Source organism: Xenorhabdus stockiae (assembly GCF_002632825.1).
Classification (GTDB): domain Bacteria; phylum Pseudomonadota; class Gammaproteobacteria; order Enterobacterales; family Enterobacteriaceae; genus Xenorhabdus; species Xenorhabdus stockiae.
This window is the reverse complement of the sequence record NZ_NJAJ01000032.1, coordinates 1-47,783: the sequence shown is the minus strand read 5'-3', so window position 1 is coordinate 47,783 and position 47,783 is coordinate 1. Positions and strand designations below refer to the sequence as shown.

Below are 47,783 nucleotides of genomic sequence, written 5' to 3'. Positions count from 1 at the left end.
ACTCTTCAATTAAAAGTGTTTGATGCTCAAAGAATCGTTACTGTTAGTTCGTAATGAATTAACTGTTTCAGTCACTCTTCAAGACTTTAATCTTTTTTTGCCTTTCGGCTGTCGATAGTGTCTTGCGAGTGCCCACACAGATTGTCTGATTAATTTGTTAAAGAGCGGTGGCAACCGGAAGCGTCTTCCGGGTTGCGAGGCTGCGTATCTTACGCTTTTTGCCTCCGGAGTCAAGCGTTTATTTTCGCTTTCCTGCCGCTGGCCTTCGCAGCGTGTTGCAGCTCAGCGTCGGTCAGTGGTGGCGCATTATAGGGAGTTTTTCGGCCCTGACAATAGTTTTTTTGAAAAAAAACACCGACTGCTGGTTATTGCGTCAAATTTGACTTAAGTTGGCAGTTTTTCCAGCGAAATGAAGCCATAATTATATAAAACAGGCCGTAGAGACTCGCTATTAGCGTCTATTTTGGTGCAATACGCTAAGTTATTTTCTGTCGTTGCGGATAAATTTTCTTGATTTTTTATCAGCCATGCTGTTCTTCGTGCAATTGCAGCACCTGAATCAATCAATCTCGTGCCATTAGGCAGAACCTGAGACAGTTCCTCTGCAAGTAAAGGAAAATGAGTACATCCCAAAATAACAGTGTCTGGTGGTTCTTTCATTCTCAGCCACGGTTTTAATATTTTTTCCAGTTCTTCCAGAGGAATGGTTTCTCCGTGCAGCTTTCGCTCTGCCAGTTCAACCAGCTCAGCAGAGCCGATAGCATGAACCTGACAATCTGTAGCGAATCTGGTGATAAGTTCTTTAGTATAGTCACGATTGACTGTTGCCCGTGTCGCCAATAGTCCAACCACACGGTTACAAGTGAGCTTCGCGGCAGGTTTGATAGCAGGAACAACACCCACAACAGGAAAAGAAAAACGCTCACGCAAAGCTGGCAGGCTGACAGTACTCGCGGTATTGCAGGCGATAACGACAATTGCTAATGGATGCCTTTTCTGGATTTCATCAACAACTTTGACAACCCGTTCAATAATGACTTCCGCTGTTTTCTCACCATAAGGGAAGGCTTCATTATCGAATGCATATATATAGTGGAGATCCGGCAGCAATTGTCGGATCTCCTGATAGACAGATAAACCACCCACACCGGAATCAAATACCAGAATGGTCGGTTGGGCGGTTTTCTTTATATCGAATGTAGTTAAATCAGAAGTTGTAACTGCCTGTGATGAAGTATTCTCGTCCTGGAGTGCGATAGCCATACGCTGTCTCATAATTTTTATCAAACAGATTAGCTATTCTAGCATGGATTGTCAGACGGTCAGTGACTGGATAAGACCCATTGATATCCCATAGACTGACTCCGCCCACACGAGTCCTCTTATAAGTATTGGTGTTTGTATCATAGCGCTGGCCTAAATATTGATAAGTCACTCCCCAATCAATATTCAGAACTTCCCAATCTAATTGGTATTTAACTTGTTGCTTAGCTCGGCGAGTCAATGGTTGGTCATTACCATCACGCGGATCAACATATTGCAATGTAAGCTGATGTTGGAATATTCCAGTATCCAGATTTCCTACCCACTCAACTCCCTTAATAGTCGTTTGTGCAATGTTGTAATAACGATTATTTTCAAAACCGATAAATTCACTAATCTCATTCCGATAAGCACTTAAACGCCAACCTAGCGTTCCGGTAAGGCCTTCTAGACCACCTTCCCATTGCTTACTTTGTTCTGGCTTAAGATTTATATTTCCCCACTTACTATAAAGCTGGCCAAGTGTTGGTGCTTTAAATGCCGTTCCATAGGAAGCAATCAGACGATAGCCATCAATGAACTCCCATCCCATTGCTGTTTGCCATGTGGTATTCCAACCATATTCAGAATGTTTATCCGAACGAACAGCACCCTCGACAATAACTGTATGAATTTTTTGCTGAGCGGTTAAATATAACCCCGTATTATCAATATTTCTTTTTGCCAGAATAGAATTTGAACCCGCAGCAACAGATTCCCTTTGCCAATCAATGCCACCACTGACTGCCCCATGACCAACACTCAGTGAATTACCCCACTGAATATTGTAATTTTTAGAATTACTTAGCCCAGAACTCTTATCATAGCGACCATATTTGGGATCAAAGTTATAATCCTTTGCATGGCTATAACTCGCAATCAATTGAGATGAATACACATCCTGATTAAATTGGATGCCTACATCATAACTACGACTGAAAAATTCACGAGTATCAGGTCTGGCATATGGATAATCCCAATCATTACCGCTATCATAATTCGAGCGGTTATTAAATCCAGAAGTGCGAACAAATCCATTGAACCGATCATTAAACTGATGATTAATCCCCAACCACAAAGCATTACTCATAAAACCGTCACGATCCGACTGAGGGTATCCACCCGTACTGCCATCAGCGACTACATCAAATCCCTTGGTATAGGTATAGCCCGCTGCAGCACTCAGTACAGTATCTTCACCCAATTTTTGCTGGGTTGAACCATTGTAATTCTGGTATCCATACGAACCGATCCCTGCATTGAGTGTCGTCCCTTGATGCTCTCGTGTTGTGATGATATTGAGTACTCCTCCAATCGCATCTGAGCCATATACAGCAGAACGTGCACCGCGAATATATTCAATTTTTTGCACTAAACTAAGCGGGATCTGGCTAAGGTCAGAAGAGCCTGTAATGCCTGCTTGATTTAACCGAATACCATCGACCAAAATCAAAACATGGCGTGAATCTGAACCTCGTATAAATAAAGAAGAACTCTGCCCTATTCCACCATATTGAGAAATATCAACTCCAGGTAAACGGCGCAATACATCAACCAAGCTATTTGACTGCCAGTTGTCTATTTCGTCACGGGTCACAATCGTTACTGGTGCCAGAACAGAAGAAACGGGCTGTTTAAAGCGGGTTGCTGTCACCACCAGCGAGTCCTGATTATCTGCGGCGGAGAAATTGCTCCAGCCAGAAAACACCACCATGAAAGTGGCGGATATAAAAGTGTGTTTTTTATTTATCATGGGAGAGAATGGAGTCTAACTATTAAAGAGCCATGCTACGATGAAGGCAGGGTAGTGTCCAGAATACCTTCCTATCAAAAAAGCCGGGTAATGAACCAGAAAACTGGACATCCTTTGTACTTTCCCTACAATGCCGCTCGGAAATTTTTCTTAATGTGATCATACGAGAACCAGATAATGCAGAATCTCTTGCCAACGGAAGATTATGAAAACCAATTGATGGAGAAAGTCCATCGTCTGAAAGAAATGATGGTTTCCTTTAGTGCGCCCGAGCCTGAAGTTTTCCGTTCCCCCGCATCTCACTACAGAATGCGTGCAGAATTCCGTATCTGGCATGAGGAAGATGACCTCTACCACATTATGTTTGATCAACAAACTAAGCAGCGTATCCGGATTGATCAGTTTCCCGTTGCCTGCCAACTCATTAATAGCATGATGCAGGCCATTATTGCGGGCGTGAAAAATAATTCAGTATTGCGCCACAAACTGTTTCAGGCTGATTATCTCGCTACTCGCAGCAACAAAATCATTGTTTCCCTCCTTTACCATAAAAAACTGGAGGATGAGTGGCGTGAACAAGCAACCGCATTACGAGATCAGCTAAAAGCAGAAGGCTTTGATGTTCAGCTTATTGGGCGTGCATCAAAAACCAAAATTATGCTTGATCATGACTATATAGATGAAGAGCTACCTGTCGCCGGTAAGACAATGATTTACCGTCAGGTTGAAAACAGCTTTACCCAGCCAAACGCCAGTATCAATATTCATATGCTGGAGTGGGCGATTAACAGCACCAAAGATGCCAAAGGCGACCTGCTTGAACTGTATTGTGGTAATGGTAACTTTTCTCTGGCATTGGCTCAGAACTTTGAACGTGTGCTGGCGACGGAAATTGCTAAACCTTCCGTTGCTGCTGCTCAGTTTAATATTGAAGCCAATCAGATTGATAACGTACAGATTATCCGTATGTCGGCAGAGGAATTCACTCAGGCAATGAATGGAGAGCGGGAGTTCAACCGTCTTCAGGGAATTGACCTGAAGAGTTATCAGTGTGAAACCATTTTTGTCGATCCGCCGCGCAGTGGCTTAGATGAAGAAACGGTCAGAATGGTACAAGGATACCCGCGTATTCTGTACATTTCCTGTAACCCGGAAACGCTCTGCCAGAATCTGGAAACATTGTCGCAAACCCACAAAGTCAGCAAGCTGGCTCTTTTTGATCAGTTCCCTTATACCCACCATATGGAGTGTGGAGTATTACTGGAAAGAATCAATTAATTCTATTGTTACTACCAACCCGTTTTTACCTTACAAACGCCATAACGGATTATTATGGCGTTTTCATAACATGTTTCTCAAACAGTCATCAGTTATGTTTTTCTGACAGAGTTGCCTGTTGTCTGCGCCCTTTTATCTTCCTGTAAAGCCAGAAGACTAATGCCGTTCCAACCACAACAGACAGGAAATTGGAGCCAATTTCTGGGTGGTTAACCCGAATAATTGCGTTATAGGCGAAAAGGCCTAAAAAGAAACAACCAACAGCCAGTTTTGGTAATCCCTCAGCCATGGGATAATTTAAATAACGCTGATGGAGACAATACAAAGATAGTGCAAGTGTGATAATCGGGAAAATTGAAAAAGGTACCAACGAATTAAAAAATGCTGAAAAAGTGCCGTGAGTTGCCAATCCAACGATAAGAGCCAGCAGCATTGTGCTTTTATCCTGGCGATATTGTTCCATCGTGTTGTTCTCCTTTCAGTCGTGTTCAAGGGGTTTTAGGGACAGAAGTCTTAGAGACAGCGGTTTTTAGGACAGTATTTTTTAAGTTAGCCGTTTTTTCTTGCTCCCGCCGATACCAGTAAAAAGCACCTTTGGAAATCATACGCAGTTGTAATACCAAACGTTCTTCGAGACGACGTCTTTTTTCTTCATCAATATCCAGCGCTTCTGCACCTGCACTGAACACAATTGTTACCATCGCTTCGGCTTGTATTTCGGTAAAATGGCGAGGCATATGACTGGCCTGTTCAAGGTAGTCTGCCAGCTCTGCAATAAAATGTTGGATTTCCCGTGCGACAGCTGCACGGAACTCAGCGGATGTACCGGAACGTTCACGCAGCAATAACCTGAATGCATTCGGGTTATTACCGATAAACTCCATAAAGGTTGAAACAGAAGTGCGAATGATACTCCCACCTTTTGCGATACGCTGGCGAGCCTGACGCATAAGCTGACGCAGCATTAAGCCGCTTTCATCCACCATCGTCAGCCCTAATTCATCCACATCACGAAAATGGCGATAAAATGAAGTCGGTGCAATCCCTGCTTCCCGGGCCACTTCCCGCAAACTCAGGCTGGTGAAACTACGTTCAGCACTCAGTTGGCTAAATGCTGCTTCAATCAGTGAACGACGGGTTTTCTCTTTCTGTTTCGCTCTGACGCCAGTTACATTATTCACAGCAATCCTGATATACATACTCGACTATACTATGCAGCAAATATATCAGATTCTGCTACATTTGCTGTGATTGTTCTCTTAAAGATATTAACCAATGTTTCCCTGTTTTATATCAACATCGGAAACAAAAACCGTACGCTAATTAGGTTATTACGCCAACCAATGTTAATATAGAGTTGTTATTTTGTGTAAAAACAGGTCTTTCCTCTATGCAATATACTCATTTTGATGCCATTGTGATTGGCTCCGGACCCGGTGGAGAAGGGGCAGCAATGGGATTGGCAAAACAAAGAAAAAACGTTGCAGTTATAGAGCGTTATAACAATATTGGCGGCGGCTGTACCCACTGGGGCACTATCCCGTCCAAAGCTCTCCGCCATGCTGTCAGTCGTATTATTGAATTTAATCAAAACCCTCTCTACAGTGACAACTCCCGCATTCTTCGCTCCTCGTTTTCAGAAATTTTACGTCATGCCGAAGTTGTCATGAATCAGCAGACTAAAATGCGGCAAGGGTTTTATGAGCGCAATCGGTGTAAGATGTTTGCCGGTGAAGCCACCTTTATCGATGAACATCATGTTAGTGTGCGTTATGCTGATGATAGTGTAGATATATTGAGTGCTGACAAAATAATTATTGCCACAGGCTCTCGCCCTTATTGCCCTCCCGATGTCGACTTCACTCATTCCCGTATTTATAACAGCGATACTATTCTGGAACTGGATCATGAACCACGTCATGTCATTATTTATGGCGCGGGTGTGATTGGTTGCGAATATGCTTCTATATTCCGGGGGTTGGGTGTGAAGGTCGATTTGATCAATACCCGTGACCATCTGCTGTCATTTCTTGATCAGGAAATGTCTGACGCGCTGTCTTATCATTTCTGGAATAGCGGTATTGTTATCCGCCATAACGAAGAATATGAAAAGATTGAAGGTCTTGAAGATGGCGTCATTATCCATCTGAAATCAGGCAAGAAAGTTAAAGCAGATTGTCTGCTGTATGCCAATGGACGAACCGGTAACACAGATAAACTCGGGATGGAAAACGTCGGGCTGGAAACTGATAGCCGTGGTTTATTGAAAGTAAATCGGGTCTACCAAACCAGCAATGAAAATATTTATGCTGTTGGTGATGTTATTGGTTATCCCAGCCTCGCTTCTGCCGCCTACAATCAGGGGCACATTGCAGCAAAAGCCATCATGACCGGAGCTGAGAATGCCGAAAAGTATCTGGTAGACGATATTCCAACGGGCATTTATACCATCCCTGAAATCAGTTCTGTGGGTAAAACTGAGCAGGAACTAACAGCGATGAAAGTTCCGTATGAAGTGGGACGAGCCCAGTTTAAACATCTGGCCAGAGCACAGATTGCAGGGATGAATGTAGGCAGCATCAAGATATTATTCCACCGCGAGACAAAACAGATCCTCGGTATTCACTGTTTTGGCGAACGTGCAGCGGAGATTATTCATATCGGTCAGGCGATTATGGAACAAAAAGGTGAAGGTAATAGTATCGAATATTTCGTTAATACAACCTTCAACTATCCGACAATGGCCGAAGCTTATCGCGTTGCTGCCCTTAATGGACTGAACCGGTTATTTTGATGTTGTTCCACTGATATCGAAATAATTCCTCATTCTGGTTCGGATCGCCTCTGCCAGTTGCTCATAGCGATTACGCAGAGGTGAGCCGGGACGATAAACCAGAATCACAGAACGTTCCGGCAAGGGATTATGACACTCAAGATAACAGATCCCATCACGCTTTTTCTCTTTTGGAACAGCCAAGTCAGGCAACAAAGTGATGCCGCTCCCTGCCGCTACCATATTACGCAATGTTTCCATACTGGTTGCCCTGAAATGCGTATCTTCTTTGGCTCCGGCCTGAAAACAGAACCCCATTGCCTGATCACGTAAGCAATGACCATCTTCCAGCATCAATAACTTTTCACCGGTCAGCTCGCTCATATTGATCTTATCCCGCTCTGCCCATTTATGTTCTTCATAGACCGCAAGCTTCATGGGTTCCTTAAAGAGAGGAATTTCAATAAATGCTTCCGTTTCTTTTATTGCAGCCAGAATCGCACAGTCCAGCTTCCCGCTATCAAGCTGGGCCAGCAGGTTTTGGGTCTGGGCTTCGTGTAGGTACATTTCCAGTTTGGGGAACAACTTATGCAGTTCAGGAATAATCAATGGCAGGAGATAAGGACCAACGGTTGGAATGAGACCGATATGTAATGGGCCGGACATACTTTCACCCTGAAGTGAAGCCATTTCCTGTAATACCTTCACTTCTCGCAATACCGTCTTGGCTTGCTCCACCAGCAACATCCCCTGTTGTGTAAACAAGACCTTGCGGCTTGTGCGTTCCAGCAGCATTACGCCCAACTCATCCTCAAGTTTGCGTATCTGCCCACTGAGCGTCGGCTGGCTGACATGACAAGAATCAGCAGCCCTGCGAAAATGCCGATACTCAGCAAGTGCCACAAGATATTCCAAATCGCGGATATTCATTCCCAACCTCATTGTTTTGGTATCAATGATAGAATTGATCAATAAATCATTATATGCATGAGAGGAGAAAACTATCAATTCGTTGTGATTTCAGTTTTTTTATACAGTTACCTGATAAAAAATGACGGAATTCATTCAAAAAATAGATAAATCGGACCACCGCAATAAGCAGGCAGCCCAATTCGTTGATCCGGAGAAGTTATGTACTCAGAGGGGTTTCAGTTAGCTGAGATGTAGCCTCTGCTTTGCCTCAGTAATAGCCAGCACTACCTGTTTCTGTGCCACACCACCTTTTGCCAGACGTTTATCCAGACAGGACTGTAACGATAAAATATCGTATACATCGATTGAAATAGTTTCACTGAACTTTTGTAATTCAGATAATGATAACTCTTCCAGCGCCTTACCTTTCTTTATTGCAGCAATCACTACTTCACCAACAATGTGATGTGCTTCACGGAATGGGACACCTTTTGCCACCAGATAATCGGCTAATTCCGTAGCATTAGCATAGCCCTGCTTTGCTGCCTCCCGGCAACGCTCACGTTTTATCTGAATGCCATCCAATACCATTGCTGCCATATGCAGGCAAACCCGCCAAGTATCTAACGCATCAAACAGCCCTTCTTTATCCTCTTGCATATCTTTGTTATAAGCGAGAGGCAGCCCTTTTAATGTCATCATCATACCTGTCAATGCACCCTGTACCCGGCCACATTTACCGCGGATAAGTTCCAGTGCGTCAGGGTTTTTCTTTTGAGGCATCAAAGAGGAACCAGACGTTACCCGATCCGATAATTCAATAAAGTCTGCTTCTCCACTGTTGAAGAAAATCAGATCTTCGGCAAAACGTGAAAGATGGATCATACTGATGCTGGCATTTGATAGCAGTTCCAGCACATGATCACGGTCTGACACGCTGTCTAAACTATTACGGGTTGCTGAGGCAAAACCAAGCCATGAAGCCAGTTGTTCCCGATCAATATCATAAGCCGTTCCCGCTAACGCACCACATCCCAACGGGCTGACATCCAACCGTTTTAAAGTATCCTGCAAACGGCTTTCATCACGGGCAAGCATTTCTGCATATGCGAGACACCAATGTGCGAAAGTCACCGGCTGCGCCCGCTGTAAATGAGTATACCCCGGCATAACGGCATCCTGATTATTCTCAGCCGTAATCACTAATGCCTGTTGTAATGCTGTCAGAGCCTGCCGGATATCCGCTATCTGATCCTTACACCACAACTTCAGGTCAGTCGCGACCTGATCATTACGGCTGCGTCCTGTATGCAGTTTTTTGCCTAAATCCCCAACTTTTGCGATCAACTGGCCTTCCACCCAACTATGAATATCTTCCGCATCGCTTTGCAAAATAGCCTCTGGGTTGGTTCTCACTTCATCCAGTAATGCATTCAACGCCAACGCCAGCTTCTGCTGCTCTTCAGATGTCAGAACACCAACTGTGACCAGCGCCTTTGACCATGCGACAGAGCCAAAAATATCCTGCTCTGCCAGACGATAATCAAAACACAGGGAATCATTAAACTGCTTAAATTGCTGATCAGCTTCCTGACTAAAGCGCCCACCCCAAAGTGCCATAATTGCATTCCTCTTCTTTTTATTAGCCGGAAATTACTTTTTGCTTTTCAGCGCACGAATGCGGGAAGAAAGCGAATGGAGGCGGATAAACCCTTCAGCATGGCTGTGATCATAGACTTCATCCTCACCAAAAGTAGCAAACTCTTCAGAGTAGAGGCTATAAGGAGATGTTTTCTGAGTGGCTGTCACCTGCCCCTTATACAGCTTCAGGATCACTTCACCACTGACATTCTCAGCCAGCATCTCTGCCGCAGCCTGAATAGACTGACGCAGCGGCACAAACCAGCGCCCATCGTAAACAACATAAGACATCTCCAGACCCAGCTGCTGACGCCATTTAAAACTGTCACGATCCAGAACTAATTGTTCAATACCGCGCAGAGCCGCCATCATGATGGTTCCTCCCGGTGTTTCATAACAGCCACGGGACTTCATTCCGACCAGACGGTTTTCCACAATATCAATCCGGCCAATACCATGTTTAGCACCCAGCTCATTCAATTCATTAAGGCATTGATATGGCGACAGTATCTTCCCATTGACTCCGACAACCTCTCCTTTCTCAACAGTGACAGAAAGATATTCAGGTTCGTCAGGAGCATCTTCCGGCGCTACAGTCCACTCCCAACAATCTTTATTCGCTGCATTCCACGTATTTTCCAATACACCACCTTCGGTGGAAATGTGCCACGCGTTTTCATCACGGCTGTAAATTTTTTCCAGTGTTGCCGTAGTAGGAATATCACGGACTTTCAGGTAATCCAACAACGCCTCGCGGGAACGCAAATCCCACTCTCGCCACGGAGCGACGACTTTCAGATGTGGAGCCAATGCCGTATAGGTACTCTCAAAACGAACCTGATCATTCCCTTTACCCGTCGCCCCATGCGCCAGTGCATCAGCACCCACTTTCAGGGCCAGTTCAACCTGCGCTTTGGCAATAATCGGGCGAGCCATTGAAGTACCGAGCAAATAACTGCCTTCGTACAATGCTCCGGTTTTCAGTACCGGATAAACATATTCTTTAATGAATTCTTCACGCAGATCGGCGATATGGCATTCTGAAGCGCCGGAACGTAATGCTTTTTGTTCTATACCATCCAAATCTTCACGGCTCTGACCAACATCGGCGACAAATGCAATAACATCACAGTTGCCATAATGTTCTTTCAGCCACGGAATGATGGCAGAAGTATCCAAACCGCCAGAATATGCCAGCACAATCTTTTTAATACTGTTTTTTACCGAAGTAGTCGTCGTTGTCATAGAGGTAGCCTTTTACTTTTATTCACCAGCAAGTTTTCATCAGAAAGGTGCCATGCTGTTAATCAGTCAAAACCGCTTTCATTCTCTGTTATGTCAGAATGGTTATGCCAGAATGCGAGTGCCAACGGATATACCATTAAATAGAGCAATCAGTTGGTCAGCATAACGCCAGCTGGCGATATCCACCGGACGCCCCAGTGTTTTTGCGGCTTCCAGTGCCGCATGGACTTTCACAACCATGCCGTCAGTAATCACACCCTGTTCAATCATCTGCTGTATTTCTTTTTCTGATACTTCAGGGAGCTTGTTGCCTTTTCCATTCAGAATGCCGCTGACATCTGACAGAAAAACTAAATCGGCATCCAGTGACTGTGCAACAGCTGTAGCAGCTTGATCTGCATTCACATTCATTAATTTGCCGTCTTCTGTAATACCAATAGAGCTAATAATGGGGATATAACCGATATCCAATAAGATTTTCAGCAAATCCGGATTACCGGGAGAAGCCATGCCCGTGTGACCAAATTCCTCGTTAAACTGAGAAACTTTCACAACACAGCCATCACCCAAACATAGACCAACCGCAGGTAAACGGTATTTTATCGCCCAGGAGAGTAAGGTTTTATTAGCTGTGCCAGCCAGTGTCCCGGTAATAATATCGATCTGATCTGCTGGCGTTACACGCAGGCCCTGTTTCTTGATAATCGGCAACTGTAATTTCTGCATCAGTTCATCAACCAAGCAACCGCCCCCATGTACAATGACTAAAGGACGTTTATGCGTTTTTCGATATAACTGCAATGTGGAAAATAATCGTACCAGCGCTTCATCACTATCTAATAACACCCCACCCAACTTGATAACTAATGGCTCCATCAGATTTATCCTCTGTCGGTATCAAATAATTTCTGAAATAAAAAAGCTCTGAATTCAAAACACATTGAATTAAAGTAACGCCTGAGTTTCTTCGAACCCGAAGCGAATATTCATACACTGCACGGCCTGCGCTGCTGCACCTTTCAGAAGATTATCCTCAGCCCCGACAATAATCAGATGCTGGCCTTGTACAGCAAAACCAATATCACAGAATGGCAACCCGACGACCCCTTTCAGGGCAGGAACACCTTTTTCATAGAGCCGAATAAGTGGTTTATCGTGATAAGCCTGTTGATAGGCATGCCTGACTTGTTCTTCTGTGATACCGGCTTTCAGCTTGCAGGTAATCGTAGCTAAGATCCCTCGCGCAAAATTGCCTAAATGGGGGATGAAAATTACATCTGTCCCTAAATGTGTAGCAATTTCCGGCTGGTGGCGATGATTGAAAACACCGTAAGGCTGCAAACTGACTTCACAGAAATTGTTATTTATCGACGCCTTACGCCCGGCCCCACTCACACCACTGACAGCATTAATAACGGGCCACTGTCCGGTATCCAGCAAACCAGCTTCCAGCAGTGGTTTCAGCGAAAGCTGTGAAACCGTAGGGTAACAACCCGGAACTGCGATCAGCTGAGCTGTTTTAATTTTCTCCGCCTGCCATTCCGCCAGCCCATATACCGCCTGCTCAAGCCAATCGATATTTTTATGCTCAAATCCGTAGTATTCTGAATAAAACAGTGTATTTTGTACGCGATAGGCACCAGATAAATCAAATACGATACAGCCTGCCTGTAGAAATTCCGGAGCAATGTCATGGCTGACTTCGTGTGCGGTAGCAAGGAAAACGATATCAATACCGCTTGCGGCTTCAGCCACATCAGTTAACGGTTGTAAAGGTAAATCAAGGGTTCCTTTATACTGTGGGTAAAGTTCTGACAAGCACTTTCCGGCATCAGAGCTTTGAGCAGAAACCATCAGACCCGCAAGATGTATATAAGGATGGCGTTGCAGACATGCTGCTAACTCCGCTCCGGTATAGCCACTGGCACCAACTATCAGCGTATTAAGCATGGGATTTATTCACCTTGTATTAACCCAATGTATTGTATTAACCCAATGTAGTAACCCGATTACACAATTGAATTTATATTCAATTAAATTGCATTAATATTGATACTATCTTGAATAAGGGCTGTCAACAGTGAATATTAAATTACCAACGTTTATTGAGTTATATCGCCAGCTTATCGCAGCACCTTCCATCAGTGCCGTGGATGAGGAGCTAGATCAAAGTAATGAATCTGTTATCTCTCTATTGGCTGACTGGCTGAAACAGATTGGTTTTGAAATTGAGGTTCAGCCTGTGCCGGAATCTCGCGGAAAATTTAATATGCTTGCAACGTTAGGGAGTGGGTCTGGAGGGTTACTCTTATGCGGTCATACAGACACTGTACCATTTGATGCCGGGCGCTGGACTCAAGATCCATTCACACTGACAGAACGTGATAGCAAATTATACGGTCTGGGAACTGCTGATATGAAAGGCTTCTTTGCCTTTATCATTGATACAATACGAGATATTGATATTAGTAAGCTGTCTCACCCACTCTATATTCTGGCAACCGCAGATGAAGAAACCTCAATGGCTGGTGCCCGATACTTTGCCGCAAACGCAACTATCCGACCTGATTTTGCCATTATTGGCGAACCGACATCACTACAGCCAATCCGCGCCCATAAAGGGCATGTTGCCCATGCTATCCGTATTGAAGGGAAATCCGGCCACTCCAGTGATCCGGCGCGGGGTGTTAACGCCATTGATTTGATGCATGAGTCCATCACACAGCTGATGAAATTACGTCATACCTTGCAGGAGCGTTACCATAATCCGGCTTTCGCTATTCCGTATCCCACCATGAATTTCGGTCATATCCACGGTGGTGATGCAGCTAACCGGATCTGTGCCTGCTGTGAGCTGCATATGGATATTCGCCCGCTACCCGGCCTGACATTACAGGATTTGAATGAAGCACTGAATGAATCACTGGAACCCGTCAAGCAACACTGGCCGGGACGCCTGAATGTGACAGAACTTCATCCTCCCGTTCCCGGTTATGAGTGTCCGACCAATCACAAGCTGGTAGGTGTTATCGAAAAACTGTTGGGAAAAAAAGCAGAAACCGTCAATTACTGTACGGAAGCACCTTTTATTCAGCAACTCTGCCCGACAATAGTTCTGGGGCCGGGTTCCATTGAGCAGGCCCATCAACCTGATGAGTATATAGAGGTATCAATGATTGAGCCGACAAGGAAACTGATTGCCCAAATTGTGGAGCATTTTTGCTTGGGTGTGAATTAATATTATCCAAGATAACTTAATACCCTCCCCAGCCTTCATGCTGGGGAATCTCACGCGCCTTATATTCCACGTCTGAAGGCCAAAATTTTACGTCACACTGGATAAACACAATAAACTGACTAATATTAATTAGTTAATGGATAACATCATGAAATAAATCACAAAATAAATGTAGTAATCACGAGCAAAATGACGGGTATATGAAAAAAAAGAAAATTTTAATCATCAGAATAGATTTTCTTGGTGATATGATATGTACAACACCTTTAATCCATACCATAAAGAAAACATTTCCAAATGCTGAGATTCATGTTTTAGCCAATAAATATAATGCTCCAGTGCTGGATAGAAATCCTGATATTTCATTTGTCCATACTTATGTTTATAGCAAAAATCGTGAACGCAACGTACATCCCGGGATATTAAATTCATTGATAAATAGGATTGCTCTTATTTTACGGCTGAGGAAAATGCAATTTGATATTGGAATAATTCCGAATGGTGGATTAAATAAAAATAGCATCCAGTTTATTCGACAATTAAATATACCCGATTGTCGCTGGCACACAAAGGAAAGTGAATTTGATGATAGAGATCCTAATCATGTCACTCATAGGCCAATAAAACATGAGATTTTATCTGGATTTGACTTGATCCCCGAAGTTGAAACACCCAAGCTCAATACATTAAAACCCTATGTTTATCCTGATCCAATTTTACGTGGGGAATGGATGAAAAATATAGGACAAGGAAATAAACCTAAAATAGGTTTGTTTATTTCTAACAAATCAGCAAACAGAAAATTGGATATAAAAAAATGGGCTGATTTAGTAAGATTGATAGGAAATAAATCTGATTTTTTTATTTTCCATGACCAAAATGAAGAAATAAAAGAACAATACTTTACTGATCTTTCAGTTCATTACCTTAAAACAGAACATGTTCAAGATATGATTGCAGCTACTAGCTGTATGGACATTATTGTTTCAGCCGATAGCGCTCCAGTGCACCTAAGTTCAGCATTACAAATACCTGTGGTCTCTTTATTTGAAAATAGGCCTGAAAAATATTTACGCTGGCATCCTATTAATGTTGAAAGTATCCTTTTAAAAGAAGGAAGTATAGTAAATGACATTGATGTGAGAAGAATATGTGATGCCGTCAATCTTTTACTGAAAAAATGTTACAGCCCCTCTCTGACTAGTGATAACTATAGTTAATTATTTATTGGTATGTTAAGTCAATTGATACTTCTTAATCGTAAAAAATAAAACAGCAACAATTTAAAGCAGCATCCGTGCCATTGCTGCTTTTGCCAACAGCTACCCTCTATACCAAGCAGCTTCCACGTAGCAGTTTGTGCAGATACCTTTCCCAACATGAATTTCTTTCCTGATCACACTGAATATTCCTCACTGGAAATAAGCCATTTCCTAATTGACTAAAAATCCCGCTTCGCTCATTCTATTTGGACATCTAAACGGATAGACATATAAACACTTAAGCATCTAAATATAATCGGAGAAAAACTCCGTTCGTTCACGAGGGTACAGGGTATGAGTTTCTTTCACGCTAATCATCAAGAGGCACTAAATCAGAATCTGGCTGAACTTGAAGGTCAAATTCGTGTTTCCTTCGAATTTTTTCCACCCCAAACGGCTGAAATGGAACAGACCCTGTGGAAGTCCATTGACCGTCTAAGCAAACTTAAGCCTAAGTTTGTTTCCGTGACTTATGGAGCTAATTCTGGTGAGCGTGATCGTACTCATAGCATCATTAAGGGCATCAAAGACAGAACAGGCCTTGAAGCTGCGCCTCATCTAACTTGTATTGATGCCAACCGTGAAGAATTGTGTAACATCGCCCACGATTACTGGAGTAGCGGGATTCGTCATATTGTGGCCTTGCGTGGCGATTTACCAAATGGCAGCAGTAAACCTGAAATGTACGGTGCTGATTTGGTTGAGCTCTTAAAAAAAGAGGCTGATTTTGATATTTCCGTGGCGGCTTATCCGGAAGTCCATCCCGAAGCAAAAAGTGCGCAATCTGACCTGATTAACCTGAAAAGAAAAATTGATGCCGGTGCCAATCGCGCTATTACTCAATTCTTTTTTGATGTGGAAAGTTATCTTCGTTTTCGTGATCGCTGTGTTTCAACAGGAATTGATGTAGAAATCGTGCCGGGTATTTTGCCTGTCTCTAACTTCCGTCAGCTACAGCGGTTTGCGACTATGACTAATGTTCGTATCCCAAGCTGGATGACCAGAATGTTTGAAGGATTAGATGATGACCCTGAAAGCCGCAGCTTAGTGGGCGCTTCAATAGCAATGGATATGGTGAAAATTCTGAGCCGTGAAGGAGTGAAAGACTTCCATTTTTATACGCTGAACCGAGCAGAATTGAGTTATGCAATCTGCCATACATTAGGGGTTCGCCCTTGTTAAATTTCATTTCCGCCGAACTCTTTAGTTCGGCGAAGACAAAACTTCCTTACTGATTACAATCAAACGGTGACGATGTAAATCTGTGTCTCTTCCCCAGCAAAACGCATCCCATTTATCAAGAAGTTCATCCATTTGGTTTTAAATCACACAGAATATGAGCAATTTCCCATCAGCACATCCTGTTATTTCTGGAAATAAACCAAAACACAAATCCAACAATAATAACCATACTAACAATATTCAGGATATACCACCCAGCCTGATCGCTCATCACCATACCCACTGACAGAGAAGCAAGCATATTGGACAGATAGGTAATAAGCGAATTCACTCCCTGTAATTTATGTTTGAATGGACTACCGATACAATAAGCAAAACCGGACAGTTTCCCATCCGGTTTCACCCTTTTTCTCATCAAGAAAACGAAATACTAGCCTGTATTGCGCATCCCTGCCGCAACACCTGCTATTGTTACCATCAGCGCCAGCTCTACGCGAGGATCAGGCTGTTCCTGCTGGCGGGAACGCTGTAATAGCTCTGCCTGTAAAACATTCAGCGGGTCTGTATAAACATTACGTAATGCGATGGATTCCGCTATCCACGGTAGATCCGCCATCAGTTGCCCATCACGTGAAACAGCCAGAACAGTCTCGATATCGGCTAAAAGTTGATTACGTAGTTTCGTACCCAGCGGCCACAGTTTTTTATCAACCAAACGTTGGTCATAATATTCCGCCAACCATAAATCAGCTTTGGCAAAAACCATCTCCAGCATAGCGATACGCGTTGTAAAAAATGGCCAGTCACGGGACATTTCCGACAAAGTATCCTGCTGATCAGCCTCTATCACATGCTGTAATGCAGCACCTGCCCCCAGCCATGCCGGAAGCATCAGGCGGTTTTGCGTCCACGCGAAAATCCACGGAATGGCGCGCAGGCTTTCTACTCCACCTGTCGGACGGCGTTTGGCAGGGCGAGAGCCTAACGGTAACTTCGCCAGTTCCTGTTCAGGAGTTGCCGAACGGAAATAAGGCACAAATTCCGGCTGCTCGCGGACGTAATCACGATACATATCACAGGAAATATCGGAAAGCGTATCCATGATCTGCTTCCATTCAGGTTTCGGCTCTGGCGGTGGCAGTAAGTTCGCCTCCAGAATGGCGCTGGCGTACATTGCCAGACTACTAATCGTCACCTGTGGCAAGCCGAACTTGAAGCGGATCATTTCTCCCTGCTCTGTTACACGCAACCCTCCTTTCAGGCTGCCCGGCGGCTGAGAAAGTAATGCCGAATGTGCCGGAGCACCACCACGTCCGATTGTTCCTCCCCGACCGTGAAACAGTGTCAGTTTGACACCTTCTTTTTCACACACTCTGATCAATGCATCCTGAGCACGATACTGTGCCCACGATGCTGCCATCACGCCCGCATCTTTTGCTGAGTCAGAATAGCCAATCATGACCATTTGTTTATCCTGAATCAGTTCACGATACCATTCGATATGGAGCAATTGCTGGATCACACTTTCCGCGTTATTCAGGTCATCAAGCGTTTCAAATAATGGTGCAACAGGTAATGACAATGAACAATCCGCAGCTTTTAGCAGTAATTTCACTGCCAGTACATCTGAAGGGACTTTCGCCATAGAAATCACATAGGCGGCAATCGCATCCGGTGGCGATTCTGCAATGACTTTACAGGTTTCCAATACTTCCTGAGTTTCTGCACTTGGCTGCCAGTGACGAGGAATTAGCGGGCGTTTCGAATTCAGTTCACGCAACAAAAAGGCCTGTTTCTCTGTTTCTGACCAGCTCGCATAATCGCCCATTTCCAGATATCGGGTCAGCTCGGCGATAGCATCAGTATGACGGGTACTTTCCTGACGAATATCAATGCGAACCAGTGACAGACCGAAACAACGGATACGACGCAAAATATCCAGCAACTGACCATCGGCGATAATTTCCATACCGCAGGCTTTCAGAGACTGGTAACAGGCATAGAGCGGCTGCCACAATTGATCGTTATGCAGCAATAAATCTGCGGGAGGAATAACCTGTTCACCTTTAAGGCGTTTTTCCAAATATGCCAGCGTATTATTTAATTGAGTACGCAACTGTTTAGCAATTTCACGATAAGGCTCGATAACCTCATCTCCTCCTGCCAGCTGGCGCAGCTCTGGCGTGCATTCCGACATCGAAAGCTCGGATACCAGAACTTGAATATCCTTCAGAAACAGGTCAGCGGCTTTCCAGCGACTAAGTAACAGCACATGGCGGGTAACTTCTGCGGTGACGTTAGGATTTCCATCCCGGTCGCCTCCCATCCAGGAAGTAAAACGGATTGGCACAGACTCTACCGGTAAGCTGTAACCGATAGATTCTTCCAATTGCTCATTGAATTCACGCAAAAACGCAGGAACACCTTCCCACAGGCTATTTTCCACTACCGCAAAACCCCATTTGGCTTCATCAATCGGGGTAGGGCGGATCTTGCGGATTTCATCAGTATGCCAGGACTGAGCAACCAACTGGCGTAAACGACGCATGATATTGTTATGCTCGTAATCAGCCAAATCATCATGATCCAGCTGTGCCAGACAGGTATTCACTTCAACCAGTTTATGGATCAGAGTGCGGCGGGCAATTTCTGTCGGATGCGCGGTCAGCACCAGTTCAATGGAAAGTTCATTGACCGCCTGAACCAAATCATCATTATTGAAGTTTTTACTTTTCAGCCGTTCAAAGAGTGCTGCTAATGCAACCGGGTTACTGGCTGCTTCACCATGCGGTGAGATGCTGTGATATTGTTCAGCAGCATTGGCCAGATTAAGAAACTGGTTAAACGCTCTGGCAACCGGCAGTAATTCATCATTAGATAAATTTTGCAGTGTCGATAACAGTTGCTGGCGATCAGCGTCATTTCCGGCACGGGATGATTTGGATAGCTTCCTTATCGTTTCAACTTTATCAAGAATATCCTTTCCCTGAGCCTCTTTGATCGTGTTTCCCAGTATCGTACCAAGCATACTGACATTACTTCGCATTGCGGAATATTGTTGATTCATGTGAGTCCTGACCTTGTGTTGCTGTATGCATGTTTACCCTTCGCCTTTCAAGCTGCCTCTTTGTTGGCTGCACTCATTCACCCCGGTCACATAGTTATCTATGCTCCCGGGGATTACTGAGAGGCTCCTGCCTCTCACCGGAGGCCAGCCTTTGGCTGAGCAAATTCGTTCCCGACGAATTTGTCATTCCCTTGCCGCCGCGATGCAACTTGAAATCCATTGGGTATATTTAATCTACTATTCATATCAGAAAACAAACAAATTGGGCGGATTTTATGAAATTTTGTTCAAAACTTTCTTTAACCTGAGTCAGACTATTGGCTTTGAAAATTCCCAACAATGAAGGAAAAACAACGAACTTTTGCTGGTAAATGGGGGCTACGTGAGCCTGCTCCAATCAAAAATAAAAGAGGGAACAGGCATAAATCAAATATTCTGATAGAACGTGCGGATTACTATAAAAGTTGCGATAAACGATTCAAATCTGACTGAATCGCACCGGCCGTGACATCACGCCCTGCGCCCGGGCCACGAATGACCAGAGGATTATCACGATACCAGCGGCTTTCTATGGCGAACACATTATCTCCTGGTAATAACGAGGCTAAAGGATGCTCTGAACGCACCGCTTCTACCCCTACTTTAGCCTTACCTTTGGCATCAAAGCGCGCCACATAACGCAGTACCATGCCCATTTCACGCGCAGCTTCCAACCGTTTCTGCATTTGCTCATTGATAGCTGAGCTGTTTTCAAAAAACTCGTCAATCGAGCCAATGCTGGCTTCTGGTGGTACAAGTGACTCTATCCGTACCTGATCCGGCTCAATCTCATAGCCAGCCTCACGAGCCAGAATCACTAGCTTACGCATCACATCCTGACCGGAAAGATCAATGCGGGGATCAGGCTCTGTTAGCCCCTGTTGCCATGCCTGTTCCACCAGATCGCTGAAAGGAACTGTACCGTCAAATTGGAGGAACAGCCACGATAGTGTGCCAGAGAAAATCCCACTGATAGACAGGATCGTATCGCCACTTTCCCGTAAGTCCCTGACAGAATAGTTAATGGGTAACCCTGCACCAACAGTTGCGTTGTATAACCAGTGACGACCAGTCTTTGCAAAAGCATCCCGGATCATGCGATAAGTATTACTGTCGGAGGCACCGGCAGCCTTATTAGCGCTAATCACATGGAAACCATAACTGGCAAAATCGATGTAGTTACCCGCCAACTCTTCACTCGCCGTCACATCAAGTACGACCAAATCATCATAAGGGTGTGCCCGCATCCACAAAAACAGTTCATCATCTGCATGAGTGGTGGCCTCATCATTGAAGAATGCTAATGCCCGGCTTGCATCAATCCCCTGATAATTCAGCAGGCTTCGGCGACTATCAACAATACCTGCCAGAATGAATTCAAAATCACTGCGCGCTGAGATATTTTTCTGTTCACGCGCAAACAGCTCCAGCCAGCGTGAACCAATATTACCTTTTCCAAACAGAACCAAACCGATCTGTTTTTCTGCCCGGAACAAACTCTGATGTAATCCCTGAATCAGATGAGATGTCTGACCCAAGCGCAGTACAGCAACCAGACTGATATCATCTTCAGCATGCCAGATAAACTCAACCGGCTGGTCTTTAAGCTGCTGATAAAAACGGTGGCTATGTAACGGGTTTTTACATACTCCTGCCCCGACCAACGCCACCAGCGAAAACCCTTCACGCAAGGAAAGTTTTCCCGGCAAAGAAGCATCCTGTAATACATCAAGGGCACTGTTAACTATTTCAGAGGTATAACAAAGCTGAATCAAATTGCAGTCAGTATGTAGCCCCGTCGCCAACGGCCTGATTTGGGTACGCTTCAGCAATGAGTCGATATCTTTATAGGTTTGTTTAAAATCGAGGGACGAAAAAAGGTGTAACTCAATCAGACAGACATCATCGTGGCTGGTTACAATCTTTGCTCCCATCCCGGATGCCAGAACCCGCTCAATACGGGTAGAACCCTGTTCAGGTTGGTAACTGCAACGTAATTGCAAATCGATATCACTGAGCGAAACAGGCTGTAATGTTCGGGTATGAAGTACAGGAGCAGCCAGACGCGCCAGTTCACTCGCTTCATCCAGACGCAATAATGGCAACAGGCATGCATCGCTGACTTTACGTGGATCAGCACTGTAAACCCCGGCTACATCACTCCAGATAGTCACTTTTTTGGCACCCGCCAATGCCCCAACCTGGGTAGCAGAATAGTCACTGCCATTGCGCCCTAATAGTACGGTTTCTCCTTTATGGTTACTGGATATGAAACCTGTCACCACCAGACGCTTATCAGAATTCTCAACTAATAACTGGCTCAATAAAGGCTGGGATAAGATAACATCGACCTGCGGCTGGGCCGCCCGTTCAGCCCGCAGGAACTGACGCGCATCCAGCCATGCGCTGGAAATACCCTGAGATTCAAGCACTGCGGCCATCAGGCGTGCGGACCATATTTCGCCATGACCAACAACTTCAGCGTAGGTAATATCACTCACCGGTTTATCCAGTAATGCACTCAGCCTTTCCAAATCAGCAACAAAATCTGCGATCAGTGTTTCGGCGGCAGCTTCTGGCAACAATCCCCGGATTAATTCCTGCTGATAACGCCGTAAGGCCTGCTGAACCTGATGCGCTGAAATACGATCATTCTGGCTCAATTTCAGCCAGTCAATCAGCTGGTTCGTCGTACTCCCCGCCGCCGATACCACCATCAAATCACCCGGCTGGCTGTAGTTCGCCATAATATCCGCAACCCGCTTATAACATTTCACGTCTGCAAGGCTGCTACCGCCAAATTTATGTAACTGGCGGCCAGATTCCGCCCCCGCTATTGCCAGTTCAACCATAATGAATGCTTACCTCGTTGCCGCTGCCTGAAATGCACTATCCAGATCAGCAATTAAATCCTGACTGTCTTCTATTCCCACCGAGATACGAAGAAGTGAATCCGTAATTCCCGCCTGTTTCCTTGCTTCTGCCGACATACCAGCATGTGTCATCGTTGCAGTATGAGAAATCAATGATTCCACACCACCCAGCGATTCGGCCAGAGTAAATAATTTTAACCCAGATAAAAAGCCACGCATTGTTTGTTCATCACCAGCAAGTTCAAAACTCAGCATCGCACCAAATCCGGCCTGCTGTTGGCGTGCTATTTCATGGCCCGGATGATCTTTCAGCCCCGGATAATAGAGTTTTTTCACCTGTGGCTGTTGTTGCAGATATTCCGCAATGGCAGCCGCATTATTTTGCTGTAGAAGTACCCGGGCTGATAATGTACGAATTCCCCGCAACAGCAAATAACTGTCAAAAGCCCCGCCTGTTACGCCGATATTATTCGCCCACCATGCCAAATCCTCGGCAATAGAGGGATCTTTAGCAACCACCGCACCAGCAATTAAATCAGAGTGCCCATTCAGGTATTTTGTACAGGAATGAATAACCAAATCTGCCCCCAAATCCAGTGGCTTCTGTAAGACGGGACTCAGAAATGTGTTATCGACTACCGTTAATGCACCGGCTTCACGAGCCAGTTCACAGATGTACCGGATATCCACGATCCGCAGCAACGGATTACTGGGTGTTTCAATCAATACCAGTTTGGGCTTTTGGGCAAGAGCCTGCTTCAATGCTGCATCATCCGACTGATCCACAAAAATAACATTGTAGGCTCCACGGCGACTTAAACTGTCAAACAGGCGATAACTCCCGCCATAGCAATCATGGGGAGCCACCAGCAGATCTCCCGGCTGTAAGAATACCGTGCATAACAAGTGAATCGCTGACATCCCACTGCTGGTCATCACAGCCCCTGCACCGCCTTCCAGTTCAGCCAGAACCTGCTGGACAACATCACGCCCCGGGTTACCGCGCCGGGAATAGTCATGCGCTCTGGGTTCATTAAATCCCGTGAAATTATACGTACTGGAAAGATAGACGGGAGGAACAACACAGCCATATTGTTCGTCAACATTGATACCACTTTGAACTGCAGCCGTTGCTTGTTTACAACCTGCTATTTGTTTAAACCCCATAGCTCTACCCATTATTGTATTTTAGGAGTGACAGAAGAATAACCTCCAGAAATATAGACGTCAATACATCTAGACATCCAAAAAGATTTGCGCTTTAATAATACAATCCGTCTATTACCCCTGTTTTGATGTCAGATGAGGGCATATTTTCTGAAATCCTTAACCGTAGCGATATAGTCGATAGGGGAAATATGCTAAAATGCGGAATTATCGACACGAACATAGTTCAGAAATAATTTCTTTTATTTCTGATTTCAATTGCTTGATTTAAAACTATTTAAGGTATCTCATGGCTGAGTGGAATGGTGAGTATGTCAGCCCTTATGCTGAACATGGCAAAAAAAGTGAACAAGTCAAAAAGATTACGGTTTCAATTCCATTAAAGGTATTGAAGATACTGACTGATGAACGCACCCGCCGTCAGGTAAATAATCTGCGTCATGCAACAAATAGCGAATTACTGTGCGAAGCATTTCTCCATGCATTCACCGGACAGCCTCTGCCTGATGACGACGATTTACGCAAAGAGCGTCATGATGAAATTCCTGAAGCAGCCAAAGAGATAATGCGTGAGTGTGGGATTGATCCCGATACTTGGGAATATTGATATCTCTTTTATCTCAAGTCGTTGTTTATAGGCTGTACTGCGACTTGAAATCAATCAGATGCAGGCAGTTAAAATTGCATTCGTTTAAAACAAAAACGCCCGGCATATAACCGGGCGTTTTTGTTGGCAGTAAGAATTACTTCTTAGCACCTGGAACGCTGAAACGTTTGTTAAAGCGATCAACACGACCACCAGTCGCAACGTCACGCTGCTTACCAGTGTAGAACGGGTGGCATGCACCACAAACGTCCAAGTTCACATCGTGACCGGTAGATTTGATTTTGATAACGTTACCGCAAGAACAGGATGCAGTAATTTCTTCGTATTTAGGGTGAATACCTTGTCTCATGGGGAAAACCTCTGTTAAGGCCGTGTCGCTATCCGGCCTTATTGCCGCCAGACACCACACGTCGTGTTGATTAAAATAAGTTCGGTAATTTTTATACCAAAGGCGGCGGATCATACAGAATATCGTTTTATTGCGCAATGAAATCTGCTGAGTTGCTATGATACTCTTTGTTTATATGTTTGCCATTAATCATCCGGAAATCACTTTATGACAGTTGTTCAGGTTGCGTTACCTGTCCCTTTGGCCCGCTCTTTTGATTACCTGTTACCCGAAGGATTACCCGTTCCTGCTCTTGGAATACGGGTGCGAGTGCCTTTTGGCAAACGCAGTGCAATTGGTGTTGTCACCGGGATCACCGACAACAGTGAATTCGCTCCAGAACAACTGAAATCAATTACTGAACTTCTTGATGAAGCTACCCTTTTCCCTGGCGATCTCTGGCAATTACTCCAATGGTCCGCCCACTATTATCACTACCCGCTCGGGGAAGTTCTTTTTCATGCTATGCCTGTTTTGCTGCGGCAGGGCAAACCAGCAGAATTTTCCCCGCTCTGGCAATGGCAAATAACAGAAACCGGCCAACAAGTGCCACCAGAACAACTTAAACGCTCAGCTAAACAACAACAGGCATTAGCCAAACTGCGCCAGCAATCCGTTTATCGCCATCAGGTTTCTGAATTAGAAATCAGCGAAAGTGCACTACAGGCACTGAAAAAAAAGGGGTTCATTGATTTGCATCCGGTACAACCGGAAGCGGAGAACTGGCGGGAACATTTTCAGATTATCGGCGAACGGCTGAAACTCAATACTGAACAGGCCACCGCAGTTGGCGCGATTCGCGCAGAAGATAAAACTTTCGCTCCCTGGTTACTTGCTGGTATCACAGGTTCAGGTAAAACCGAAGTTTATCTGAGTGTACTGGAAAATATTCTGGAGCAGGGAAAACAGGCGCTGATTCTGGTTCCTGAAATTGGTTTAACACCCCAGACTATTTGCCGATTCAGAGAACGTTTCAATGCACCTGTCGATGTTCTGCATTCGGCTTTAAATGACAGTGAAAGGTTATCCGTATGGTTAAGAGCCAGACGGGGAGAAAATGCGATTGTTATCGGCACCCGCTCCGCACTGTTTACACCTTTTGCCCACTTAGGTGTCATCATTATTGATGAAGAACATGACAGCTCCTATAAACAACAGGAAGGCTGGCGTTATCACGCCCGTGATCTGGCGGTATTCCGGGCCAAAAAAGAGAGCATTCCCATTATTCTGGGAACCGCAACCCCTGCGCTGGAAACACTGCACAATGTACAGCAGGGTAAATATCGGCAACTCACTTTGACAAAACGGGCAGGTCACGCCCAACCAGCCACTCAACACCTGCTTGATATGAAAGGCTTACCGCTGACTGTCGGGCTATCTCAGCCACTGATTAACCGCATTAGAGAACATTTAAAAGCCGATAATCAGGTTATTCTGTTCCTGAACCGGCGCGGTTATTCGCCTGCCCTGCTCTGCCATGAATGTGGCTGGATAGCAGAATGTCAGCGTTGTGATCACTATTACACCCTTCATCAGAATCATCGCCATCTGCGCTGTCATCACTGTGACAGCCAACGTCCTATCCCACGCCAATGCCCACAATGTGGGACGACAAATCTCATCCCGGTAGGGCTGGGAACGGAGCAACTTGAGGATGGTATCAGCCAACTATTTCCCGATATTCCGGTTACCCGTATCGATAGAGATACCACCAGCCGCAAAGGGGCTTTAGAGCAACAACTGGCTGACGTTCATCAGGGAGGAGCCCGCATTCTAATCGGAACCCAAATGCTGGCAAAAGGCCACCATTTCCCTGATGTCACACTCGTCGCTTTACTGGATGTGGATGGTGCCCTGTTTTCTGCCGATTTTCGTGCCGCTGAGCGCTTTGCACAACTATATACTCAGGTTTCCGGCCGGGCAGGACGCGCTGGCAAACAGGGAGAGGTCGTCCTTCAGACTCACCATCCCGACCATCCGCTTTTGCAGGTATTGCTGGAAAAAGGCTATGACGCATTTGCCCGGCAAGCAATAGAAGAACGCCAGCAGGTTCTTCTACCCCCTTTTGTCAGCCATATCATGCTGCGATCAGAAGATCACGATAATCAGCAGTCTCCTGCTTTTTTACAGCAAATGCGCCAACTACTTGAACAACACCCCCTGTATAATGACCAGCTATGGATTATGGGCCCTGTTCCTGCCTTACAGGCCAAACGCAGTGGTCGTTATCGCTGGCAATTACTGGTGCAGCATCCTTCGCGTATTTATCTCCAGAAAATGATGACTGAGGTCTATCCGGGTATTACAGCACTACCTCTGGCACGTAAGGTTAAATGGAATATTGATGTCGATCCGACTGAAGGCTAATAAAAAAACGCGGCCATAAAAATTCAAAACTAAGCAGAACCCCATGAAAAACAGTGAAACTTATTTCCTTAATTTGCGAAGCAGCTCTAAGAAATGATGCGTATCACATTTTTTATGCAAACAAAGTAACGGATTGAACTGTTAATCTGTTTAAAATGGATTTATTAATATGCCTGTAGAAAACGAATCCGCCAGCGTTTCCCCACAGAAATGGCTGGCGTTTTTTGTCGTTAATTTTTTAACTTTACGGATATACCCAATGGATTTCAAATTGCATCGCGGCGGCAAGGGAGCGAGTCCCCGGGAGCATAGATAACTATGTGACCGGGGTGAGCAAGCGCAACCAACAAAGAGGCAACTTGAAAGACGAAGGGTATAGCAATCGTTTCACTGCCAGTAGAAAGCGAGGAGCGGCTATGGAAAAAAAGAATTGTGCATTGGCGACAATGAAAGATGTAGCCAAAGTAGCGGGTGTTTCTACCGCAACTGTATCAAGAACGCTAATGAATCCTGATAAAGTTTCTGCGCACACCCGCCAAAAAGTAGAAAATGCAGTACTGGAAGTGGGTTACTATCCCCATAATCTCGCGAAAAATTTAAGACGGAATGAATCCAGAGCAATTCTGGTCATTGTTCCTAATATCTGCGACCCTTTCTTCAATGAAATTATCCGTGGTATTGAAGAGGCCGCAGCACAACATGGTTATCTGGTTCTGATTGGTGACTGTAAACACCAGCAACAGCAGGAACATGCCTTTATTAACCTGCTTATCACCAAACGCATTGATGGCATGATACTGCTCGGTTCAAACATTCCATTCGATGTTTCCAAAGAAGAACAGAAAAATATGCCTCCTATGGTGATGGCCAACGAATTTGCGCCTGAGCTGGAACTTCCCACCGTCCACATTGATAACCTGACCTCTGCCTTCAATGCCACGCACCACCTGCAAGCTCTAGGCCATAAGCGCATTGCCTGTATCACCGGCCCAGAATCAATGCCCCTGTGCCAATACCGGCTTCAGGGTTACATTCAGGCATTACGCCGTGCCGGTCTGCCTATCCGGGATGAATACATTATCAGAGGCGATTTTACTCACGAAAGTGGCGCTGAATTAGCAGAAAAACTGCTCACTCTAAGAAATCCACCCAGTGCTATTTTCTGCCATAGTGATGTCATGGCTATCGGCGCAATGTGGCAAGCTAAAAAAATGGGGTTAAAATTACCAGAAGATCTTTCCATTATTGGTTTTGATAATATCAACACAGCGCAATATAGCGACCCCCCTCTGACAACCGTGGCACAGCCATGTTATGAAATTGGGCATAACTCAATGCTTTTGCTGCTGGAACAGCTTCAGGGCCGTATGGTTTCGAAAGGTTCACGATTACTGGATGCAGAACTTCTTATTCGAGGAAGTACTTGTTCGCCTAAAAGCTAGGCAAATAAAGACATGTTCAGTAACATTAGGTATCTATTCCTTAATTTTTTTATAACTCAGCGAATTAAATACAGTGGCACAACGAGATTATGTGGGTCGCGGGCATTCTAATCCCCGCAAGAAAGGTTCTGGTAAGAAAAAAAATCAGGCTAAAGGGCTGCCTAAAACACTATTAGTCATTGCTGTAGCTCTGGTCGTCACATTTATTGGCGGGCTTTATTTCATCGTACACACTAAACATGAAAGTGAAAAAAATATACCGCCAGTTGCTCACCAGCCTAAAGGCCATAGTCTGCCACCAAAACCAGAAGAACGCTGGAGCTATATTAAGGAGCTGGAAAACCGGCCTGTGGGTCTGCCATCAATTCAGGATCCATCGTTAACAACCGGCCAGCCAAACAACCGGCCAGCGGAACTGACCCCAGAACAGCGCCAGTTACTTGAACAGATGCAGGCCGACATGCGCCAGACGCCTGTCCAATTGGCTGAAGTCCCCTATAACAGTGAGCCAGTACCCCGCTCACGTGTGATTATCAATCCACCGTCACAACAGCCGCTTTCAGAATACACACCACAGCAAAATAAGCCGTCAGTGCCACTACCGTCGCCTCAGGCTCAGGTTCCTCAATCGCAAGCACCCAATGAAACCAATAAGCCCAAGACAGAGACGAATGGCTCCCGAATAATGTTACAATGCGGTTCGTTCCGTACGATGGAACAGGCGGAATCTGTCCGTGCCAACCTTGCGCTGGCAGGTATTGAGAGTAAGATCACAACCAAGGACAGTTGGAATCGGGTGGTATTAGGGCCGTATAAAAACAGAGAAAGTGCAGAAAAAATGCACAGACGTGTGACTAATACAGGTATTCCCAGCTGTATTCTCCGCCCTGCCGGGGGTTGAAAAACCAAAAAGTTCCCCCCATCTTGATTTCTAATAACGTGCACACGCTGCTTTTGATAAACAATTGTGGCTTACAGCCAAGGTTTTGGTAAGTAAAAGTATCGTGTGTACCATCTTCTATTTTGTAACCAGGGGCTAACTCGTGACTACAATCGTAAGTGTTCGCCGTAATGGCCAGGTCGTCATCGGTGGTGATGGACAAGCAACAATGGGCCATACCGTTATGAAAGGCAATGTCCGTAAGGTACGCCGCCTTTATAATGACAAGGTTATCGCGGGTTTTGCCGGCGGTACCGCTGATGCCTTCACCCTGTTCGAGCTGTTTGAACGCAAACTGGAAATGCATCAGGGCCACCTGACCAAAGCTGCTGTTGAACTTGCAAAAGATTGGCGGACAGACAGAATGCTCCGTAAGCTGGAAGCCCTGCTTGCTGTTGCAGATGAAAATGCATCTCTGATTATTACAGGTAATGGTGACGTAATTCAGCCAGAAAATGATCTCATCGCTATTGGCTCCGGTGGCTCATATGCACAGGCAGCTGCGCGCGCAATGCTGGAAACCACTGAACTCAGTGCCCGGGAAATTGCAGAACGCGCCCTGACTATCGCTGGCGATATCTGTATCTACACCAACCAAAATCATAACTTCGAAGAACTGCCTTCAAAAGCGTAAGGATAGATAGCATGTCTGAAATGACTCCTCGCGAAATTGTCAGCGAACTTGACAACCACATTATCGGTCAGGATAAAGCAAAGCGTGCTGTTGCCATCGCTCTGCGTAACCGCTGGCGTCGTATGCAGTTGGATGAATCACTGCGTTATGAAGTGACTCCGAAAAATATTCTGATGATTGGCCCAACTGGTGTAGGTAAAACCGAAATCGCCCGTCGTCTGGCTAAACTGGCCAATGCGCCTTTTATCAAAGTTGAAGCAACAAAATTCACTGAAGTGGGTTATGTCGGTAAGGAAGTTGATTCCATCATCCGCGATCTGACTGATGCGGCAGTAAAAATGGTACGCCTGCAATCCATTGAGAAAAACCGCTATCGCGCTGAAGAACTGGCAGAAGAACGTATTCTGGATGTTCTGCTACCACCAGCGAAAAACAACTGGGGACAAGCTGAAGAGCAGCCAGAACAATCCTCTACCCGTCAGGCATTCCGCAAGAAACTGCGTGAAGGTCAGCTGGATGAGAAAGAGATCGAAATCGAAGTGGCAGCTGCCCCGGTTGGTGTTGAGATCATGGCACCTCCGGGCATGGAAGAAATGACTAATCAGTTGCAGTCCATGTTCCAGAACCTGTCTGGTCAGCGTCAAAAAAGCCGTAAGATGAAGATCAAAGACGCATTCAAGCTGCTGGTGGAAGAAGAAGCTGCGAAGCTGGTGAATCCTGAAGAGCTGAAACAGCAGGCAATTGATGCCGTTGAACAGCACGGTATCGTCTTTATTGATGAAATCGATAAAATCTGTAAGCGTGGCCAAACCTCCGGCCCGGATGTTTCCCGTGAAGGTGTCCAGCGTGACTTGCTGCCATTGGTTGAAGGCTGTACGGTTTCCACCAAACATGGCATGGTAAAAACTGACCATATTCTGTTCATTGCTTCCGGCGCATTTCAGGTTTCCAGCCCTTCCGATTTGATCCCAGAGCTACAGGGCCGTCTGCCTATCCGTGTCGAACTGGAAGCATTAACTACCGAAGATTTTGAACGCATCCTGACTGAACCAAATGCTTCACTGACAGAACAGTACAAGGCATTAATGGCAACAGAAGGCATGCACATTGAATTTACCACTGATGGTATTCGCAAAATCGCAGAAGCAGCATGGCAGGTTAATGAAACAACCGAAAATATTGGTGCCCGCCGCCTGCATACTGTTCTTGAGCGCATGATGGAAGATATCTCTTTCGACGCCAGCGAATCTCAGGGGCAATCAGTTGAAATCAACGCTGACTACGTCAAATCACACTTAGACGAACTGGTCGCTGATGAAGATCTGAGTCGATTCATCCTGTAATTGATCTGGATCCTGCTTAGTAACAGTAAAAATGGAATGGGAGGCTTGCCTCCCATTTCTCTATTCTGCTTAAATCAAAATTTATCACATATGACATATTTGATGACAATATGAACTCAACAACGACAAGTAGTCAAATGCAGGCATGGCTGGAAAGTTTGCGTCCGAAAACCCTCCCGCTGGCGATAGCAGCAATTATGACAGGTTCAGCCCTTGCTTCATGGACCGGTCATTTTAGCTGGCCTGTGGCATTACTAGCCTTCCTGACTGCCTCCCTGCTGCAAATTCTGTCTAACCTTGCTAATGATTATGGTGACGTCGCCAAAGGCAGTGATACCGAAAAGCGTATCGGCCCAATGCGGGGTATGCAGAAGGGCCTGATTACAGCCCAACAAATGAAAACCGCGTTAAAAATTACCGTGCTGCTCTCCTGTTTGTCAGGCATTGCGCTTATTGCCGCAGCCTGTCATAGCCTTGGAGATATTATTGGTTTTCTGGGATTAGGTTTACTGGCAATTATTGCAGCCATTACTTATACCGTTGGTACCAAACCTTATGGCTATATGGGGCTGGGTGACCTTTCTGTCCTGATTTTCTTTGGCTGGCTCAGTGTTCTTGGCACGTATTATTTACAAGCGCATACTTTTTCCTTAAGTACCGTTCTGCCAGCAACTGCCTGTGGTTTACTCTCCGTAGCCGTACTGAATATTAATAACCTGCGGGATATCGAAACAGACAGCCAGAATGGCAAAAATACACTGGCAGTCAGGCTCGGTGGCAAAAAAGCCCGCTATTATCATGCTGCTCTGCTTACGGGGGCAATGTTCTGCTTTATCGCCTTTACACTTCTGTACCTGAACAACAACGGGTATGGCTGGTTATTTTTACTGGCATTTCCCATGCTATTGAAACATGTACTACAGGTACTGCGCGATCCAACAGCCGAAGGTATGCGCCCTCAATTAGTACAGATGGTCAAAGTGGCACTTCTGACCAATATCCTGTTTTCGATTGGACTGATACTTAATTAAGCGAGTACATATCAATTTTATCCTCACGTTTTAAGATTGATGATTTTGCCAACGCTAGTCTTAAAAGGATATACTGTCCGTTCCTTGCATAAACCAGACGTAAATCCCATGAAATATGATACTTCCGAACTTTGTGATATCTATCAAGAAGATGTGAATGTGGTAGAACCATTATTTTCCAACTTTGGTGGGCGTACTTCATTTGGTGGTCAAATCATCACGGTGAAATGTTTTGAAGACAACGGACTGCTCTATGACTTGCTGGAAGAGCCGGGACGCGGGCGCATTTTACTGGTTGATGGTGGCGGATCGGTACGCAAGGCTCTGCTCGATGCCGAGCTGGCCCAGCTTGCTGTCAATAACGAATGGGAAGGTATCGTCATTTATGGCGCTGTGCGTCAGGTAGATTACCTTGCTGAATTTGATATTGGTATTCAGGCGATGGCAGCAATTCCTGCAGGCTCCAGCAGTGAAGGCATCGGGGACAGCGATATCAGAGTAAATTTTGGCGGAGTGACTTTCTTTTCCGGTGATTATCTTTATGCAGACAACACAGGAATGATTTTGTCAGAAGTTCCGCTGGAAATAGATGGGGATGAAGATAATGATGAAGTGTAATAAATTATAGCCCAGCCATCACTCCTGATAATGATAAAAAAGGGCGCAGTAATTATCGCCCTTTTTTTGCAAAATAATTTCTGCAAAACTATCTTTCGGTAAAGCCAGCGGATACTTTATTGCACGTCTTCCATTTTACCCAACAAGGTACGTAAGCGTTCTTGCCATGCTGATTGTTCTTGTTTGAGCTGCTCATTTTCACGTACCAGTGAATCACGGCTGTCTGTCGCATTCTGGACATCCTGAGATAACACTGCGTTCTGTTCTTTTAATTCTTCAATTTCCATTTGCAGCAAAGTAATGGTATCAATTGCCTGCTGAACTTTAGATTCCAGCTTTTCAAAAACTTCAAATGACATTCTCGAGCCCCTCTTATAAGCAATGCCTTGATTGTATTTAGCCTGTTAACGACTGTCTAGTTTCATACTTCTAATGTGTGGCATATACCCTCCATCTTACGAGCGACCTCCCTATTTATTACGTGAGGTAACCCGAAATTTACCGGGTATGACGAGAAATATAGTGACTAATCCTAAATGAAGATAAGATCACATTTTAACGATGAATAAAACCCCAATTAAATGCGAATTCGCTCATTTTGTTGACGCAACACGCAGATTTCAATTTCGCTATTTCTCGTTTCCGCTCATTAACGATAAATTCACACCACCTTTCTCTGCGTAATCAGAACGCAGCAAGAAAGGACTAATAATTAATCTCCTCTCTGTACTTTTTATAGGATATAGAAATGGGCCAGACCACCACTCCAACATTATCAGGTCAATGTATTTCAGAGTTTCTGGGTACAGCATTGCTTGTTTTCTTCGGCTTAGGCTGTGTTGCTGCCGCACGTCTTGCAGGTGCACAACTTGGACTGTGGGAAATCAGCATTATCTGGGGCTTTGGTGTCGCCCTGGCTGTTTACCTTACTGCCGGCATTTCTGGTGCACACCTTAATCCCGCAGTAACTATTGCTCTATGCCTATTTGCCAGTTTTGACAGAAAAAAAGTACTCCCTTACATCATTGCCCAAATGCTAGGCGGTTTTGTCGCCGCAGCTCTTGTCTATATGATGTATTACAACCTTTTCCTTGATTATGAGCAAGTTCACAACATTGCTCGTGGGTCGCAAGAAAGTCTTTTCACGGCTGGCGTCTTTTCCACTTACCCTGCAACACAAATATCCGTATTCCATGCATTTATTGTTGAAGTTATCATCGCGGCTGTTTTGCTTTGCCTGATCCTGGCTCTGACAGACGACGGCAACGGTATTCCACGTGGCCCTTTGGCACCATTGATTATCGGTATTCTGATTGCCGTTATCGGTGGTTCTTTTGGTCCTCTGACCGGATTTGCTCTGAATCCCGCTCGTGATTTTGGACCTAAATTAGTTGCTTATTTTGCCGGATGGGGAAATATTGCTCTGACCGGAGGTCGGGACATCCCTTATTTCCTTGTTCCATTGGTAGCCCCTATTATTGGCGCCATACTGGGTGCATTTGGTTACCGCAAATTAATTTCCCGTCATTTACCACGTGAAAATTAGTTTTGCCTATATTTAGAGATGATAACAGATTAAAAAATAAAAAATTATTAAATAAGACCAGGTTATAGTTATGACAACAGAAAATATCACTGATAAAAAATATATCGTTGCGTTGGATCAGGGAACAACCAGCTCAAGGGCGGTGATTCTTGATCACGATGCCAATATTGTCAGTATTTCACAACGTGAATTTCCGCAAATATACCCTAAACCAGGCTGGGTAGAGCATGATCCAATGGAAATTTGGGCCAGCCAAAGCTCAACGCTGGTTGAAGTATTGGCAAAAGCCGATATTCGCTCAGACCAAATTGCCAGTATCGGGATCACGAATCAACGGGAAACAACGATTGTCTGGGAAAAAGAGACAGGTAAACCCGTTTACAATGCCATTGTATGGCAATGTCGCCGAACCGCAGATATCTGTACCCGCCTGAAGAAAAAAGAAGGTCTGGAAGAGTATATCCGTCATAACACTGGTCTGGTTATCGACCCTTACTTTTCCGGAACAAAAATAAAATGGATTCTGGATAACGTTGAGGGTGTCCGCCATCGCGCTGAAAATGGTGAACTGCTGTTTGGTACCGTTGATACCTGGCTGGTCTGGAAAATGACACAAGGTCGCGTACATGTTACCGACTATACCAACGCTTCCCGCACTATGCTGTTTAACATCCATGACCTCGACTGGGATCAGAAGATCCTTGATGAGCTGGATATTCCTCGCGTTATGCTGCCAAAAGTTGCTGCCTCCTCGGAGATTTATGGTCAGACTAATATCGGCGGTAAAGGCGGTACTCGTATTCCTATCGCAGGTATCGCAGGCGATCAGCAAGCCGCACTGTACGGTCAATTATGTGTCCATCCGGGCATGGCAAAAAATACTTATGGCACTGGCTGCTTCCTGCTGATGAATACCGGCACCGATGCAGTACGCTCCAGCCATGGTTTGCTGACCACTATAGCCTGTGGCCCACGGGGAGAAGTGAATTACGCTCTGGAAGGTGCCGTATTCGTGGGAGGAGCCTCAATCCAGTGGCTGCGTGATGAACTGAAACTCATCGCTGATGCAGCAGACTCCGAATACTTCGCCACAAAAGTACAAGACAGCAATGGCGTTTATGTTGTTCCGGCCTTTACCGGGCTTGGTGCGCCTTATTGGGACCCGTACGCCCGTGGTGCCATTTTTGGGCTGACCCGCGGAGCAAACAGCAACCACATTATCCGAGCAACGCTTGAATCAATCGCTTATCAGACCCGTGATGTACTGGATGCAATGCAGGCTGATTCCGGTGCACGTTTACAGGCGCTGCGCGTAGATGGTGGAGCGGTTGCGAATAATTTCCTGATGCAGTTCCAGTCAGACATCCTCGGCACCCGTGTAGAGCGCCCTGAAGTTCGTGAAAGTACTGCATTAGGTGCGGCATTCCTTGCTGGTCTGGCTGTCGGCTTCTGGAAGGATCTTGATGAAGTGAAAAGTAAAGCGACCATCGAAAAAGAATTCCGCCCTGGCATAGAAACCACAGAGCGTAACCACAAATACAATGGCTGGAAAAAAGCTGTTGCCCGTGCTCAGGAATGGGAAGACCGCGCTTAAAAAGCGCATATATGCGAAAGCTCTGACAGATTAGCGTCAGAGCTTTTTAGTATCCGATAATTCAATGAATATCTCAGACAGTACGTTCCTGCTGCTGGATCCTCTGAGAGATTGGCAGCCAACACAATAAAATAAGTAACGCCATACAGAACATCAGCATACCCACGCTGAATTGGCTATTTTGTGGCAGCATCGCCGATAGCCATGTAGCCACACCAGATCCTACATTCTGTAACCCACCCACCAGCGCACCTGCCGCTCCAGCCAGATAAGGGAAGGGTTCCATAGCACCCGTCGTCGCCAGCGGAAATAACATACCCGCCCCAAAAAAGAACAGCGCAGCCGGAAGCAACAACGTCCAGACATTCATAATGCCGAACCAGCCGGGCAACCACATCAATGTTCCCGCCAACAGACAGCAAATAACAGCATTCCACACCAGCTGATAAAACGTTTTGTTTTCACGCCCTGCATACCATGCTCCCAGAAATGCAGCAGGAATAGGCAGAATAAACAAAATACTGACTGTTAAACTATCCAGCCCTAAAACAGCGCCGAGCAAAACTCCACAGCTAGCTTCAAACACAGCCACTCCCGCCAGACCGCCAATCAGCATAATCAGATAAGAAACAAAAATGCCATTGGATAGCAGCTGATGGAAAGAAACCAGCATTGTGCTCTGCGTTGTCTGCTCCGGACGGGTTTCCGGGAAATGCCGGAATAAAAACAGGAGCACGCCTGAACCCAGCAACAATAAAAACCAATAACAGGCACGCCAGCCAAAATAATGGCCCACGACACCACCAATCATCGGTGCTAATAACGGGCTGACCAGTATCGCCATATTCAACAGACTATTGGCACAACGCAGCGATGCTCCGGTATATAAATCTCTTGGCACAGTACGTATCATTACGCCTGCGACTCCCGTTCCCAGTCCCTGAAATACACTGACTATCACCAATGCCAATAAACTGGAAGAAAACAGTGCACATATCGTAGCAACCAGAAAAACTGACATTCCTGCCAAAATCACGGGGCGACGGCCGACTTTATCCGACAGTGGCCCATAAAAGAGCTGTGAAAACCCATAAGCGAATAAATAGGCCGCCATAACCCGTTGGACTTCCCCCGCCGGCTTACCAAAGCTATTCGCTATATCAGCAATCACCGGAACATAAATTGTCTGAGTCATCTGCCCAACAGCGGCTAACGCAATTAACATCAGCAATAAATTGAAATGTGCTATTTTTCTCATCGCATTTACATACAATTTTATTTAAGCAAAATATACCGCCTGATTAAGGTACATTCCCTATCAATCAGATGGGTATAACGGCAACAGTGAAGCCCTCAGGTTATTAATGAACAAACCTGACTACAGACTTCACTAGATTAAATTTTCCCGAGCAATGTATATTTTTTATCGGCAGTATACAATTTTACATGAGGAAAAAATTGCAGTCACATTACTCTGCAATGTCAATAAAAGTGTACATATCCATCTTAAAATACAACGAAAATACAGTTAATTAGACTGCAACACGTAATCGATAAGCCTATTTCCCTCAATCGCGTAGAATCACCGAGTGATGAGTCACTCACTCCGTACAATTTCATTCTGTAAAATTTTATTTCGTATAATTTTCTTTCGTAATAGTGCAGAGAGGCTAAATGCAATGGCAAACTGGGTTACAGGAAAAGTCACTGACGTCACCAATTGGACAGATTCACTATTCAGTATCAAGCTACATGCACCAATAGAAAAATTTACTGCTGGCCAATTTGCAAAACTTGCTCTCGAAATTGAAGAGGAACGTATCCAGAGAGCCTATTCTTATATCAACGCTCCCAATGACAATAGTCTTGAATTTTATTTAGTCACTGTACCGAATGGAAAACTCAGCCCTCAGCTTGCCACTTTGCAGGTCGGTGATGAAGTTCTGGTGACAGAACAGGCAGCCGGTTTTTTTGTTCTTGATGAAATCCCTGATTGCCAAAACCTCTGGATGCTCTCAACCGGAACAGGTATAGGGCCTTATCTTTCCATTCTCCAGCTGGGAAATGATTTGGAGCGGTTTGAAAATATTATCTTAGTTCATGCAGTCAGATGGGAGCAGGATTTAAGTTATTTGCCTCTCATGCGGCAACTGGAAAAAACGTTTCAGGGGAAATTGTGGATCCAGACCATCGTTAGCCGGGAACAATGCCAGAATTCGCTAATGGGGAGAATTCCGGCACTGATTGAAAATGGTGAACTGGAATCAGCTATCGGCTTATCAATGCAGGCAGAAAACAGCCACGTGATGTTATGCGGAAACCCCCAGATGGTCAGAGATACCCAACAATTGCTTAAAGAACAACGTGGCATGACAAAGCACCTGCGCCGTAAGCCGGGGCATGTGACCAGTGAACAATACTGGTAGTGTTCATAAATCAACTCATTGGATATATGACCATTTAATGTTTTTGTGCAGAATTGCCGGCAGAGATGTACTCAACCATTTCTGCCGATTCACCAAAACGGTTTGCACCTTCCGTACCCCGGAATACTCCACAGTCCAGTATGATCATGACAAAAATCAGTGTCGGGATAAAACGGCCAATTCCCCACTGCCATATGGGTGCTAGCATATTCCAGTCGAGAGAGAGCAAAAACCAGGCCAATATCAGCAATAACGCCCACCCTCCGCGTTTATTGCGATCATGCAGGCGCTTCGAAAAAATCGCCGCTGTCGGATACAATATCAGTGCCGTGCATACTGCCGCAAAATTCATGGGGAGAACATTCATTCCATGCAGAGTGAGGAGAATAAAAATCAGAGCAAAACAGATACCAATTCCGATCCAGAACTCCCGTCGCCCGATGCGACCTTTGAATGAAAATCCCCATTGTTGTAATGTCATGTATTCTTTCCCAATTGTGGATACTGTTTTTCTGCCATTGACACTTTTTCCGCGACTTACATTCGGCGAGTAACAACATGAAAACAGGCATAAATAAACTTCTGCTGACAATATTAATCGCTTTTGGTATCGGTTTACCATTCTCAAGCACTGCAGGTGAGCCTTCTGTCACACCAGATCTGCGCCCACAGTTAATGTATCTCCTGCCTGATTCCCCGACTTTTGAAGACAATATCCCGGCCTTCCGGGAAAAATACAATAAAAGTCATCCTGATATTCTGCTGCACGAATATAAAGTTATTACGAGCACCGATATCTCTCTGCCTTTTATCCGTGCTGCCAGCAAGATCAACGAAAAAATCTACTCTTCCGCCGTACTGGAAAGAGGCAGTGAAAAAATTAAGAGTCTGCAAATTACATTACTGCCATCCCAACTCGCACAGGAAAAAGAGCAAAATCTGCTCCTGACGAAAAAGTATATCGCCGCCATAACCCGCCAGTTTGAGCCCACACTTTCTCTGGAACAGGCTCAGACACAAACAGAGAAACTTTTTAAGATGGCGGAAACACAACCTTTTTACAGTCTAAAAATCGGGGCGATACGCTATATCATCGTAAACAGCAGCGAAAATATAATGACCTTCGCTATTGAACCGATTAAGCTATCACTATCTGACGTACCAGCAAATGAAAATTAGTGACATAGCGCAGAGCTATTCGAGCCGATGATCTTTATACTGTCGGCCTTGCATTTATATACCCTATGGATTTCGAGTTGCATCGAGGCGGCAAGGGAGCAAATTCCCGGGAGCATAGATAACTATGTGACTGGGGTGAGCGAGCGTAGCCAACAAAGAGGCAACTTGCAAGACGACGGGTATAGAGAATGGCGTATCGCTACTCACGAGAGCACATTCATTTAGTTCGCAATTTGATTATTTTTCTGGTTGGAGGGAAAAACATGCGACATCCATTAGTTATGGGTAACTGGAAACTCAATGGCAGTACCCACATGGTTAACGACCTGATTGCAGGCCTGCGTAAAGAACTGAGCAACGTTGACGGCTGTGGCGTCGCTATTGCACCACCAACTGTTTATGTCACTCTGGCAAATAATGCACTGGCTGGTAGCCGTATCGCACTGGGTGCTCAAGATGTAGGCGTTAATCTTTCCGGTGCATATACAGGCGAAACTTCCGCAGAAATGCTGAAAGATGTGGGCGCAAAATATATCATTATCGGTCACTCCGAACGCCGTACTTACCACAAAGAAAGCGATGAGTTCATTGCGAAAAAATTCGCTATTCTGAAAGAACAAGGGCTTATCCCGGTTCTGTGTATTGGGGAAACTGAACAAGAAAATGAAGCAGGCCAGACAGAAGCCGTCTGTGCGCGCCAGATTGATGCCGTTCTGAACACACTGGGCGCAGAAGCGTTTAAAAACACCGTTATTGCTTACGAACCTGTCTGGGCTATCGGCACCGGAAAATCCGCCACTCCTGCACAAGCACAGGCTGTTCATAAATTCATTCGTGATCACATTGCTAAACAGGATACGGCTATCGCTGAGCAAGTCATTATTCAATACGGTGGCTCTGTTAACGCCAGCAACGCAGCAGAATTGTTTACTCAGCCAGACATTGATGGTGCTCTGGTTGGCGGAGCATCACTGAAAGCTGATGCATTTGCCGTTATCGTGAAGGCAGCAGCTGAAGCGAAAAAAGCCTAAGAACTTACAAAGATAATCGTCACCGCAGTGGCGATTATCCTTCTGACTTTTTTCTTACCGGTCAGTTAACGGCGAATAATCTCATCAAATACCCCACCTGTGGCAAAATGTTCTTTCTGCGCTTTTTCCCAGCCACCAAATACGTCATCAACAGTGAATAATTTCAGCTCAGGAAAGGTGGCACGGTACTTTTCGATAATCGTTTTATCACGAGGACGATAATAGTTTTTTGCGGCAATTTCCTGCCCGACCGGTGAATACAGGTATTTCAAGTATTCTGTTGCCAATTCACGTGTGCCTCGCTTATCGACAACTTTATCGACTACCGCCACAGTTGGCTCTGCCAGAATAGACATACTCGGAGTGACAATTTCAAATTGCCCTTTTCCCTGCTCTCCGTTATCTAACGTATGAATTGCCAGTAATGCTTCATTTTCCCATGCAATCAACACATCCCCAATCCCGCGCTCAACAAACGTACTCGTTGCGCCACGGGCACCGGAGTCTAAGACTTCAACATTTTTATACAGCGCCTTCACGAAGGCTTTTGCCTTAGATTGGTCCTGATTATTATGAGCCAGCGCATATCCCCAGGCAGCCAGATAATTCCAGCGTGCACCACCGGATGTTTTAGGATTTGGGGTGACAATCGCAACATCAGGTCGGACCAAATCTGACCAATCTTTGATATGTTTAGGATTACCCTTTCTTACCAGAAAAACAATAGTTGATGTGTAAGGCGCTGAATTATCGGGTAAGCGGTGAAGCCAATTTTTGGCAATCCGACCACGCTCTGCAATCGCATCCACATCATAGGCCAGAGCCAGTGTCACCACATCGGCCTGAAGACCATTGATAACTGAAGTTGCCTGTTTGCCTGAACCACCGTGTGATTGCCGGATTGTGATCCGATCTCCGGTTTTCTGCTGCCAATATTGGCTGAATGCCTGATTATATTGCTGATATAACTCACGCGTCGGGTCATAAGAAACATTCAGGAGCTGTAAATCTTTCGCCCAAGCATTTCCTCCGGTCAGAATAACCAGCAACAGCACCATCAATGGGGAATACCGGCTTATTCTCCATTTCATCCTCTTCCATTTCATAGGCGTAATCATCGGAAATGCTCTCCTCAATATTGGGTATGATTTTCATCGTAAAATTGACAGAAAGCGTTATGCCGCAGAAATAATTTTAAATTTCCACTTATTCATTATGGGAATATGACGTATGAAAAGGAGAGAGATAAAAAGAAAAACAGCCATATAAATATCATATGACTGTATCGGAAAAGCGCTCTTATGAAGGTTAGTAAAGTTTCTTCGCTGTTTCTAACCAATCTTTCTTGAAGATACGCTGCATATTCTGCACCGCATCAATAATGTCATGATGAACAAGTTTTTCGTTCTGGATACCAACACAACGGCCGCCACATCCTTCCAGCAACAGCTGAACAGAATAAGCCCCCATACGTGATGCCAGAATACGGTCATAAGCCACTGGCGCACCACCACGCTGAATATGACCTAATACCGTTGCCCGCGTTTCGTGACGTGTTTCCGCTTCAATATATTTTGCCAGCTCATCAACATCGCAGACATGCTCCGTAATCGCAACAATGGCATGACGCTTACCTTTCTGGATACCAGCTTGAATTTCAGCCAACAATTCTTCGCGATCAAACGGAATTTCACGTTCAGGCAGCACGATAAACTCACATCCACCTGCAATTGCCGCAGACAACGTCAAGTCACCGCAGTAACGTCCCATCACTTCAACAATAGAAATACGCTTGTGGGAGGTTGAGGTATCGCGCAGACGGTCAATAGCTTCAACAACCGTATCCAACGCTGTAAAATAACCGATAGTGTAATCTGTTCCCGCAACATCATTATCTATCGTACCGGGCAGGCCAATGCAGGGGAAACCCGCCTCAGTCAGTTTTTTCGCTCCCAGATAAGAACCATCACCACCAATCACCACCAGCGCATCAATTTCATTCTTACGCATGTTTTCGATAGCAATTTCACGCACTTTATCATCCCTGAACTCAGGGAAACGTGCCGAGCCTAAAAACGTGCCGCCACGGTTAATCATGTCGGAAACACTGTAGCGATCGAGCTTTTTCATCCTGTTTTCATACAGCCCCAGATAGCCATCATAAATACCATAAACCTCTAACCCTTCGGTTAAAGCGGCACGAACAACTCCACGAATAGCGGCGTTCATACCCGGTGCATCTCCACCGCTCGTTAAGACTCCGATTCTTTTAATCTTGTTGATCATGATGACCTCTGACTTATAGATGTAATATTTGCCTAATCTGCTGACTGCCCTTCCAAAAGAGAAGGTTCACGACGATTATTTCACTAAATTTTTGATTGCCAATTCATTAGCTGAATTGATTCAACCGCGCCCATGATACGGAAAAACATTCAGTCTGCATCAATCTTTTGTCTACTTTTTGACATTATTTTGATTATGAATAAATTCTTCTATCAATCCCAATTGTTTTTATGTTCATCAGGAACAACAGAGTTGGGATCCTGATGGATAATAATATCGGCACCGGGAAACCTATCACGCAATTTATTTTCAATTCCTTCGGCTAAAGCATGAGCCTGTACCAACGGTAAATTATCATCTATTTCAAGATGAAACTGAATAAACCTCGTCGGCCCCGATTGGCGGGTTCGCAGATCATGCCCGCCGGAAACACCGGGGTAATTTCTGATAATCTCTATAATCTCCTGCCGTTCCTCATCTGGCAAGGCTCGATCCAGTAAAGACTGGATCGCATCGTATCCCATTCTTAACGCGCTATAGAGAATATACACACCAATTCCCAACGCGAATAAAGCATCTGCTCGTCGGAACCCGTAGACACTCAAAACCAATGCCACCAAAATCGCGCCATTCATTAATAAATCAGATTTGTAATGCAACATATCGGCACGAATAGCCTGACTTTGAGTTTTATTAATCACCCATTTCTGAAAAATAACCAGACAGCTTGTTGAAGCAATGGCAATAATGATTACCCAAACACCCACAGCGGCATGCTCTAAAGGCTGGGGAGAAAACAAATGCTGAAAGCCGGTCAAAAACAGAAAAATCGCTGAGCCGGAAACAAACATACTTTGGGCAAGAGCAGCCAGTGACTCGGCCTTACCATGCCCGAAAGTATGTTCTTCATCCGCTGGCTGAAGGGAATAACGCACGACAAAAAAATTAGTCAGAGAAGCAGCCAGATCGACCAGAGAATCTACCAGTGCCGCCAATAAACTCACCGAGCCGGTAAACCACCAGGCAAAAATCTTCACAACTAACAATATACTGGCCAGTATTGTCGCCACCAGTGCAGCAGTACTGACCCATCGGCCATAATTAATACCCATATTCACAGCCCTCAAAGTTATTCAGGATGGTCTGTATCAGGTATAAAAATAGCGCGTTAAATGGAAAAATATAGGGGCAGAAAAGCAAAGAGAATCGATTCTGTCCAACATACCGCCGTGGCCTTCAATAATCTCACCAAAATCTTTCACGCCGCTGTCACGCTTGATCGCTGACATACACAGCCCACCGATGAACCCCATCAAGGTAATAGCCAGTGACATCCCTCCTGCTACCCACGGAGAAAATGGCGTTATCCAATACAGTGACATTCCCAACAATACCGAAGCTAAGATACCGCCGATAAACCCTTCAACCGTTTTATTCGGGCTTAATTTCGGTACAATCGGTCGCTTGCCGAATAATTTCCCGAACACATACTGCAAAACATCAGACATTTGCGCCACAATCATCAAAAACAGCAATAGCTTGATATTCTGCCCCTGATATTCCGCGATATCTAACATCAACAAAGCCGGTGCATGGCTAATGGCAAACACCGTTACCAGCATTCCCCACTGTATTTTTGCGGTACGCTCCAGAAAGTGAGTGGTATCACCGACCAAAGCAATACGGGCCGGTAAAAACAGAAAAACATAAACGGGTATAAACACCGAAAACAGCCCGTACCACTGCATTCCAACTAACACGTACTGAATCGGCAAAAAACCGAAGAAACACCAGAACAGTGCCTCATGGTCACTGCGACGAGTCGGGGTGAGAGTGATAAATTCGCGCAAGGCAAAAAAAGACATGACAGAAAACAACACAACGGACCCAATTGGCCCGATAACTACGGCCAGCACACAAACAATACACATCATCCACCAGCCACGAATACGGGCATTCAGATTATCGATGGTTGCGTTTCGTTTTTCCCCTGAATAACAGAGTGACAGAATACCGCCAATCACACTGGCAATAATCAGTACGCCAAAAATCCCGCTAAACAACAACACCAAATCATGATCTATCCCTGTCATAACACCAGCTCCTCCAATGCAGTCTGGGCACGTTGTAAAAAGACTTCCTTACTTTCATCATCCGCCAATTTATCCAGAGGCTGACCAAATGTCGCCGAACAAATAACGGGGATTAATATCCTTTTTCCTTTTGGTAAAGCACGATTTAAATTTTCCAGATAAACAGGGATAAGTTCAGCATCAGGATATTTTCGGGCCAGATGATACAGACCACTCTTGAACGGATTGATTTTCTCACCGTTCCCACGAGTTCCTTCCGGAAAAATAATCAAAGACTCCCCTTGCGCCAGAACACTTTCCAACGGTGCCAGAATTTCTTTTCTGTTACTGTTTTCCCCCTGACGCTCGATCAAGACAGCACAAAATACCTTATGAATAAGATAACGGCGAAGTTTGGTTTTATCCCAATAATCACGAGCCGCAACCGGATGCACCAAATGGCGCAACACAGGCGGAAGACCGGACCAAATGACTAATCCATCCAGATGACTGGAATGATTGGCATAATAAATCCGGCTCTTGGTCGATGGCTGGCAACCAACCCATCGCGCACGTACCCCCGTCAGGAGACGACACAGGCCCGATAACATCGCGCCTATGCTTCTCGACAGCAAACTGATTTTATAAATTTTTCCCATATAGGGTATCCCTATCCCTTTTTATATAGAGTAACAGTGATAAGATTTTTTAATTGAATAGACTAACCAGGTAAGATAATCAAGATTGGCTAAGATAACAACAGGCCTATATACACAATGGATTTCAAGATGCATCGCGGCGGCAAGAGAGTGAATCCCCGGGAGCATAGATAACTATGTGACTGGGGTGAGCGAGCGCGGCCAACAAAGAGGCAACTTGAAAGACGAAGTGTATAGCTTATAACAAGAACTGAAATACCCCCTAATTTACGGTTTACGAGACCTGCCTGACGGAATTTACATGATCGCCCTGTTATTTATTCGTGCCTCAAAGCCTAAAATAATAGAGAATATCCACTAAAATCCGTGTTTGTTCAGGTATGGTTATGTTTAAAGAAACAATCAGAAATCATTTATCTTGGAGTACGTTTTTCGTAGGGGGGTACATTTCACTCGTCTACGTTACAGGTGTTACTCGTTATAAAAACTTATTCTTTGCTTTGATAGCACTGGCTGCGCTCTACTGGATCATAAAAAACCCTAAAGGATGCCTCGCTGCGCTGAAAAATAATCTTGTGTTGGCTTTGGGAATATTCACGCTAACCACTATTTATTCTGTCATTATCTCTCCTGACCCAAAACTCAGCTTCCATGAGATAAAAACACCTTTTTTTAGAGATGTGGTACTTTCTGCCATATTGATTACTTTAGCGCTAAGTCAGACGGATAAACTGAAAATTCAGAAAATGATCATCGGCTCATTTCTGCTTGGATTACTCTTTATCACGATGAAGGAGATATACCTATTTTATCAGGACTATCAGAACGGCATTATGCCTTTCACTAACTACAATCACCGTAATATAGCCCATGGAATTGTATTCTTCTTCCCCGTATTAGTTGCCCTTTGGCATTTTCAGAAGCCCCAGAATTATATCCGCCTCGTACTGACAGTTTTGTTGATTCTATCTGTATCTTTTGTACTACTGGGAACACTGGCAAGGGGAGCTTGGCTAGCTGCTTTTGTTATGTTTTTTATGATGATATTGATGAATAAAAACTGGAAAACATTGCTTGCAAGCATCGTTATTATTTGTACAGCTTTATTTGCTATTAAACATGACTACCTAACAAAAGAAGCCACCTTAAATTATAAACTAACTCAAACCGATAGCAGTAACCGATATCACAATGGAACACAAGGTTCAGCCCTAACCTTAATTCTGGAAAATCCATTCAAAGGTTATGGCTCAGGCAATAAGATCTACGACCAGATTTATAATGATAACGTTAAAAACTATCCAAAGTGGATATACAAAGAATCCTTAGGTCCCCATAATATTTTCCTGACCGAATGGTTTGCTGCTGGGATACTAGGATTAGGGGGATTTCTGTTTTTGGTATTTGTTTACCTGAAACAATCAGGCAAACAGTGGAAGCAGGATAACGGCAGTTATAAGCAAGCCACACTGATCTTGCTCACCTCTTTCACTGGATATTTTATCGTGAGAGGAAACTTTGAAACCGTTCACCTAAACACCTTAGGTATTTATCTCGGTTTACTGATAGCCCTCTGTCAGCAAAGACTGAATAAAGTAGAGATAGAAAATTAGTAATCAAAAGCTGTTGTAGATATCAAAAGTGTCCACTTTTAGAAAATTTCAAATCATCTACAGTTGCTTAATGAAAAATTATCACTTTGATTTTAAAGGTAATTAACCTGAATTCTGGATAAGAAATTGACGAGAGGCCTGTTCCAGGAGCAAAGTTTTGGTGAAAGCCTAAAACTACTCCGGGGAGGAACAGGCCATGGACAAGTTAGTTGAAATTTTCTGCGATGTCGACGACTTTTGTCGTCTTTTCATCCCCCAGTGGGCGCAGTTTTGTC

41 protein-coding genes are annotated in these 47,783 nt (G+C 44.9%); 19 read left to right on the top strand and 22 right to left on the bottom strand.

Features of this window, described 5'->3' with window-relative positions; genetic code table 11:
- Nucleotides 1–384: 384 nt before the first annotated feature.
- Both murI and btuB read right to left on the bottom strand, forming a co-directional pair.
- Nucleotides 385–1,263: a glutamate racemase gene (gene murI, locus Xsto_RS15580; RefSeq protein ID WP_099125632.1), complete on the bottom strand. Its 879-nt coding sequence runs from the start codon at nucleotides 1,261–1,263 to the stop codon at nucleotides 385–387.
- Nucleotides 1,208–3,055, bottom strand: coding sequence for a TonB-dependent vitamin B12 receptor BtuB (gene btuB / locus Xsto_RS15575; protein WP_099125631.1), 1,848 nt, complete (start codon nucleotides 3,053–3,055; stop codon nucleotides 1,208–1,210). Before btuB ends, murI begins: the two co-directional genes overlap by 56 nt.
- Before the next feature lie 177 nt (nucleotides 3,056–3,232).
- Here btuB and trmA point away from each other — a divergent pair, with 177 nt between their 5' ends.
- A complete protein-coding gene (gene trmA / locus Xsto_RS15570) occupies nucleotides 3,233–4,333 on the top strand; it encodes a tRNA (uridine(54)-C5)-methyltransferase TrmA (protein WP_099125630.1) in 1,101 nt (366 codons plus the stop codon).
- An 88-nt stretch (nucleotides 4,334–4,421) separates the two neighbouring features.
- Here the strand turns inward: trmA and Xsto_RS15565 are convergent, their stop codons facing one another.
- Both Xsto_RS15565 and fabR read right to left on the bottom strand, forming a co-directional pair.
- Entirely contained in the window at nucleotides 4,422–4,796 is a 375-nt protein-coding gene (locus tag Xsto_RS15565; protein WP_099111268.1) for a YijD family membrane protein, read from the bottom strand.
- A 25-nt stretch (nucleotides 4,797–4,821) separates the two neighbouring features.
- Nucleotides 4,822–5,514, bottom strand: coding sequence for an HTH-type transcriptional repressor FabR (fabR, locus tag Xsto_RS15560; RefSeq protein WP_228858013.1), 693 nt, complete (start codon nucleotides 5,512–5,514; stop codon nucleotides 4,822–4,824).
- Nucleotides 5,515–5,723: 209 nt separating this feature from the next.
- On the opposite strand from fabR, the gene sthA reads away from it, so the two are divergent.
- On the top strand, nucleotides 5,724–7,127 hold the full coding sequence (gene sthA / locus Xsto_RS15555) for a Si-specific NAD(P)(+) transhydrogenase (RefSeq protein ID WP_099111267.1): 1,404 nt from the start codon (nucleotides 5,724–5,726) through the stop codon (nucleotides 7,125–7,127).
- On the opposite strand, the gene oxyR is transcribed toward sthA, so the two are convergent.
- The 5 genes from oxyR to argC form a co-directional block, all read right to left on the bottom strand.
- Entirely contained in the window at nucleotides 7,119–8,036 is a 918-nt protein-coding gene (oxyR, locus tag Xsto_RS15550; RefSeq protein ID WP_099111266.1) for a DNA-binding transcriptional regulator OxyR, read from the bottom strand. The genes sthA and oxyR overlap by 9 nt on opposite strands.
- A 222-nt stretch (nucleotides 8,037–8,258) precedes the next feature.
- Nucleotides 8,259–9,638 carry an argininosuccinate lyase gene (argH, locus tag Xsto_RS15545; protein WP_099125629.1) on the bottom strand — a complete coding sequence of 460 codons (1,380 nt, stop codon included), beginning with the start codon at nucleotides 9,636–9,638 and terminating at the stop codon, nucleotides 8,259–8,261.
- 33 nt (nucleotides 9,639–9,671) lie between these two features.
- Nucleotides 9,672–10,904: an argininosuccinate synthase gene (locus Xsto_RS15540; RefSeq protein WP_099111264.1), complete on the bottom strand. Its 1,233-nt coding sequence runs from the start codon at nucleotides 10,902–10,904 to the stop codon at nucleotides 9,672–9,674.
- A 102-nt stretch (nucleotides 10,905–11,006) separates the two neighbouring features.
- A complete protein-coding gene (gene argB / locus Xsto_RS15535; RefSeq protein WP_099125628.1) occupies nucleotides 11,007–11,780 on the bottom strand; it encodes an acetylglutamate kinase in 774 nt (257 codons plus the stop codon).
- A gap of 69 nt (nucleotides 11,781–11,849) precedes the next feature.
- A complete protein-coding gene (gene argC / locus Xsto_RS15530; protein WP_099125627.1) occupies nucleotides 11,850–12,854 on the bottom strand; it encodes an N-acetyl-gamma-glutamyl-phosphate reductase in 1,005 nt (334 codons plus the stop codon).
- 130 nt (nucleotides 12,855–12,984) lie between these two features.
- Here argC and argE point away from each other — a divergent pair, with 130 nt between their 5' ends.
- From argE to metF, 3 genes are all read left to right on the top strand, one after another.
- Nucleotides 12,985–14,142: an acetylornithine deacetylase gene (argE, locus tag Xsto_RS15525; protein ID WP_099125626.1), complete on the top strand. Its 1,158-nt coding sequence runs from the start codon at nucleotides 12,985–12,987 to the stop codon at nucleotides 14,140–14,142.
- A 200-nt stretch (nucleotides 14,143–14,342) separates the two neighbouring features.
- A complete protein-coding gene (locus tag Xsto_RS15520; RefSeq protein ID WP_099125625.1) occupies nucleotides 14,343–15,362 on the top strand; it encodes a glycosyltransferase family 9 protein in 1,020 nt (339 codons plus the stop codon).
- A gap of 336 nt (nucleotides 15,363–15,698) precedes the next feature.
- Complete coding sequence (gene metF / locus Xsto_RS15515; RefSeq protein WP_099111258.1) at nucleotides 15,699–16,586, top strand: methylenetetrahydrofolate reductase; 888 nt, start codon at nucleotides 15,699–15,701, stop codon at nucleotides 16,584–16,586.
- Between the two features lie 169 nt (nucleotides 16,587–16,755).
- Here metF and Xsto_RS15510 read toward each other — a convergent pair whose 3' ends face one another.
- From Xsto_RS15510 to metB, 4 genes are all read right to left on the bottom strand, one after another.
- The gene (locus Xsto_RS15510) at nucleotides 16,756–16,989 is read right to left on the bottom strand and encodes a hypothetical protein (RefSeq protein ID WP_099111257.1); all 234 of its coding nucleotides are present in this window, start codon (nucleotides 16,987–16,989) and stop codon (nucleotides 16,756–16,758) included.
- Between the two features lie 27 nt (nucleotides 16,990–17,016).
- Nucleotides 17,017–19,653 carry a phosphoenolpyruvate carboxylase gene (gene ppc / locus Xsto_RS15505; protein WP_099125624.1) on the bottom strand — a complete coding sequence of 879 codons (2,637 nt, stop codon included), beginning with the start codon at nucleotides 19,651–19,653 and terminating at the stop codon, nucleotides 17,017–17,019.
- A 455-nt stretch (nucleotides 19,654–20,108) separates the two neighbouring features.
- Nucleotides 20,109–22,544 carry a bifunctional aspartate kinase/homoserine dehydrogenase II gene (locus Xsto_RS15500; RefSeq protein WP_099125623.1) on the bottom strand — a complete coding sequence of 812 codons (2,436 nt, stop codon included), beginning with the start codon at nucleotides 22,542–22,544 and terminating at the stop codon, nucleotides 20,109–20,111.
- 9 nt (nucleotides 22,545–22,553) lie between these two features.
- Nucleotides 22,554–23,732, bottom strand: coding sequence for a cystathionine gamma-synthase (metB, locus tag Xsto_RS15495; protein ID WP_099125622.1), 1,179 nt, complete (start codon nucleotides 23,730–23,732; stop codon nucleotides 22,554–22,556).
- Between the two features lie 289 nt (nucleotides 23,733–24,021).
- Here metB and metJ point away from each other — a divergent pair, with 289 nt between their 5' ends.
- Nucleotides 24,022–24,339: a met regulon transcriptional regulator MetJ gene (metJ, locus tag Xsto_RS15490; RefSeq protein ID WP_099111253.1), complete on the top strand. Its 318-nt coding sequence runs from the start codon at nucleotides 24,022–24,024 to the stop codon at nucleotides 24,337–24,339.
- 136 nt (nucleotides 24,340–24,475) lie between these two features.
- On the opposite strand, the gene rpmE is transcribed toward metJ, so the two are convergent.
- Entirely contained in the window at nucleotides 24,476–24,688 is a 213-nt protein-coding gene (gene rpmE / locus Xsto_RS15485) for a 50S ribosomal protein L31 (RefSeq protein WP_099111252.1), read from the bottom strand.
- Between the two features lie 207 nt (nucleotides 24,689–24,895).
- Between rpmE and priA the strand changes: the two genes are divergently transcribed.
- From priA to rraA, 7 genes are all read left to right on the top strand, one after another.
- The gene (priA, locus tag Xsto_RS15480) at nucleotides 24,896–27,094 is read left to right on the top strand and encodes a primosomal protein N' (RefSeq protein ID WP_099125621.1); all 2,199 of its coding nucleotides are present in this window, start codon (nucleotides 24,896–24,898) and stop codon (nucleotides 27,092–27,094) included.
- A 416-nt stretch (nucleotides 27,095–27,510) separates the two neighbouring features.
- Nucleotides 27,511–28,536 (top strand): DNA-binding transcriptional regulator CytR, encoded by a 1,026-nt coding sequence (gene cytR / locus Xsto_RS15475; RefSeq protein ID WP_099125620.1) that lies wholly within the window; start codon nucleotides 27,511–27,513, stop codon nucleotides 28,534–28,536.
- Nucleotides 28,537–28,609: 73 nt separating this feature from the next.
- Nucleotides 28,610–29,437, top strand: coding sequence for a cell division protein FtsN (ftsN, locus tag Xsto_RS15470; RefSeq protein ID WP_099111249.1), 828 nt, complete (start codon nucleotides 28,610–28,612; stop codon nucleotides 29,435–29,437).
- Between the two features lie 142 nt (nucleotides 29,438–29,579).
- Complete coding sequence (gene hslV / locus Xsto_RS15465) at nucleotides 29,580–30,110, top strand: ATP-dependent protease subunit HslV (RefSeq protein ID WP_099120862.1); 531 nt, start codon at nucleotides 29,580–29,582, stop codon at nucleotides 30,108–30,110.
- An 11-nt stretch (nucleotides 30,111–30,121) separates the two neighbouring features.
- On the top strand, nucleotides 30,122–31,453 hold the full coding sequence (gene hslU, locus Xsto_RS15460) for an ATP-dependent protease ATPase subunit HslU (RefSeq protein WP_099111247.1): 1,332 nt from the start codon (nucleotides 30,122–30,124) through the stop codon (nucleotides 31,451–31,453).
- 110 nt (nucleotides 31,454–31,563) lie between these two features.
- On the top strand, nucleotides 31,564–32,484 hold the full coding sequence (locus Xsto_RS15455; protein ID WP_099125619.1) for a 1,4-dihydroxy-2-naphthoate polyprenyltransferase: 921 nt from the start codon (nucleotides 31,564–31,566) through the stop codon (nucleotides 32,482–32,484).
- Between the two features lie 108 nt (nucleotides 32,485–32,592).
- Nucleotides 32,593–33,102, top strand: a complete 510-nt coding sequence (rraA, locus tag Xsto_RS15450) for a ribonuclease E activity regulator RraA (protein WP_099111245.1) — start codon at nucleotides 32,593–32,595, stop codon at nucleotides 33,100–33,102.
- A gap of 116 nt (nucleotides 33,103–33,218) precedes the next feature.
- On the opposite strand, the gene zapB is transcribed toward rraA, so the two are convergent.
- Nucleotides 33,219–33,461 carry a cell division protein ZapB gene (gene zapB / locus Xsto_RS15445; protein WP_099111244.1) on the bottom strand — a complete coding sequence of 81 codons (243 nt, stop codon included), beginning with the start codon at nucleotides 33,459–33,461 and terminating at the stop codon, nucleotides 33,219–33,221.
- A gap of 389 nt (nucleotides 33,462–33,850) precedes the next feature.
- On the opposite strand from zapB, the gene Xsto_RS15440 reads away from it, so the two are divergent.
- Together Xsto_RS15440 and glpK are read left to right on the top strand one after the other, a co-directional pair.
- A complete protein-coding gene (locus Xsto_RS15440) occupies nucleotides 33,851–34,648 on the top strand; it encodes an MIP/aquaporin family protein (RefSeq protein WP_099111243.1) in 798 nt (265 codons plus the stop codon).
- 70 nt (nucleotides 34,649–34,718) lie between these two features.
- The gene (glpK, locus tag Xsto_RS15435; RefSeq protein ID WP_099111242.1) at nucleotides 34,719–36,242 is read left to right on the top strand and encodes a glycerol kinase GlpK; all 1,524 of its coding nucleotides are present in this window, start codon (nucleotides 34,719–34,721) and stop codon (nucleotides 36,240–36,242) included.
- 73 nt (nucleotides 36,243–36,315) lie between these two features.
- Here glpK and emrD read toward each other — a convergent pair whose 3' ends face one another.
- A complete protein-coding gene (gene emrD / locus Xsto_RS15430) occupies nucleotides 36,316–37,500 on the bottom strand; it encodes a multidrug efflux MFS transporter EmrD (protein ID WP_099125618.1) in 1,185 nt (394 codons plus the stop codon).
- Between the two features lie 421 nt (nucleotides 37,501–37,921).
- Between emrD and fpr the strand changes: the two genes are divergently transcribed.
- Nucleotides 37,922–38,668 carry a ferredoxin--NADP(+) reductase gene (gene fpr / locus Xsto_RS15425; RefSeq protein ID WP_099125617.1) on the top strand — a complete coding sequence of 249 codons (747 nt, stop codon included), beginning with the start codon at nucleotides 37,922–37,924 and terminating at the stop codon, nucleotides 38,666–38,668.
- Nucleotides 38,669–38,702: 34 nt separating this feature from the next.
- On the opposite strand, the gene Xsto_RS15420 is transcribed toward fpr, so the two are convergent.
- Nucleotides 38,703–39,149, bottom strand: a complete 447-nt coding sequence (locus tag Xsto_RS15420) for a DUF805 domain-containing protein (protein WP_099111239.1) — start codon at nucleotides 39,147–39,149, stop codon at nucleotides 38,703–38,705.
- Nucleotides 39,150–39,226: 77 nt separating this feature from the next.
- On the opposite strand from Xsto_RS15420, the gene Xsto_RS15415 reads away from it, so the two are divergent.
- Nucleotides 39,227–39,847 carry a DUF1454 family protein gene (locus tag Xsto_RS15415; RefSeq protein WP_099120877.1) on the top strand — a complete coding sequence of 207 codons (621 nt, stop codon included), beginning with the start codon at nucleotides 39,227–39,229 and terminating at the stop codon, nucleotides 39,845–39,847.
- A gap of 263 nt (nucleotides 39,848–40,110) precedes the next feature.
- Entirely contained in the window at nucleotides 40,111–40,878 is a 768-nt protein-coding gene (gene tpiA / locus Xsto_RS15410; RefSeq protein ID WP_099125616.1) for a triose-phosphate isomerase, read from the top strand.
- Nucleotides 40,879–40,943: 65 nt separating this feature from the next.
- Here tpiA and Xsto_RS15405 read toward each other — a convergent pair whose 3' ends face one another.
- The 5 genes from Xsto_RS15405 to Xsto_RS15385 form a co-directional block, all read right to left on the bottom strand.
- On the bottom strand, nucleotides 40,944–41,936 hold the full coding sequence (locus tag Xsto_RS15405; RefSeq protein WP_099125615.1) for a sulfate ABC transporter substrate-binding protein: 993 nt from the start codon (nucleotides 41,934–41,936) through the stop codon (nucleotides 40,944–40,946).
- A gap of 250 nt (nucleotides 41,937–42,186) precedes the next feature.
- A complete protein-coding gene (pfkA, locus tag Xsto_RS15400; protein WP_099125614.1) occupies nucleotides 42,187–43,164 on the bottom strand; it encodes a 6-phosphofructokinase in 978 nt (325 codons plus the stop codon).
- A 212-nt stretch (nucleotides 43,165–43,376) separates the two neighbouring features.
- The gene (fieF, locus tag Xsto_RS15395; RefSeq protein ID WP_099125613.1) at nucleotides 43,377–44,276 is read right to left on the bottom strand and encodes a CDF family cation-efflux transporter FieF; all 900 of its coding nucleotides are present in this window, start codon (nucleotides 44,274–44,276) and stop codon (nucleotides 43,377–43,379) included.
- A 36-nt stretch (nucleotides 44,277–44,312) separates the two neighbouring features.
- Entirely contained in the window at nucleotides 44,313–45,257 is a 945-nt protein-coding gene (locus Xsto_RS15390; protein ID WP_099125612.1) for a phosphatidate cytidylyltransferase, read from the bottom strand.
- Complete coding sequence (locus Xsto_RS15385; protein ID WP_099111232.1) at nucleotides 45,254–45,895, bottom strand: lysophospholipid acyltransferase family protein; 642 nt, start codon at nucleotides 45,893–45,895, stop codon at nucleotides 45,254–45,256. Before Xsto_RS15385 ends, Xsto_RS15390 begins: the two co-directional genes overlap by 4 nt.
- Before the next feature lie 386 nt (nucleotides 45,896–46,281).
- Between Xsto_RS15385 and rfaL the strand changes: the two genes are divergently transcribed.
- The gene (gene rfaL / locus Xsto_RS15380) at nucleotides 46,282–47,508 is read left to right on the top strand and encodes an O-antigen ligase RfaL (protein ID WP_169926658.1); all 1,227 of its coding nucleotides are present in this window, start codon (nucleotides 46,282–46,284) and stop codon (nucleotides 47,506–47,508) included.
- The last annotated feature ends 275 nt before the right edge of the window (nucleotides 47,509–47,783 follow it).

Bases quoted from the DNA above. Each gene is read 5' to 3' on its own strand.
- murI (WP_099125632.1), bottom strand. From the start codon at position 1,263: ATGGCTATCGCACTCCAGGACGAGAATACTTCATCACAGGCAGTTACA.
- btuB (WP_099125631.1), bottom strand. From the start codon at position 3,055: ATGATAAATAAAAAACACACTTTTATATCCGCCACTTTCATGGTGGTG.
- trmA (WP_099125630.1), top strand. From the start codon at position 3,233: ATGCAGAATCTCTTGCCAACGGAAGATTATGAAAACCAATTGATGGAG.
- Xsto_RS15565 (WP_099111268.1), bottom strand. From the start codon at position 4,796: ATGGAACAATATCGCCAGGATAAAAGCACAATGCTGCTGGCTCTTATC.
- sthA (WP_099111267.1), top strand. From the start codon at position 5,724: ATGCAATATACTCATTTTGATGCCATTGTGATTGGCTCCGGACCCGGT.
- oxyR (WP_099111266.1), bottom strand. From the start codon at position 8,036: ATGAATATCCGCGATTTGGAATATCTTGTGGCACTTGCTGAGTATCGG.
- argH (WP_099125629.1), bottom strand. From the start codon at position 9,638: ATGGCACTTTGGGGTGGGCGCTTTAGTCAGGAAGCTGATCAGCAATTT.
- Xsto_RS15540 (WP_099111264.1), bottom strand. From the start codon at position 10,904: ATGACAACGACGACTACTTCGGTAAAAAACAGTATTAAAAAGATTGTG.
- argB (WP_099125628.1), bottom strand. From the start codon at position 11,780: ATGGAGCCATTAGTTATCAAGTTGGGTGGGGTGTTATTAGATAGTGAT.
- argC (WP_099125627.1), bottom strand. From the start codon at position 12,854: ATGCTTAATACGCTGATAGTTGGTGCCAGTGGCTATACCGGAGCGGAG.
- Xsto_RS15520 (WP_099125625.1), top strand. From the start codon at position 14,343: ATGAAAAAAAAGAAAATTTTAATCATCAGAATAGATTTTCTTGGTGAT.
- metF (WP_099111258.1), top strand. From the start codon at position 15,699: ATGAGTTTCTTTCACGCTAATCATCAAGAGGCACTAAATCAGAATCTG.
- ppc (WP_099125624.1), bottom strand. From the start codon at position 19,653: ATGAATCAACAATATTCCGCAATGCGAAGTAATGTCAGTATGCTTGGT.
- Xsto_RS15500 (WP_099125623.1), bottom strand. From the start codon at position 22,544: ATGGTTGAACTGGCAATAGCGGGGGCGGAATCTGGCCGCCAGTTACAT.
- metB (WP_099125622.1), bottom strand. From the start codon at position 23,732: ATGGGGTTTAAACAAATAGCAGGTTGTAAACAAGCAACGGCTGCAGTT.
- metJ (WP_099111253.1), top strand. From the start codon at position 24,022: ATGGCTGAGTGGAATGGTGAGTATGTCAGCCCTTATGCTGAACATGGC.
- rpmE (WP_099111252.1), bottom strand. From the start codon at position 24,688: ATGAGACAAGGTATTCACCCTAAATACGAAGAAATTACTGCATCCTGT.
- priA (WP_099125621.1), top strand. From the start codon at position 24,896: ATGACAGTTGTTCAGGTTGCGTTACCTGTCCCTTTGGCCCGCTCTTTT.
- cytR (WP_099125620.1), top strand. From the start codon at position 27,511: ATGGAAAAAAAGAATTGTGCATTGGCGACAATGAAAGATGTAGCCAAA.
- hslU (WP_099111247.1), top strand. From the start codon at position 30,122: ATGTCTGAAATGACTCCTCGCGAAATTGTCAGCGAACTTGACAACCAC.
- Xsto_RS15455 (WP_099125619.1), top strand. From the start codon at position 31,564: ATGAACTCAACAACGACAAGTAGTCAAATGCAGGCATGGCTGGAAAGT.
- rraA (WP_099111245.1), top strand. From the start codon at position 32,593: ATGAAATATGATACTTCCGAACTTTGTGATATCTATCAAGAAGATGTG.
- zapB (WP_099111244.1), bottom strand. From the start codon at position 33,461: ATGTCATTTGAAGTTTTTGAAAAGCTGGAATCTAAAGTTCAGCAGGCA.
- Xsto_RS15440 (WP_099111243.1), top strand. From the start codon at position 33,851: ATGGGCCAGACCACCACTCCAACATTATCAGGTCAATGTATTTCAGAG.
- glpK (WP_099111242.1), top strand. From the start codon at position 34,719: ATGACAACAGAAAATATCACTGATAAAAAATATATCGTTGCGTTGGAT.
- emrD (WP_099125618.1), bottom strand. From the start codon at position 37,500: ATGAGAAAAATAGCACATTTCAATTTATTGCTGATGTTAATTGCGTTA.
- fpr (WP_099125617.1), top strand. From the start codon at position 37,922: ATGGCAAACTGGGTTACAGGAAAAGTCACTGACGTCACCAATTGGACA.
- Xsto_RS15420 (WP_099111239.1), bottom strand. From the start codon at position 39,149: ATGACATTACAACAATGGGGATTTTCATTCAAAGGTCGCATCGGGCGA.
- Xsto_RS15415 (WP_099120877.1), top strand. From the start codon at position 39,227: ATGAAAACAGGCATAAATAAACTTCTGCTGACAATATTAATCGCTTTT.
- tpiA (WP_099125616.1), top strand. From the start codon at position 40,111: ATGCGACATCCATTAGTTATGGGTAACTGGAAACTCAATGGCAGTACC.
- Xsto_RS15405 (WP_099125615.1), bottom strand. From the start codon at position 41,936: ATGGTGCTGTTGCTGGTTATTCTGACCGGAGGAAATGCTTGGGCGAAA.
- pfkA (WP_099125614.1), bottom strand. From the start codon at position 43,164: ATGATCAACAAGATTAAAAGAATCGGAGTCTTAACGAGCGGTGGAGAT.
- fieF (WP_099125613.1), bottom strand. From the start codon at position 44,276: ATGGGTATTAATTATGGCCGATGGGTCAGTACTGCTGCACTGGTGGCG.
- Xsto_RS15390 (WP_099125612.1), bottom strand. From the start codon at position 45,257: ATGACAGGGATAGATCATGATTTGGTGTTGTTGTTTAGCGGGATTTTT.
- Xsto_RS15385 (WP_099111232.1), bottom strand. From the start codon at position 45,895: ATGGGAAAAATTTATAAAATCAGTTTGCTGTCGAGAAGCATAGGCGCG.
- rfaL (WP_169926658.1), top strand. From the start codon at position 46,282: ATGTTTAAAGAAACAATCAGAAATCATTTATCTTGGAGTACGTTTTTC.